We start from the raw sequence: 57,671 nt of genomic DNA on the forward strand, positions 1-57,671 counted from the left end.
GTACGGTACCGGTAAACCAGTCGGTTGGTCCCTTGATAGATGCCTGTGATCCGCTTCGTTTAATTTCCATGTTCAGTCTCCTTCTCAGACTCTACGGAGTCGTTTTCTGAAATTTCAAAAATTAGCGTATCTTTCACGTTCAATAATACCAGCCAGGGGCTATCCCCAATAGACCATTCCTATCGACTTTTTGCCTATTCATGCAAATGCGATATTTACCCTTCATCCTCGATGGTTTTGCTGGTATTGTTTAAATAACAGAACAATGGAGAATACCCATGAAAAAGCAGGAAATTGGCAGAAGCGAAACAACGTCTGACACGGCTGCCGTACGCAATACCCTGATCGCAGACATTGCCCGATGGGCCATAAATCGTGAAGAGTTCACAACGCCGATTCCGGGTTTGTTCTTTTATCACCACGACAACCCGACCGAACCAAGCTTTGGGTTGTATGACCCGAGCATCTGCCTGGTCGTACAAGGCGCAAAAACGGTTCACATTGAAAACGAGACATTTATCTATGATGCCAACAACTACCTGCTCACATCCGTGCATCTACCGACAACGTATCAGGTCATTTCAGCAAGCCCTGAAGAGCCTTACCTGGGGTTGGTGCTGAAGTTTGACATGAAAGAGTTGTCGCAATTGATGATCGACTGCAATGCACCGTCCCCGCACACCAAACAGATTGAGCATGGCATGGCAACAAGTGAAGTGACACTGCCTCTGCTCAGCCCTTTCCAAAGACTGGTCAGCCTGCTTGACGAACCCGAGAGCATTCCCATCCTCGCTCCTACTATCCACAAGGAGATCCTGTATCGTCTTCTCGTAGGTGAACAGGGGGCACGACTGCGCATGATCGCATCGGCAGGGAGCCGGAGCCACCAGGTTGCGCGGACGATTGATTGGCTGAAGGGGAACTTCTCGGAACAGTTACGAGTCGAGGATCTCGCCGACATGGCCCACATGAGTGCATCCAGCTTCCATAGCCACTTCCGGTCAATGACCTCCCTGAGCCCGCTTCAGTACCAGAAACACCTGCGCCTGCAAGAGGCACGGCGTCTCATGCTTGCCGAGCATCTTGACGCGACGACCGCCGCATTCCGGGTCGGCTATGAAAGCTCGTCACAATTCAGCCGTGAGTACAGCCGGCTGTTCGGCGCACCGCCTCTGCGTGATGTCGCGAAACTTCGCCAGGAATCGGTCGTGACTGTTAACTGATGCAAGACGATATAAATGAAGACATAAAAAATCCCCTTTAACCATTCACCCCCAAAGGGCTAGCTCATGACAGGAGCTGGCCCTTTTCTATTCAACTAATAACACAAGACAATGCAATTTGTAGGATTGTGCAAATATCAAGGAGTTCTGTGTATTTCATGCACTGCTATAACTAGCTAATATATCACCTGTAAATAAGGTACAGCACAGCATTGACAAGGAGATATGAAATGCAGGATTTCACTTTTTACAATCCCACGAGAATCGAGTTCGGCAAGGGGAAAGAGGCCAACATCGGACAATACGTCAATGGGTTTGGCGTCGGCAGCGTTCTGATCCTGTATGGGTCGGAGCGGATCAGGAAGGATGGGCTACTTGGACGTGTTGCGGCATCGCTTGAAGAGCAAGGGATCAGCTACGAAGCTCTGGGCGGCATTATCAGCAATCCCGTGATCAGTCTTGTTCGCGACGCCGTCAAGGTCATCAGGGAGCACAACCTGCAAGGTATCCTGGCCGTTGGCGGCGGTTCGGTGCTTGACTCCGCCAAGGCGATTGCGGCTGGGGCGAAATATGATGGCGACGTCTGGGATTTTTTTATCGGCAAAGCCGCCATAGGAGAGGCCATCCCGGTATTCTCGATCATGACGCTGGCCGCCACCGGCAGCGAGATGAATCCCTATGGTGTGGTCACCAATGAAGAGACGAAACAGAAGTACAGTATCGGGTCCCCGCTGCTCTTCCCGAAGGTATCCGTCATCAACCCCGAACTCCAGTCCACGGTCACTCCGGCTTACCTGACCTATTCCGCCGTCGACATTTTCGCCCATTGCCTCGACCTCTATTTCACCGCCAAGGTATTTCCGGAATTTACCGCCGCACTGATCGAAAACATCCTGGAAACCGTAATCCGCACCACCGAGGTGTTGATGAAAAACCCGGACGACTATGACGTCCGGGGAGAATTTGCCTGGGCCTCGACCATGGCACTCAATGGCAACACCTTCGTCGGGGTTGCGGGCAACACCTTCGACACCCACATGATCGAGCACGCCATGGGGGCCCTTCACAACGTCCCCCATGGTGCAGGCCTGGCCGTCGTACTTCCGGCATGGATGCAGTCGATCAAAAACGAAAATCCTGCGCGGTTTGAGCGCTTCGCCCAAAAAGTGTTCGGCGTGGCAGATGCCGATGCGGGGATTGCCAAGCTAACCGAATGGTTCAGCGCCATCGGAGCTCCGGTCACCTTTGCACAAGCCGGTCTCTCGGCGAACGACGTCGAACCCATTGCCGCGAACGCCTTTGGCAATGCGAAGCTCTGGGGCATGGACCAGCTATTCCCTAAAGAGAGAATTGCCGGAATCCTCAACCTGGCAGTCAAGTAGCACTAGATTACGACGCAAGAGCATTCAAAGGAGACTGAACATGAAATACACATTTTTTGAACGCAGATGGGGTATCGTCACTTCAATTTTGGCAGGTTTATTTTTATCAGCCAGCATCGCATTGGGGGCTGACATGTCTAATGGAGCTGATAATTTTTACAAGAGTGACAAGGTTACTTTGAAGAAGGTTTCATTTAACAACCAATACAAGATGAAGGTGGTAGGAAATCTTTTTGTACCCAAAGGTTTAAAGCATGGCAGTAAGAGCCCCGCGATAGTAGTTGGCCACCCTATGGGGGCAGTTAAAGAGCAAAGCTCAAATCTGTATGCCACGAAACTGGCCGAGCAGGGCTTCGTAACCCTGGCGATTGACCTGTCCTTCTGGGGCGAAAGCGAAGGTAAGCCGCGCAATGCTGTTTCACCGGATATCTACGCAGAGGATTTCAGTGCAGCGGTTGATTACCTGGGCAGCCAGTCATTTGTAGATCGCGAACGGATTGGTGTGCTTGGGATTTGCGGCAGCGGGAGTTTTGCAATCAGCGCCGCCAAGATTGACCCCCGCATGAAAGCCGTTGCTACGGTCAGCATGTACGACATGGGTGCGGCAGTCCGTAATGCACTCAATCATTCACAAACCATTGAGCAAAGAAAGGCGATCATTGCCGAAGCAGCTCAGCAGCGTTATGTCGAATTTGCTGGCGGTGAAACCAAATACACCAGTGGCACGGTGCACGCGTTGACAAAGGACACACATCCGATCCAGCGCGAATTTTTTGATTTTTACCGTACACCGCGAGGTGAATACACCCCCAAAGGTTCATCGCCGGAACTGACAACGCATCCGACGCTGACAAGTGCCGTGAAGTTCATGAACTTCTACCCGTTCAATGACATCGAGACGATATCCCCCCGGCCGATGCTGTTCATCACTGGCGACAATGCCCATTCCATCGAGTTCAGCCAGGATGCTTACAAGCGAGCGGCGGAACCGAAGGAACTGTTTCTCGTCAAGGGTGCGGGGCATGTAGATCTCTACGACCGGGTCAACTTGATCCCCTGGGACAAGCTCACGTCCTTTTTCACCAAAGCATTGAGATAAAACAGAAGGGAGGGATGTATATGTCAGACGATCTGAAAAATAGTGTGATTTTTGCGCGGGGAGAACTGAATCCTTACGGAAAGTATTTTACCGGCACAAGCTATCTCAATATGTTGAGCCTCGAAGGCGTAGTTATGGGCAACGTCACCTTTGAGCCTGGCTGTATTAATAATTGGCACATCCACAAGGCAGACAAAGGTGGTGGTCAAATTCTCCTGGTTACCGGAGGACGCGGCTGGTACCAGGAGGAAGGCAAAGAACCGCAGGAGCTGCATGCTGGGGACGTTGTCAATATCCCGGCCGGAGTCAAACATTGGCACGGGGCGGCAAAGGACAGTTGGTTCGTGCATATTTCGGTCGAGGTCCCGGGAGAGAACAAGTCGAATGAATGGCTTGAGCCGGTGGATAGTGACGACTACAAGAAACTGAAATAGTGGAATATTTTTGACAATTAACTGCCTGAATAAAGAGAGTTCTGTTTCTTCAGTCCACCATCGTTTTTAGCGCAGACACTCTTTGGCCGGCTACGAAGTTTTTCTGCGCCCATATTTTATGCCCAGCTTGTTCATGCGCCCCCTCAGGGTGTGCGGGTTGATGTTTAGCAATTCTGCCGCCCCTCCGGGGCCATGGATTTTCCCTTCGGTCATGTCAAGGACCTTGTTGATATGGGCCGCCATGACCTCGTCAAGACCCAGGGGGCCTTCTTCCAGATTGCCGCCCCCAGCCTCTGTGACAGCATTCTGCTCGTCGGGCAACAGGGTGTCGAACCTGAGTTGCCCCCCGCGATGCCTGATCAGCTCCCTTTCCACCAGGTTTTCCAGCTCCCGCACATTCCCTGGCCAGGCATAGTTCGTCAGCCGGATCAAGGCGCCGGGGGCTATGCCTGGTGGGTTGGCGATCCCCAGCTCACGACATTTCAGTTCGACAAAATGCCGGGTAAGAGCGGGAACATCCTCTTTCCGTTGTCTGAGCGGTGGAACGATGATCGGAAAGACGTTGAGCCGGAACCAGAGATCCTCCCTGAAGCGGTTTTCCGACACCATGCTTTCGAGGTTGCGGTGAGTGGCGGCGATGATTCTGATATCCACCGCAATTGGTCGTTCCCCACCGACCCGCTCGATTTCACGGTTCTGCAATACCCGTAACAGGCGCACCTGGGCCTGGAACGGTAGTTCGCCGATCTCATCGAGAAAGATGGTTCCACCATTGGCCCTCTCGAACCGACCGCGTTTTATGGATGTCGCTCCGGTGAAAGCGCCCTTTTCATGGCCGAACAACTCGCTGTCGATCAGGCTTTCCGGAATAGCGCCGCAATTGACCTTGATGAAGGGCCCTTCTTTGCGTGGCGAGTTGAAGTGAATGGTGTTGGCGATGACTTCCTTGCCGGTCCCGGTCTCGCCCATCAGTAACACCGTATTGGCCAGCGGAGCTACCTGTCGCGCCATCTCCATAACATTGCGCAGCCCGGAATTACCGCCGACGATCGCGTCTCCTACTTGGGAAAAGAGTTCCCGGTTCAGGAAACGATTGTCGTCGATGAGATTGTCGCGCAGGCGCAGGACCTCCCGGTAGGAGAGTGCGTTCGACAGCGCCAGGGCAAAGGGTTCCACCACGATGGACAGCAACTCGGCATGTTCCTGATGATAGCGGCCCTCGCCATAGGCCCGTAAAATCAGCGTCCCGATCAGTTTGTTCTCCATCCAAAGCGGAATGGCCAGGTCCGAATTGCCTTCCAGCTTGACAATGGCTGCCATCGTCTTGCTCGAACCGCTCAGGTTTCTTCCGTCCAGAATCAGCGGTTCGGTCATGCTTTGCCCCCAATCCCAAATATTTTCAGGCAGGGGCACGATCTCCTCCGCCGGCTCCCGCTCCGCTTTCGCCAGATGCACGATGCGCCGAATCGCGCCAAGTTGGCTATCCATGATATCCAGATAGATCTCGTCCAGGGGCAGGCACCCCTGCAGATAGTCGAAAGAGCGTTTCATCGCCACCTGAATGTCTAGGCTGCTGCATATCCTGCGGGTGACCCCCCGGAAAAACTCATCATTGCTAATGGTCATGATGACTGCTCCTAAAACGGTTATCTGCCAGACAACAAATTGTCGTATTTGATAAATTATCGTATTTAAAAATTTTCAAAAAGATAAAAATGTCTTATTTGCTAATAAACCAGATGTAACAGTCACAAGTATTCGTTTTTACTAGTAAAGATTCTTGGCACAATTATCGCTAAACCTAAACAAGGAAGCAAGGTGGAAACAATCACTGCATGAGCTCAATACCTTGCCAAACATTACGAATAAACAGGAGAAAATTATGGCAAAATTACTTTACGTGACCTGCAACCTCAAATCGGAAGAGGGCTCTCGCAGTCTTTCGCTGGGCAAGAAATTCCTGGATGAATATCTCAGGTTCAACCCCACCGACGAGGTTGAGTTTCTTGACCTCTATCGCGACAACATTCAGCGCATCGATGCCGACGTCTTAAGCGGCTGGGGCAAGATGGCGAAAGGCTCAACCTTTGCCTCCCTCGATCTGCATGAGCAACGCAAAATCGGCCGCATCTGGAGTCACGCCGACCAGTTCAAGACTGCCGACAAGTATGTGTTCGTGACCCCGATGTTCAACCTGGGGTTCCCGGCGGAATTCAAGATGTATATCGACGCGGTCTGTGTGGTCGGGAAGACCTTCAACTATACCCCGACCGGCCCGGTTGGCTTGCTGAAAGATCAGGGGCGAAAATGCCTACACATCCACTCTTCCGGAGGCTTTCACTTCGGCAAGGAGGAGGACCACTCGGTTCCCTACCTGAAGTCGATCATGGGTTTCATGGGCATTGAGGACTTCGAAGCGGTCGTGGTTGAGGGGGGTGACGCCATTCCGGAGCGTGCCGAGGAGTTCATCGGCAGGGCCACCGAACAGGCAATTACTCTTGCCGCCACTTTTTAAACGACGGCGATGCAGGTTTGCTCCATACTGATGAAGAAGGTGAGTTCGGCTTGTCGCGGGAAAACACCCCGGGGTGCGGCTGATTCCGACTTCCGGAATCCGACCTGACAAGGGATTGCAGCATCTGCATGTCCTGGGGCAATGGCATCTTGCCCGGCATGCGAATACCTGTGGCAGGAGAGCCGCTCCCCTGGTAACAACAGCGCCCCACAGGCGGTCATTAGGAAATTTCTGCATACCCCGGATTGGAAGCCTGATAGGCTTGAGAAGCAGGATAACAACCACAGGAGGAAATAATGACAGAAATTCGTAGAAGCTATTGCGGTCTTTGTCATCCCCGCTGCGGGACCTTGCTGCATTATGAGAATGACAAAGTGGTGAAAGTCACTGGCGATCCGGATCATCCAATCAACCGGGGTGCTATCTGCGAACGCGGCCGGTTGATGCTGGACCACCTCTATCATCCGCAACGTTTGAATTTTCCTTTAAAAAGAGTTGGTGAAAAAGGCGAAGGCCGCTGGGAGCGGATCAGCTGGGACCAGGCCCTGGACGAAGTCGCTGAAAAGCTACATCAACCGTATTGGGCTCCATAACGTCTGTCAGCCTGGCACGCTGACGGATTGATCCCAGCGGGGTCGAAATCACGGCCCAGTACGCCAACATGCTTTGCCCGGATTGCCCGGAATTCTGTAGCCCGGAGATTGGAAGCTGGCCACACTCGGCACTGCTGTGTCGGATTGAGAAGGAGGAAGATAGACCCACGTGACGTTTGTTCTAATGTCAGGGGTCCTCATGTACATCGTACGCATCAAGACGTCATTAAAGGAGTAAACACATGATTGAACAATCAATCCTCGAAGACACCAAAACGTTCCTAGGCTATCTCGGTTTGACAGAAGAGCCGATCGGCGTCTATTACGCTGACTCCAAACCGGAACATGCGTTCGGCCCCAAGGCCGGCCCACCTATTTCTCGCGAATTGGAAGAGCAAGGGCAACTGAACATGCAGGAGGTCTTTCAAAACTTTTCCTGCGTCATTGGCAACATCTGGTTGGCAAGGAAGAAACGGGGTACCGCCTACATCTCTACTGAAGAGTATGGGTGCCCCGGCGGGATTTTTTACTGTTCCATGATGAAGCCAAACATCAGGTTCATTGAGCACTATGTAACCACAGGGTTTGAAGGAACCCCCATTCATGGTGAGCGGTACTTACCTTCCCCCGAGGCAATGAGAAAATTTCTGGACACGGTCAATCCCCGAAAAGCCCCGGCAAAATACTGCCTCTTCAAGCCTCTATCGCTATTTTCGGGAAGCGAGGTGCCTGAATTCGTCATCTTTTTTGCCCGCCCTGAAGTACTAAGCGGCCTGTTCACCCACACCACCTTCACCACCGGAGAGGCCGACAGTGTGGCGTCACCCTTCGGAGCCGGCTGCACCAACATTGTCTCCTGGCCTCTTTATTATCAGCAACAAGGCATAGAAAAAGCAGTGTTGGGCGGTTTTGACCCGTCAGCAAGAAAATACATGAAGACTGACGAATTAACGTTTACGGTTCCCTGGTCACTGTATCAAAAAATGCTGAAGGCATTGCCTGACTCCGTATTCAACGTCGATGGTGCATGGACGACCGTGCGCAAGAAGATCAATCATAGCGCCAAGATATGGGGTGAAGGCATTTGAACCGAATGTGTGAGCGGCACCTCTGCGTAACAAACTAAAGGCAGAGCGTGCCAACTCACCAGTTCGCATCAGCTTCTAAAATTTGTATTCGGGAAAAAGAGCTAAGTCTATAATTGCCTTAGCTCTCCATTCGCATCGTCTTCTGAATCATTCACAACACGCTTGCCCCCCTCTCTCGGGAGGACTGTTACTGTTACAAATCGATCAGAGCTGCCCCATGAATTTGTGGGTTTGCGGGATTACGCGGACATCGTGAAGGTTACGGCAGGCAATTTCCTGGAACTCGAGCAACTTGACCGGGCTGATGCCAATCCTGTTATCCGGGTTGGTGACCGGCTGTAGAATCAAAGGAATACTTCCGGCGACTGCTCTGACGATTTCGGCGCACCGTTCAATTTCCCAATCTTCCGTTTGCTCATCGACCACAACCTTTACGACTGTCTTCTTCGTCGCAGCGATTTCAAGGAAACGACGGTGATCATCCCATAAATCGGTACATCCGGAGGTGGACGGAATCTTGATATCCATACCGATCATGTCGATATGGCCGATGAGCCTTTCGAGAGCGGTGTGCATGACACCATTGGTTTCAAGATAAATGGGAAGAAACGCCCTCAGCTCCGGCAGCCACGAGTGGAGAATTTCATAATTCATCAGTGGCTCGCCGCCGGTGATACTGACGGAATGATGCACCCCGGTCCAGCCTCTGTGCCATCCGTCGACCAAGGCAAGTATCCGTTCAAGCGCTACCGGGTTTGTCACCGGAACAAAATCGCGACGGCCGGGAGTCTGCTCCATAAGGCACGGCTCGCCGGTGCGTGCAGTCGGCGTGTCACAGTAATCGCACTGCAAATTACAGCCGCGAAAACGGATGAAAACCTGTCGCAAACCGATCAGCTCGCCTTCACCCTGTATTGACGAAAAAACCTCGGCAAGTTCAGCGGGTGGACTATTCATAATAGGTGGCAGCAGCATTGTCCGACTCCCAGACGGTAATACTATCGACCTTCACGTTACCGTCGTTGAGCCGTAAGGAAAGCTCGTGGTACAGGTAGCACGAAATATTCTCCGAGGATGGCGACACTTCGCGGAACGGAGCTAATTCATTGAGATATTTGTGGTCAAGGGTGCGCAACAACGCATTGGTCTCCTGCTTGAGAATCTTGAAATCGATTCCCAGCCCCGCCTTATCGAGCTGCTGGACAGTCACGGAAACCTCGACTTTCCAGTTGTGACCATGCAGGTTTTCGCACTCCCCCTGATAATTGATAAGACAATGGGCCGCAGCGAAAGACGTTTGAATTTTAAGTTTATACATGACAATCCTTTTCCCGTAATTTGAGTGATAGATAGTAACATGCCCCTTACCAAAATGCAAAACCCCCTTTCCGATGGTTTCACGGTTGGCAAGGTAAGTATATATGTGTATAATCCAGCCACTATCACTCAGGAGCCGAAGCCCATGATTGACGTACTCGAAGGTCAAATGGGGCTTTTCGAAAGCCCATCCGACCGCAATCAACATACTAACGATCCACCGGAACACCCCAAGGCCGCTACGAAGGAATCGAAACGCGCCTCTCGCCCCTCTCCTGCCCCGGTTGAAAAAGCAGCCCCGTCATCCCGCCAGAACAAGCGAGCCACCGCCAAATCCCCCAAAAAACGCTCTTTATCAGGCCTCGTCCCGCAAGGGGACGTCAGATTAACTGCCAACATCCGTGAAGATCTTCATTTGAAACTGAAAATTGCCGCAGCACACCAACGCACCACAATTGGAGAGTTGATCGAAAAGCTTGTGGAAAAACACCTGAAATGAGTTGTTGCAGCCAACCTACCGTGAACACATAAAAACAAAAAACCCCGATAAATCGGGGTTTTTTGTTTTGCTCCGGTCCTTATTGGACCTTTAATTGGTGGAGGTGGCGGGAATCGAACCCGCGTCCGAAGATCATCCACAGAAGGCGTCTACATGCTTATACCAGTTATTGATTTAGCCGCCCGAAGCTCCACTGGCCGGGATCTTCAGGAAGCGATCCTGCTTAAATTTCGCTTCGGGGCCACAAGCCCTCCCCTCGGCTATCCCACTGAAATGACGATCTGTCCTTCCCCGTGGGAGAGGGTCGGCAGATCGTTAGCAGGTTATTAAGCTGCTAAAGCGTAGTCGTAATTATCGGCGCTTAATGCGTCCCGGATTGTTTAACGAGCCACCCGGACCTCGGCATGCAACCTTTGCTTATTATCCCCGTCGAAACCTTTACACCCCCTTAATTCTTATTCCGTTCCTTTAAAGCTACCGCCATATCACGGCGCATATCATTCTTCTTCATATCTTCACGCTTGTCGTAGAGTTTCTTGCCTTTGGCCAAGCCGATTTCTACTTTGACCATGCCATTCTTGAAATAGAGCCGCAGCGGCACGACTGAATACCCTTGCTCGCGAATCCGACCAAAGAGCTTACCGATCTCCTTCTTGTGCAGAAGCAGTTTGCGCATCCGGTCCGGATCGTGGTTTTCCCGGTTGCCAAAATCATAGGGAGAGATATGCAGGTTGTGCAGAAAGGCTTCGCCATTTTTCACAATGGCAAAGGAATCATTGAGGTTTGCCTTCCCCATCCGGAGCGACTTGACCTCAGTCCCTTTCAACACCATCCCCGCCTCGAATTTCTCCTCGATGAAATAGTCATGGAATGCTTTTTTATTATTGCAGATCAGCTTTTCGCCCATAGAGAAATAGTAGCAGATCGGCTTAATTCTTTACAAGGATAAAAGGGGCGAACTGAGCGGGACAACAGGGAATTACGTCAGCGAGACGAGCTCTTGTCCGCCCGGGTAAACGGAAACAAGTTCGCCGGCATGGACTATTGCAGGATAAATATCGGCGGCACGCACTACCCCGGGGAGCCGAACCACCACGAAATCAGCGCATTTCCCCTGCTCCAGGGAACCAATCGCCTTCTCGAGATGAAGAGCTGAGGCTGAACCAAGCGTCGCCATTCTGAACACTTCTGCCGGTTCAAACACGTCAGCTGAATTATTCAGTATATATCGCATCTCATCCCACAGCGAGAGAGAGTCGTTGCTGGCGAGCGAATCAGTGCCGAGAGCAAGGATTAATCCAAGCTTCTTGAACAGGTAATGAGGCGCTTTGCCCACATCCAGTTTATCATTGCTCCGAGGGCAGAGAACAACCCGCACCCCATGTCGTTGCAGGATTTCAGCATCATTTGGCGTCAGGTGAACACAATGCACTGCCGACAGTCGGTCGTTCAGTACTCCGAGTTCCTCAAGCCAGGCGGTTGGAGTGGTTCGCCGTGGCGCCGGAACGAACTGCTCCCACCGTACCTGGGGATAGAGCAGTTCGGCAATCCGCCCCGTGGAATCGAAATAGAATTTGACTTCCTCGGCAGACTCAGCCAGATGGAGCAGACGAGGAATCTTGAATTCCTCAGCCAACCGGGAAATCTCGCGATGAAAATCTGCCGACAGCGTATGTGGCGCATGGGGGGACAGAGCAGGACTGACACGGTTTACAGGGAAACTGGCAAGGAGCCCATGGAGTTTTTTCGTCAGCGGCGCATAGGTAGCAGGGTCCTGGCCGATGGCTTCAAAGCAGATGCGACCGGAAAGCGGCGTTTCGGCATACAGGGGCAGCAACGAGGGATCGCTCAGAATCTCACCAACAGCAGTGGTCCCGGCTTCGAGGCAAATCCTGATCCCTTCCCCAACAGAAAGCTGTAACTCCTGAGGTGTAAGTGCCCGACGAATCTTGATAACCTGAATTATCCAGTCGACATAAGTCCGCGGCGAATAATCAATATCTTTACGAAGCTTCCATGACGGGAAGTGGGTCAACTCAAGGTGGGTATGAGCATTAACCAACCCGGGGACGATGGCACAACCGGGGAAATCATGAACGGGAGCGTTGAACGATTTACGCAGTTCGTCCAACGCTCCCACTGCGACAATCCTGCCGTTGGCTACGGCAATGGCCCCGCCGGCGACGGGTGGCGAGGAAACCGGCAGCAGGTATGAAGCGGAGAAAAGTTCCATAGTCGGTGGCATTCCCGTTAGGGGGCGGTTAGTCGCTCTGTCGCCAAGATTCGATTTCGATACGGCTTACCAAGCAACCTTCTTCAGATTGCCCTGGCCGGCAATTTCCTCGCGCGTTGGCAACATCCGGTTCTGATCATCCACGAACACGAGTTTCGGTTTGTGGGCGATCGCTTCCTCATTCTCCATATTGACGAAACTGGCAATGATTACCAGATCTTTAGGTGCCACAAGTCGGGCGGCGGCACCGTTGAGACAGATCACTCCCGACCCTCTCTCCCCTTCGATGGCGTAGGTTTCGAGACGGCTCCCATTGGTTACATTCCAGATCGCCACAGCTTCATACGGAATGATATCGGCGGCTTCCATCAAATCCTGATCAATAGTGACGCTCCCCTCATAATGCAGGTCGGCGCCGGTCACCGTTGCCCGATGGATCTTACTTTTCAGCATCTTCCGTTCCATTCAATTCTCCTCCCCTAGGATGCGATTGTCAATCAACCGTGTCGAACCGATTCTCACCGCCAGAGCCACCAAGGTATTCTCATCGGCGGCAGCTACGGCCTCCAGACTTTCTCGATGCCGGAAATCAACATAATCGATGATCCCCGCGGCTTCATTGATAACGTCGAGGGCTTTGGTCCGCAATACCGCCACCGACCGCTCCCCCTCGGTAAAGAGTGCACCGACTGCGGCCAAGGCCCTGCTCAGACAAAGTGCTCGGCTACGTTCTTCTGGACTGAGATAGGCATTGCGAGAACTGAGAGCCAGCCCGTCCGCTTCGCGGACGATAGGCATCCCGACAATGGCGATATCCATATTCAAATCCGCCACCATTCTTCTGATAACCGTCAATTGCTGGAAATCTTTCTTACCGAAGAGGGCGACATGCGGCTTGACGATGTTGAACAGCTTGGCAACCACGGTAGTAACACCACGAAAGTGGCCGGGACGGGCAGCACCGCAGAGCGGCAAGGTCAATTGTTCCACATCCACGTACGTCTGGTATCCGGCGGGATACATTGCCGATGGCCCCGGAGCAAAAACGACATCGACTCCTGACGCGTCGGCAACGGCGCAATCCCGCTCCAGAGAACGGGGATATGACTGATAGTCCTCGTTCGGCCCGAACTGGGTTGGATTGACGAAAATACTGGTTACCAGGACGTCGGCCCGATTCCTGCCTTCCCGTAATAGGGAGGCGTGGCCTTCATGTAAGTACCCCATGGTCGGCACAAGGGCAATGGTCTTGCCGTCCTGCCGTGCTTGTCGCGCCAATTCCTGCATACCCTCGATGGAATCGATGATCATCATATCAGTTGAATGAATGCCCTTCGGTCGGGAATTCGCCTTTCTTTACCTCGGAAATATAGGATGCAACCGCGTCGTGGATCACAGCCTGACAATCGGCATATTTTTTAACGAACTTGGGGGAATACTTCTCACACAGCCCCAGGATATCATGGATTACCAGTACCTGGCCGTCGCAGTAAGGACCGGCGCCAATCCCGATTGTGGGAATCGTCAGCTCCTCGGTGATTTTTTTCGCCAGTTTCAGGGGAATCCCTTCGAGGACGACGGCGAAAGCGCCGGCCTTTTCCACCGCCAAGGCATCCTCCAGCAAGCGTTCGGCCTGTTCTTCCTGCTTGCCCTGGACCTTGTACCCACCCATCCGGTGAATCGACTGGGGAGTGAGACCGACATGAGCCATGACGGGGATATCGATCTCTACAATAGCCTGAATGATATCGGCAACCCCCTTCCCGCCTTCAAGCTTCACCGCCTCAGCTCCCCCCTCTTTAATCAGGCGACCGGCATTGAGGCGTGCATCGCGAAAGTCAACCTGATACGAGAGAAACGGCATGTCGGCAACAACAAGCGCTTTCGGCCGGGCACGGACCACAGCTCGGCTATGGTAAATCATTTCTTCAATCGTTACCGGCAACGTATTGTCATAACCGTCAAAAACAACACCGACGGAATCACCGACAAGAATCACATCAACACCACATTCATCCATAATGCGGGTAAAGGGATAGTCGTAACTGGTCAACACCGAAATCTTCTCTGCGGCGGCCTTCATTCTCTGCATGTCAAGGATGGTCTTCTTGCGGTTCACGTGGCAGCTCCAAACAAAAAATGCGCCCCCGGGATTACGGAGGCGCACGAAAACGACCACGGGGAGGATTCTCCTTCCCCTGTCGGTGCGGCTATCGCCATCCGTCCCGGTTCTTGCGAATCCAGGCAGTATCAATCAATTAATGCGCTTGCCAGCTCCGCCTGGTTTTAACGGGCTGACCCTACACAATGCCACCCTTACCACAGTTGAAGTCCGACTGTCCAGCAAAAACCCCTCAGCTGGCAATTTGTTTCATCATTTCCAGTTCGTTAACTACCGCGCCGCTTTCCTCGCGACGAATCTCCATATCTTCAAAAATCTTCGTTACCATCTTCCCGACCGCATCAACCGACTGTTTAATCTCCGTTCCGTCCTCAACCTGTTTTACGGTGGCCTTGACCATCTCCTGGGCCATTTCCTTAATGGTATCCACCGACCGCACGATGCTCATCGAAGCGTCGGACTGCTCCTTGGCCGCCTTGAAAATCTGGGAACTCATGCTGCTGACATTCTCGATCGAATCGGTTACCAGTTGAACGCTCCGCACCTGCTCTTCGGTCGCCGTTTTAATCTCTCGGGTCATATCCATCGAACGAATCGAGCTTTCGTGGATCACTTGAAGTGATTTGCCCATCACGCCGCCAAGTTCAACCCCTTTATTCACGAGATCTTTCGATGCGGCGATATTCTGGGCAGCACTCCGGGATTCGTCCATGATTTCTTCGATGATCCCGGTAATTTCTCCCGTTGACTGACCCGTTTGCAGCGAAAGGTTCCGAATTTCATCCGCGACGACACCGAAACTCTTCCCGTATTCTCCGGCCTGGGCGGCAATGATAGAGGCATTGAGAGCCAGAAGATTGGTGCGCTTGGTAATATCGTTAATCACGCCGACAATGCTTTCGATCCGGCCGCTGTTCTCGGTCAGGCGCTTCATGGCGTCAAAAGAAAGATCGACCGACTTCTGGATATTGTCGAGGGCGAGAATGGTTTCCTCGACCACCTTGCGGCCACTATCAGCTTCCTCTTTTACCTTGCTGGAGACTTGGTGAGAGATGGCAGCACTTTGTTCGACGTTCTTAATCGTTGAATTGAGTTCTTCCATGGCTGACACCGATTTCTCGATCGATTCGGAAAGATAATCGAGGTTTTTGGTAACCTGTTCGATCGAGACATAGATATTACTGACCGCCGAACTAGTTTCGTCAACCGACGAGAGCACACTTTCCGAGGCCGAGGCGATATGGGCGGTTCCATCGGCAACGGAACTGACCGCCTCTTTCAGATTGAGAACATATCGCGAATAATGGTCACGGTTTTTCAGAATCTCGGCAAATGACTTTTCCAGCTCCGAGGTCAGAGCGCCAATCGCCTTGAGCAGGTTGATCCGCACGATTGCCGAAGATGCCTGGTCGGCAAACAATTTGATCGTATCAACATCGGTATCGTTCAGCGCCCGTTTCGACAGCCGGTTGTCAATCCCGAACAGGCCGACGGCTTCGCCTTTGACGATAATCGGACAAACGACGAAACTTTTCGAACGCAGAGCCCTGATCGCGTCATAGGGAGGCTGGACCTTGAAATCGGCCGGATAGGCACTAATATCATCCACCATGTAAAGTTGTTTGTCGGCAAAGCACTTGTAGATGACACCACTGCGGGCGTCGAGCGGAAGGGAAACACTCGTCGGATCAAAATCAGCGGTGCCGGTAGACGCGATAAAATCCAGGGAAGTCTTTGCCTCGTCGGCCATCAGGATGTTGACCCGTTCATAGCCGAGCACATCGTGAAGTCCCTCGGCACATAGCTGCAACACTTCGGAAACATCGATCGACTTCTGGATTTTGCTGCTGATCTGGTGAAAATTCTTGATGTTGCTATCTAGAACCCGATAACGGTTCTCGAAGATTTCCTTTTGTGAAGCGACTTCCTTGTGCAGCACGTCGAGTTCCATAGCCCGCTTGTGCAATTCGTCGCTGGTCTTGCCGATATAATGTCCCAGGACGGCCAGGACCATGGCAGTCCCGATCCCCATGTAGGCATAGAGAGCCATCTGTTGGGGGGTTTTGGTAATATCGCCGGTTATCTGGGTGAGAAACGGCTGTTCCTGGTCGGCAAAAAAGATGAGTCGGATGATAGTCCAGGCAACGGGCGCGCCGATTCCCAAGACACACCCGGCAATACCGTAAAGCTTGCTCCTGCTCTTGAAGACAGCCCCAAAATCCATAGTGAACACCCTCCATGAAAGCGCTCCCGAAAAAGGGAACATACTTATAACATCGGCTGTTGAAAGAGTTTCTCCACTTAAACCTTACGCACTCTATCTTGGCACTCCGACAATGTCAATCGCAACTACCTGCCGACAAAGATGCCCAATTCTTCAGCCGCTGCAACCATCTGGCCGTGCGGGTTAACAAGCTTCAACTTTCTCACGGCCCGTTCAATGGCAACGGATCTGATATCGCGGCCCCGAAGGCATACCATGTTGCCAAACAGCTCCTTCTCAATCAACTCAACAGCCTTGACTCCGAAACGGCTGCCGAGACAGCGATCGAAGGTGGACGGCGAACCGCCGCGCTGCAAATGGCCGAGAACCATCACGCGAATATCCATATCAAGACAGGATGTGAGTTCCCGAGCGACAAAATTGCCGATTCCGCCAAGCCGCTCGACAGCGTTCAGTTCATCGGCTTTCCGGCTGACAATCCGCGCGCCGCCGCGCGGGAACGCCCCTTCGGCGGCGACGATGATGCTGAACTTGCTCCCCCGACGACGCCGATCATCAACAGCCTTGCACACTTTGCGGATATCAAAGGGGATCTCAGGGATAAGAATTACGTCGGCCCCGCCGCTGATGCCCGATTCAAGGGCAATCCACCCGGCATAACGCCCCATGACTTCCATGATCATCACCCGATGGTGGCTTTCCGCCGTCGAGTGTAGCTTATCGAGGGCATCAGTGGCTGTTTCCAAGGCGGTATTGTAGCCAAAGGTTACATCGGTCTCCATCAAATCGTTGTCGATCGTCTTCGGTACACCGACGATAGGAATTCCTTTCTTCATCAGCTCAAGGGCGATCTTCAGGGAACCGTCCCCCCCCACTGCCACTAAGGCGTCGATTCCAAGCTTGCGGATAGTGGCGACAACCTGATCGGACACGTCAGTCATCTCGATCGTCCCATCGACTTCCACCGGATAGGAAAACGGGTTCCCCCGATTGGAAGTTCCGAGAATTGTCCCCCCCCGCGGCAAAATCCCCCGGACGTCGTTCAACCGTAACGAACGGATGTTCTTTTCATAAAGCAGCCCGTCAAAACCATCCTGAATCCCGACAACATCCCAACCGCGCCGTATTATCGAACTTTTTACCACCCCGCGGATAACGGCGTTCAACCCCGGGCAATCGCCGCCGCCGGTAAGAATCCCAATTTTTCGTTTCATTGCCCCTCCAGAGTGGCGAAGTTATCGTGAAGGCAAACTCGGTAGCCGGGAAGCGTCAAGAGCCATAGCCAGTGCCGCCGCACCCAGCATTCCGCCATCATTGCCAAGCTGCGAGCGGAGTACCTTCAGACGTTTGCCCGGGATCGGAAATGCACGGGAGATAATTTCTTCTTCGAGGGGATGTTGCAGCAAGTCGAAACTGCCCGCAACCCCTCCACCGAGGATGATTGCTTCCAGATTGAGCAGATTGGCCACCGAAGCCGCGGCAATACCAAGATAACGGGCAGCTTCGGTAAATATCCGCCGCGCTGCGTCATTTCCTCCCCGAGCAATCTCCGCCAGGATTTCGGGAGTGATCTCGCCCGACGAAACTCCAACCAGCGACTGCTGACGGTTAGCGATCAACTCTCTTGCCACCGCCACAATTGCCGTGGCTGATGCATACTGTTCAAGGCAGCCGCGGTTACCGCACGCGCATGATCTTCCGCCCGGCTCAACCGTCATATGCCCGAACTCTCCAGCGACACCGTCGACCCCCGTCCAGAGCCGGTTATTAAGAATAAGGCCGCCGCCGACTCCCGTACCAAGGGTCACCATCAGGAAAGAAGCAAACGAACGGCCGACGCCAAACTGCATCTCCCCGTAAGCACAGGCATTAACATCGTTTGCCACCACTACTGGCAAGCCGGTCAGGTCAACCAGCGCATCACGCAGATTTACGCCGTCGAGGGCCGGTAAATTGACCGATACATGCACGAGTCCGTCGTTGGCAATCAGGCCCGGCACTCCGACGCCGACGGCTTTGGGCCATACGCCGGCTGTACCGCCTTCGCCTCGGATTACCCGGAAACTCTCGTCAAGATGGTGGAAGAACACCTCTTTGCCAGCATAGATCTCTGTCTTTCGACGTTGTTCACAGATGATGTGCCCCTGGTCGTCAACCAGTGCCAACCGGAGGTTGGTTCCGCCGATGTCAATGCCGATATAACCGGGTCGAGCCGTCACCATTCTACTCACACTCGTTGTCGAACCACACTTTGAGCCGATCATAGGCGCTCAACAAGCCTTCAGGCACCACCCGGATATCACCGACCACGGTCATGAAATTTGTATCCCCATTCCAGCGGGGTACAATATGGAAGTGGAGATGATCGGCAACACCGGCGCCGGCTGCCCGCCCAAGATTCAAGCCGATGTTGAAACCTTGCGGGGAAGCCACCTTTTCAAGAACCAAGCGGCACAATCGCACGGCCCGCATCAGATCGAGCATTTCCTCATCGGAGAGAGAATCAAGGTCTGCGGTATGTCGGAGGGGAGCTGCAAGGAGATGACCGTTCGTATAAGGATAGCGGTTCAGCATGATCAGGGACTGCGGTGTTCGCTTGAGAACAAGACGATCCCTTTCCTCCCCCCGGTTTCCGGCAAGACAGAATATGCACCCCTCCGACTTTTCGTTTAGAAGATACTCCATCCGCCAGGGAGCCCACACCCGTTCCATGTTGCCTCCATGCTAATGCTTAGCTTGAGGAATTATTAACGATAACGAAATGAAATACAAGCATTCTAGCAACGCCGTGCACTGCCCCCGGCAATAAAATCATTTTTTAGTCTTACTATAAATTACCCTTGACAAGCAGCGAATACAAAGCATAAGGTTGCAGAATGAAGATGGTTAAGATAAATAAAACTCCGTAACATCACCAAACATCACACCGACGACTTTTTTACCATCAATAAAATCCAGTCAAGAGGGAAAGGAGATCCCGAGGTTATGAGCAGAAAACAGGATGCATTGGATTACCATTCGAGCGGTCGCAAAGGAAAAATCGAGGTCATTTCCTCAAAACCATGCCTCACTTCACGAGATCTTTCCCTCGCCTATTCCCCTGGCGTTGCTGAACCATGCCTGGAAATCGAAAAAAACCCGGAAGACGCATACAAGTACACTGCCAAGGGGAACCTGGTCGCGGTCGTTTCGAACGGTACCGCCGTTCTCGGCCTGGGGAACATCGGTGCATTGGCCGGCAAACCGGTCATGGAGGGCAAAGGAGTCCTCTTCAAACGTTTTGCCGATATTGATGTTTTCGATATCGAAGTCAATTCGGAAAATCCGGAAGAAGTCATCAAAGTCTGTCAATTACTCGAGCCTACTTTCGGGGGGATCAACCTCGAAGACATCAAGGCCCCCGAATGTTTCCACATCGAGGAAGAGCTCAAGAAAACCATGAACATCCCCGTATTCCACGACGACCAACACGGGACAGCCATCATCGCCTCGGCCGGCCTGATAAACGCGCTGACGCTGGTCAACAAGAAGATCGAGGAGATTCGATTGGTAGTAAACGGCGCCGGGGCGTCGGCAATCGCCTGTGCCAATCTGATCATATCGCTCGGCCTGAAGCGGGAAAACCTGATCATGTGCGACACCAAGGGGGTAATTTACAAAGGCCGGGCGGAAGGGATGAACAAGTACAAGGAGCGGTTTGCCGTCGATACCCCCTGCCGGACCCTTGAAGAAGCCGCCGCCGGTGCCGATGTTCTGTTCGGACTTTCGTCCAAGGGGGCCTTCACCCCGGAAATGGTTCGAACCATGGCCGTCAACCCGATCATCTTCGCCATGGCCAACCCCGATCCGGAGATCACTCCCGAAGAGGCCAGGGCGGTTCGTGGCGATGTGCTCATTGCCACAGGACGCTCCGATTACCCCAACCAGGTAAACAACGTGCTCGGCTTCCCGTTCATTTTTCGGGGAGCTTTGGATGTACGTGCGACGACCATTAACGAAGAAATGAAAAAAGCGGCCGTAGTCGCCCTTGCAGAACTGGCGCGGGAAGAATGCCCCGACTCCGTTTGCCGGGCCTACGGCAATGTCAAATTTTCCTTTGGCCGCGAATATATCATTCCCAAGCCGTTCGACCCCCGCGCCTTGCTGCGGGTAGCGCCGGCCGTCGCCCAAGCGGCGATGGATTCGGGAGTTGCCCGGCAACCGATCGGCGATATGGACAAATACGTAGAACACCTGGAGTCATTGCAAGGGAAAGCCAAGGAAACATTGCGAATGATTATCAACAAGGCGAAATGCGACCCGAAACGGATCGTATTTCCGGAAGGCGATAACGAGAAAATCCTGCGTGCCGCCCAAATCCTGGTTGATGAGGGGATTGCCCAACCAATTCTCGTCGGCAATCAGGAAAAAATCAGGGCGTCCATGCAAGCCCTTGGAATCGAATTGAACGGCAACGTCCAGATCATCGATCCTTCAAACTTCGAGAAGGCAGAAGAGTATGCTGAGGAACTGTTCCGCCTGCGCCAGCGGAAAGGGCTCACCCTTTCCGAGGCCAGAAGGATCATGACCCGTAAATCGCGCACCCATTTCGGTTGCATGATGGTCCACCAGGGAGACGCAGATACCCTGCTCTCCGGCATCGACACCCATTATCCCGAGACGATCCGGCCGGCACTGGAAGTCATCGGCAAACAGCCGGGACTATCCAGCGTCCATGGCCTCTACATGATGGTCCTGAAAAAAGGGATTGTCCTGATGGCGGACACCACCGTCTGCATCGAGCCGACCGCCGAGGAACTGGCTGAAACCGCCATCCTTGCCGCCGAAAAAGCCAAAATGCTCGATATCGAGCCGAGCATCGCCATGCTCTCCTTTTCCAACTTCGGCTCGGTCCAGCACCCGCAGACACTCAAAGTGCAACGGGCGGTCGAAATTGTCAAAGCGAAGGCCCCGGAATTGATGATTGATGGTGAAATGCAATCCGATACCGCCGTGGTACCGGAAATTCTCCAGAAGAGCTTCCCCTTCGCCGGCCTCAAAGAAGCAGCCAACGTCCTCATTTTCCCGGATCTGAATGCCGGCAACATCTGCTACAAACTGCTCCATCATCTCGGCGAAGCCGAAGCAATCGGACCAATCCTGATGGGGATGCAGAAGCCGGTTCATGTCCTGCAACGCGGTGACGATGTTGCAGACATTGTCAATATGGCGGCAATCGCGGTAGTTGACGCACAAAACTCCTGATTTCCTTTTTAATTAACCTTGGGCAAGAAAAAAGGAGACATTAACGTCTCCTTTTTCTTGCCCGTCTGGTTACCATTCTGCTACACTCTTTTTACCGTCCTCCACACCATGGCGCAGCAGCAGGGAGCTACCGTCCATGAACGATTTCTTATTTCCGCAACGACAGACACATAAGGAATTTGCCGGCGGAGTGATTGCTTCCCTGGCAATTCACACGGCCATCTTCGCCTCGCTGTTCGTCCTGTCGCAGCATGTTTCCCGCACAACCACCACCCAAGCACTTTTCATCGACATGAGCAATCAGGTCGCTTCGCCACCTCCCGGTAGTCCCTCGCCCACACAAGCGAAGCCGATTGTGGCTCCAAGCCGCCCGGAGCCAATGGCCATGGCCGCTTCCGACGCGGCAGGAAAAACCAGCCCGCCAGAACAACCTGTTCAACCAACCGACGAGGCTATACAACCAACGAGCAGGCCGGCAGCCGACCCATTCTCTTTAGGGCTGTCGAGGGGCTATTTCCAGACCATCGGGGATGGCACGACCTTACGAAACGACATCCGCGATTATTATATGCGCATGTTGCAGCAGATTAACGAGCGATGGTGGGAAAATGGTACTCCGTCAAGCGGGTCGGCAAAAGGAGAGATATTTCTGACGGTCACGTTGAATAGGAGTGGGGAGATTCTTGGCATCAACCTGCTGCAGGGATCAGGAAACATCGATTACGACCGGAAGATCATCGATGCGGTACGCCGCGCCTCACCGCTCCCGCCGGTGCCGGACGGCTACCGGGGCGAGTTCTTCCAGGCGCCGCTCCGCCTTGTGGCCCCCCTCGGCTTGCTCTCACAGCAACCGGCCCGGAGCAACGTCATCGGCTCAAGAACAACAGTTCGGCAAATCGCCGGTTAGGCCTGCCCCTCTTCCGGAAGATCAAGATCAACCAGTTCGATATCGGCAAGATCCAGGGACTCATCATCGGCCTGAAGGCGGGCGATCTTCTGCACCGTATCCCGGAAGTCGCGGTTGATCGCGAAAATTTCCCGATATCCCGCCAGGGCCGCCTCATCGTCGCCCGTCACCTCGCGGAGCAGTGCCAATTCATACTTCAGGCAAAGCCACTCTTCCTCGGAAATTTGTTCCCGGAGGGCCATGCCTGTCTGGAAATATTCCTCGGCAGCAACATAATCACCCTTTTCACGGCAACATATCCCTTGCAAGGTAATACAGTCGGCGGTCCGATGCGGGTCGAGTGAAGCAGCTTTGAATTCGGCAATGGCATCGTCGTACAACCCCATTTCCTTGTAGGCAATACCGAGATTGTAGTGAGTTTCCGTGTCGCCCTGATCAAGCTGTTCGCCCACCCCCTTTTTGAAAGCGGAGAACAATCCGTCCAGACCGTACTTGTCGCGACTACTCGACGCCGGAACCTGCTGAGGAACGGGAAGAATGGAATCAAGCTCGTCCGCCGAAAAGTCAACGGTCAGCCCCTCGCCATCTACACCTGCCACGCCAGTGGTCTCCGCAACAATGTCACCGTCAAGCCAATCGTCAACGATGACTTGCGTAACGTCAACCTCAACATCTTCGAGATCGGCCGGTATTGATGCTTCCTCACCAGCCACAGCAGCCATGTTCGGTATTTGAGGAGTAACGTCACTATCAGCAACTGGATCGCCATCCTCTTCATCGTCGAAGGTAATCTCGATTTCATCTCCCCAGGCAATATCTTCGGTTGCGTCTTCCTCCCCAGTCGGCACCATGGCGTTTTCAACGGCCGGCGCATTGTCACCATCATCGGCCGCAGTACCACCAGGAAGAGCTGCCTCGTCATCATCTTCTTCCGCAACCATCCCGACATCGCTCGAGAACAAGGCACTGCCGACAGCCTTCAACCCCTCGGCTACCGCGGAATGGCCCGGGACCAAGGTATCTAGGGCACGGTATATTTCTTCGAGCATATCGGGATCGGTAACCGCGAGATCGGCGGCAAAGGGACGCAGCAGCACCAATGCCTCATCAACATCTTTTTCATGCCGCAGGCAGGCGACAAAAGGTCGCAAGGCATCCTGCTCACCAGGGTGGGTGGCAAGAATCCGTTTGTAGACGACCCGGGCTTTATCAATATCGCCAGCCGCACGGCAAGCCTCGCCCAGCAGGTACAGAGCCTTGGGGTTCCACTGCCCTTTTGCGGCAAGCCGTTCGAGGATCGCAATAGCCCCCCGTGGCTTCCCCTGCTGCATTTCCACATCCGCTATGGAAAAAAGGAATTCCTCACGTCCGGGAAACAGCTGGTCGAGACGCTCGCAAATCCGTCCGAAAGCCGGATCATTCCCCGCCTCCTTCAGTTCGCGGGCCATCGCCACGAAATCGTCATGGGCCTGATCGGTAAAACCCGCCTTGAAACGAGTCTCGGCAAGCTTCAACCTGATGTTGAAATTTTCCTTGTCGATCGCCAGCATCTGTTCAAGGATCTTGACACCATCGACAAGCTGGCCGTTCTTTTCGTAACAGTCAAAGACCGCCTTGTATTCGGCGAGGGCATTACCGACCAGCCCCTGCTTTTCATTAAGGGAAGCGAGCGTAAGAGAGATACTCAGATTGGTGGGATCGATTTTCTGAAGTTGCTTGTAGACGGCAATAGCTTTTAGATAGAAGGCGTTATCAGCATAGAATTTACCGATAACCTCGAATTCCCGAAAAGCTTCATCTTTACGATTGCCACGGACGAAAAGTTCAGCGAGTTTCTGCCTGACCCGAATATCTTTCGGGTCGAGCGCAACCACCTGCTCGTAGTCTCTAATCGCGCGGTCGAGCTGCCCCTTGAGAAGGAATTTCTGCGCACTGTCGAGTAGTTTTTCTTTCTTGGTACTCAAAATATTCTCTTTGTATTCCGCCCATAAATTACTGTTTGTAAACTAATTCAATCAGCCAACCTTGTCAAGTTCTATGGAGCTACCGGCAGCGCGGCCACGATGGCACCGCACGTTATCGCCGATCATTTTTCCAGTGGCCAATCCGCCGTAGCAAGGCGGCCAGTTGCCGATACTCGCGTCCCGCAAGCTGCCGGTCTTGATAGAGAATCGCCCCGTAGCGCACGGCAAATTCGGCAACGACGGGATCGCCGGTCATATCAGCCAGTTCCTGAAGACCAAGCCCCCCCTCTGCCACACTCAAGCCATATTCCTGCTCGACGCGGGCGTAAAACCGTTTAACCAGCCGCTCCTTCCGTGACCACCGCCCACTCCGAAACAAAAACCAGGCTACCGCGGCGATAAAGAGTGCGCCGACGGGAACGAGCAGCCGGTTGGCGGTAGTTGGCAGATGGAGGTTGCTAAATCGACGATCAGCCCTTCTGACGAGTTCGAGCTGTTTTTGCAGGTCATAGGTTATGACCGCCCGGTTCCAATAATAGGTCAGACTGTCAGAAACCCTGGCAAACAAGCCGATCGCCCGCCCGGCTCCCGCCCGCAGCTGCTGCCGGAAATTCACTGCATATGAGCTCGGGTCAACGGTTACCCACCCCTGCCCATCGATGTAGGCTTCAACCCAGACATGAGCCATCGCTTCGGTGATTACGTAATACCCCCCCATCTCGTGATACTCGCCACCATAATACCCCCCGACAAGCCGTGCCGGTACGCCGGCAAGTCGCAACAGAAGCGCACAAGAGGAGGCAAAGAGTTCGCAATGCCCTCGTTTTTTGTCGAAAAGAAACTGGGCAATCGGGTCAGCCCCCACCGGCAGATCGGTAGTTGCGTAGTGGAACTAGCTGTCGAGCAAAGAATCCCAAAATCCGGTCCAATTTTGCACGATCCGACCGGGCATTCCGGGCAAGATCGCTAGCTAACGCTCTTGTTTGCGGCGAGATTTCTTGCGGCAGGCGGAGATAGAATGGCCGATCAATATCGGCAGCAACGGCAACATGATCGGCAAGAACCGACTGCACTTCGTACCTCACCCGCGACTCTCCCCTGCCCTTTCGCTGAAAAACCAGATCGCCGGATCGCTCGTTGGGCACCCCGAAGATTTGTTGCGGCAGATTCAGCGCAAAAAGATATCGATTGACCGACGGCTCGGGATAGATGACCTGTTTGACGACTTTTCCCCGACCCGGCAGCGGCCGCTCGCCGGCGTGGACCGGACCTCTGACCCAACTGGAACCGACCGGCTCGTTGAGGACGATACCGCGCCAATAGAGGTCATTGCTGCCGAGCGGGATGCATTCGGCGCGGAAAACCACCGTCGCCACATCGGCAACAGTCGCCGACTGCCCGGGTTCGACCCGATCTGTGAACCCGGTCGACCTAACCGCCGAAGCCTGGGAGAAATTCCACAAGGGATACTGCGTGCGGGGAAGAATCACGAAGAACAGCAGGACGAGTGGGATCGCGGCAATCGGCATCAACAAGGCGGAAACCACAATTTTTCTCATGACATTGGTCGGGAGCACGAGACGATCATCAACCGACTGAAACGTCAGCAAAACCAGAGAAACAGCAATCAAAGCCAGGAGTAGCAGCAGATAGACAACGAAAATCGCACTCAGGTTGAACAGCGACGAACCGGCCAGAGTGAAAAGCGCCAGGGCGAAGATCTGCAAAACATTTCGCGGAGTTTTCGCATTGACCAGACGGACGGCCTGCAGCACCGCCAGGAAGTTGACCACCGGCGTCGCTGGATTGTCACTGCTCCACTGTCCGGCATATACCAAGAAACAGATAACCGTCAGAACGGTCGAAGGCAAGCCGGACGCCGGATAATACCGCCGGCGATCGCACCAGTAACCGCCGGCAAGCGCCACCGGAAGAGCGGCCTTGGCAGCCACGTCCAGATAGGACATTACCGGCAGGTATCCCAGTAACGCCACACAAGAGGCCAGAAGGCTAACGACACTGTTAACGCTTACCATAGAGAGCCAGTTCGGAAAGCATTTTAAGGCGGTGCAAAGCGGAGGTGTCCGGTGAGAGTACCTTGCGGCCGACGATCATGCCAACGGGACGTTGCGCACGGATGTACCGGTTTACCAGCCAGGCATAACAGCCGAGTACTTCTTCCAGGCTTTCACCGGTCAAGGAATTGAGATCAAGCACGACCGGTTCGTCGACCACAGCCGACAGCTCCTTGACCTTCAAGGTATCGTGGCGAGCCGACAGTCGCCAGTGAATCTTTTTCAACGGTTCCCGCCCCGAATACTCGGCAATGTTTTCGACCTCGCCCTCCATTCCCCGGCCGCGGCCAAGACTTGTGCCTCTGGCATTGCCCCCTTCCGCGACAGACAGCAACCGGCATCGCCTGGGTCGAGGGAAAACCAGGCAGCGTTCCTGAAGCGGCAAAATGGTGCTGCGAACGAAAAAATTGATCGGGAAACGGGAGATGACAGCTACCTGAGTCAGTTCATGCCACCCCCGCCCCGCCAGGGCAATAGCCACTGTTTCCGTGGAAACCGAGCGCCGGTCCAAGAGATGAAAATCTGCCGTTCCGCCGGCGAGGGCAACCCGGATCAGGAATGACGGCAGGAATTTCTTTCGGTTTTCCAACTGGAGTGTCACAAAGGTCTGCTGCCCATCGTATATCTCGGCCGGGAATTGTGGGACAACGCTTAATCCCCGGATGTTGAGCCAGCCGAGGATGCCCGAGACGGACATGAAACCGAGCAGCGCCGAAACAATTAGGAAAAGCAGATTGTTGCCGGTATTGACCGCCGCAAAACCGATCAGAAGGGTAATGGCGATGTAGGCAATCCCGGCACGGGTCAGTTTCAGACCAGCGGCACCGGGATGGTGTGCAGGATGGCGTTTAATAGCTCCCCCTTATCGTAGCTTTCGCTCTCCAGCGACAGAATCAGCCGGTGCCCTCCCACCGATGCGGCAATAGCCTTGACATCTTCTGGAATGACGTAGCTCCGCCCTTCCAGATAGGCATGGGCTTTGGCCGTCTCGGCCATGCTGATCGCTCCGCGGGTCGAGATGCCCGAAGCGATCGCCTTGTGCTGGCGTGTGGCGGCAACGATGGCATATATATAGTCGACGAGCTTCTCGGAAAGATAAATCTTCTCCTTGATCGCCTGTTGCGCTGTCAGGATGTCCCCAACCGCCACCAGCGGATTGAGGGTCTTGATTTCATCCCTGATACTCCCTCCTTTGATGATCGCCTTTTCGATCGCTTCAGGGGGGTAGCCGATGCCGCTGCGCACCATGAACCGGTCCAGCTGTGACTCCGGCAATGGATAGGTGCCGACCTGCTCAACCGGATTCTGGGTGGCAATAACCAAAAACGGTTCGGGCAGCGGATAGGTGGTTCCCTCTACCGTTACTCGCCGTTCTTCCATGGCTTCGAGGAGAGCACTCTGGGTCTTGGGCATCGTCCGGTTTATCTCATCGACCAGCACCACGTTGTTGAATATCGGTCCGCGCAGGAAGGAAAAGCGATTCTCTTCGCGGTTGTAGATCGAGAGGCCGGTGATATCGGAAGGGAGCAGGTCGCTGGTGCACTGGACTCGACCGAAGGAGAGGCCGAGCGCCTGGGCAAGGGCAAGCGCCAGCGTCGTTTTGCCGAGTCCGGGGATATCTTCCAGCAACAGGTGCCCACCCGACAGCAGAGCAACCATTGCCATCCTGACGGCACGGATTTTTCCTTTGAGATAATTGCTCGCCAGGGTGTCAATAACGTGCAGTATTGTGTCGCGTTTAGGCAGATCCATGACTTCCCATCCTCATACCCGAACTACGGGCGTAGTTTTCACAATAGTACCATAGTGTGCCCAATTCGGGGAACCGGGGAGCTGTACTACCGACCTCACGCGGAAGGCTTCCCATTTATCGCCATTGCTGCTAAGATGCCTAGGCCGGACCATAGCCGGACAAATCCTACACGAGACGGACCCGACATGAATTACATCAGTACCAGAGGCGGCATTGCGCCAATCAGTTTCAAAGAGGCGGTGATGATGGGACTGGCCGATGACGGCGGTCTGCTCCTGCCGGAAAGCATTCCCCAACTCGACCGGACGACCCTGTCCTCCTGGCAGGACCTCCCCTACCAGGAGCTGGCGTTGCGGATCATCTCCCTCTTCGCCACCGATATCCCCGCCGCCGACCTGAAGAGCCTGATCGACCGCTCCTATTCGACCTTCACCCACCGGGAGATCACCCCGGTCGTACGGCAGGACGGGCTGTACATTCTCGAACTCTTTCACGGGCCAACCCTCGCCTTCAAGGATGTAGCGCTGCAGCTGCTCGGCAACCTGTTCGAGTACCTGCTTGAAGAGAGGGGCGAGCGGATGAACATCGTCGGCGCCACCTCCGGCGACACCGGCAGCGCCGCGATTTATGGCGTTCGGGGCAAGGAGAAAATCAATATCTTCATCATGCACCCCCACGGCAAAACGTCGCCGGTCCAGGAACGGCAGATGACGACGGTCCTCGACCCCAACGTCCACAACATCGCCGTACGGGGGACGTTCGACGACTGCCAGAATATCGTCAAAATCCTATTCAACGACCTCGCCTTCAAAGAAGAATACGCCCTCGGTGCCGTAAACTCCATCAACTGGGCCCGGGTGCTTGCTCAGGTAGTCTACTATTTCTATGCCTACTTCCGGGTGACGGCCTCTTGCGGCGAGGAAATCTATTTTTCGGTACCGACCGGTAATTTCGGCGATATCTTCGCCGGCTACGTCGCCAAGCGAATGGGCCTGCCGATTCGCCGGCTGCTCCTCGCGACCAACGAAAACAACATCCTTACCCGCTTCATCAACCAGGGCGACTACTCGCTCGGTGAAGTCGTGCAGACCGTTTCCCCCTCGATGGACATCCAGGTGGCCTCCAATTTCGAACGCTACCTCTACTACCTGTTCGGCGGCGACTCCGCCCGGGTTCGTGACGCCTTCGCCTCATTGGCCCGCAACGGCCGGATCGACGTTTCCCGTGCCGAGCTGGCAACGGTCCAGGCCGAGTTTGCGTCTCGCTCCGTCAACCAGGAAGAAACCATCGCCACCATCTCCTCCTTCCACGCCCAGACCGGTTACATCCTCGATCCGCATACCGCCGTCGGCGTTCAGGCGGCCCGGGAACTGGTAACCGACGGCACGCCGACCGTCTGCCTGGCAACGGCTCATCCGGCAAAGTTTGCCGAGGCGGTGGTACGGGCGATCGGCCAGGAGCCTCCTCGCCCGGCGGCTCTCCAAGGAATCGAAGCGTTGCCGACCCGCTGCGAACTCCTCGACGCAGACCGCGAAACGATCAAGGAGCTGATTCGTAAAAAGGCCCGTTAGCGGGCCTTTTTCACATGGATTTCCGAAATGCTTATCAACTGGGACACCATTGACACCGTGCTCCTCGACATGGACGGAACCTTGCTCGACCGCCATTTCGACGATCATTTCTGGCTGGAGCACGTACCAAAACGGTATGCGACTAAAAACGCCATCACCGTCGAGACCGCCAAGGAACTTCTCTATGGTCTGTTCCGCTCCCAGGAACGGACCCTCAACTGGACCGATCTCGACTATTGGTCGGAGCGTCTCGGTCTTGACATCCCTCTGCTCAAAGAGGAAGTGGATCACCTGATCGCCGTCCATCCCGGAGTGATCGAATTCCTGCTTTTCCTCCGCCATCAGGGGAAAGCGATCTGGCTGGTGACCAACGCCCATAGCAAGACATTGGCGCTCAAAATGCGCAAGACCCGGCTCGGCCCCTATTTCACCGGGATCGTTTCGGCCCACGAGGTGGGCCTCCCCAAAGAGGACAAAGCCTTCTGGCAAAAATTGCAGGAGAAGATCACCTACGAACCGGCCAGAACCCTCCTCGGCGAAGACAGCGAAACCAATCTCGGCACCGCCGAACTCTACGGAATCAGACATCTGATTTACATGAGCCGGTACAGCTCAACAATCGTACCAACACCTTCTCCCCGGTTTCCCTCCATCCATTCCTTTACCGAACTCATCCCCGTGCTGTAGCCCGCCACTCCCGACCGCAAATAAAAAAAAGCGGCCAACGGCCGCCTTTGTCCTGCTTCTTATTGTTCCGAAAACTACTCCAGATTATCCTCAATCCTGATATAACGACTCTGGTCGGTGATGATGTCGAAGGTGTCGATTTCCTGCAGCGCCTTTTGCACGTCCATTTCCCGAGCCTCGTGGGTCATGATGACAATCGGTACCGAGCCGCCGATCATGCGGGCCGTCTGGACCATCGACTCGATGCTGATGTTATGGGCGCCGAGGACACCCGAGATTTTCGCCAGCACGCTCGGCCGGTCGACGGCACTGAAGCGCAGGTAATACTTGCTCTCGATCTCACCCATCGGCTTGATCTTGAGGGTGGCAACCGAGCCGTCGAGAAAGCTGAGCGGTGCACACCGCCGGTTGATGCCGGCCATGAGGTTCCGGGAGATATCGATAATGTCGCCGAGAACGGCACTGGCAGTGGGCTCCATACCGGCACCCCGGCCGGAGAGCATCACCGGACCGACAAAATCCCCGGTCAGGCGGATAGCATTGAAGACGCCGTCGACATCCGCCAGGGGATAGCTCACCGGAATCATCGTCGGATGAACCCGTGCCTCAACCAGGTCGCCATCGCGTTTGCCGATCGCCAGCAACTTGATCTTATAGCCGAAATCCCGGGCAAACTTGATGTCGACGGCGGAGATCGAACTGATTCCCTCGGTATAGATGTCGGCAAAGTTGACCCGCGTACCGAAACAAAGCGAAACAAGCAACGCAAGTTTATGGGCGGTATCGATCCCCTCGACATCGAAGGTCGGATCGGCTTCAGCATAGCCAAGCTGTTGCGCCCGGTGCAGAACAGTAGCGAAATCAGCCCCTTCCTGAGTCATACAGGTAAGTATGTAATTACATGTCCCATTAAGGATACCAAAGACGGAACCGAAGTTATTGGCAGCCATGTTCCCTTTTATCGCCGAGATAACGGGAATCCCCCCGCCGACGGCCGCTTCGAACAGGACCTCCACCCCCTTGCGGGCGGCAGCGGCATAAATCTCCTCGCCGTGCAGCGCCAGCAGCGCCTTATTGGCGGTCACAACATGCTTGCCGTTTTCGATCGCCCGCAGCACGAAACTTTTAGCCGGTTCATAGCCGCCGATCAGTTCAACGACTACTGCAATCTCCGGATCGTCGAGCAGTTCCATGGCATTCGTGGTCAATAACCCGGGCGAAAGCTCAATTCCCCGGTCGGTAGTAACGTCCAGATCGGCAATTTTCTTCAACACTACCGGCGTACCGACCTTGTCGGCGATTAATGCACTATTGGTCAGCAGCAGCTTGGCAACGCCGGTGCCGATGGTACCGAAGCCAAGCAGACCCACATTGATTGTCTTCATAATCTCTCGCTGCTCCTTGCAATCGGTTCTTCGCGCTATTTTTCGGGCAGGCCCGAGGCGACCTCGTCGAGAATGCCGTTGACGAATGCCGGCGACTCTTCGGTGCCGTATTTCTTGGCCACTTCGATCGCCTCGTTGATGGTGACGTTTTTCGGAATGTCATTCCGGAACAGCAGCTCGTACACGGCCAACCGGAGGATATTCAGATCCACCTTGGACATCCGGCCGAGCGCCCAGTTCTTGGATTTTTCGGCAATCAGCGCATCAATTTCACGGCGGTGTTCCTGAACGCCGCGAACAATCCCGTCGGCAAACGCCTGGCCGGCTGCAGCTCCAGGCTCTGCATCCTCGAGGACGATTTCGAGAAGAGCGCCCCGGTCATTCTGACTGAAATCCTGGGAGAAGAGAATCTGTAGCGCCAGCTCCCTCCCTTGGCGACGGGCTCCCACTAGTGCAGCTCCCGGTAAAGGCGGGCCGTTTCAATCGCGGTCATCGCCGCGTCGAACCCTTTGTTTCCGGCTTTGGTCCCGGCCCGCTCAATCGCCTGTTCGATGGAATCGGTGGTCAGGACGCCAAACGCTACCGGCACCCCGGTTTCGAGGGAAACATGGGCAACCCCCTTGGCAACCTCGGCGGCAACGTAGTCAAAATGAGGGGTAGCCCCGCGGATGACCGCGCCAAGACAGATGACGGCATCGTAACCACCGGCCTGGGCCAGCTTTTTCGCCGTCAGGGGAATCTCGAACGCTCCGGGGACCCGCACCACATCAACCTCCGCGGCATCCGCACCGTGACGCACCAGCGCATCCAGGGCTCCTTCCAGCAACCGTTCGCCGATAAAGCTGTTGAAACGGCTCACGATAATGCCGAACCGGAGTCCGGAGGCATCAAGCTTTCCTTCGATAAATCGCGGCATAGTATCCTCCCCAGATCACACTAGATATTTTCGAGCAGATGGCCGAGCTTCTCCCGCTTGGCTTTCAGATAGCCGATATTCGACTTGGTCGGCGGAATCTCGATGGGCACGCGTTCGACAATATTGATCCCATAGCCCTGCAGGCCGATCAGCTTCCGCGGGTTGTTGGTCAACAGACGGATATTCTTCACACCCAGATTGACGAGAATCTGGGCACCTATTCCGTAATCCCTCAGGTCCGGCTTGAAGCCGAGGGCCAGGTTGGCCTCGACGGTATCCTTCCCCTGATCCTGCAACGCATAAGCCTTCAGCTTGTTGAACAGACCGATCCCGCGCCCTTCCTGACGCATATAGAGGATGACCCCCCGCCCGGCCGCTTCGATCATCTCCATGGCCCGGTGAAGCTGGCTGCCGCAGTCACAGCGCAGGCTATGGAAAACGTCGCCGGTCATGCACTCCGAATGGACCCTGACCAGCACCGGCTCGTCCCCCTTGATCTCCCCCTTGACCAGGGCAAGGTGCTCCAGACGATCTACGTCGTTTTCAAAAGCCACCGCCCGGAAGTCCCCGCATTCCGTCGGCAGCAGCACATCCGCGGCACGCCGGACCAAAGATTCGTGCTTGAGTCGATAGGCAACGAGGTCGGCAATGGTGCAGATCTTCAAGTCGTGCTCTTTGGCGAATTTCTTAAGCTCCGGCATCCGCGCCATCGTGCCGTCGTCGTTCATGATCTCGCAGATGACGCCGGACGGCTTGAGCCCCGCCAGGCGGGCCATGTCAACGGACCCTTCGGTCTGGCCGGCCCGCACCAGCACACCGCCGTTGCGGGCGCGCAGCGGAAAGACATGCCCCGGCCGGGCAAGGTCGTCGGCCGTCGTCCCATCGGCCACAGCGGTAAGAATCGTGTGCGCCCGGTCGGCAGCCGAGATGCCGGTCGTCACCCCTTTTTTCGCTTCGATGGACACGGTAAAAGCCGTTCCGAACGAGGAGGTGTTCTCGGAAACCATCATCGGCAGCTGGAGATGATCGCACCGCTTCTGGGTCATGGTCAGGCAGACCAGGCCGCGACCGTAGCGGGCCATGAAATTGATCGCCTCGGGGGTGACCATTTCGGCCGCCATAGTCAGGTCGCCTTCGTTTTCACGATCTTCGTCGTCAACAAGGATGACCATCTTACCGCGGCGAATATCCTCGATTGCGTCTTCTATCTTGGCAACAGACATCGGTTACTCCATCTAGGGAAAATGTAACACACCTATATCTCACAGAAAGCCGTTCTTTGCAAGCAGATCAAGGGTTATCCGGCCGGCTGCCGCCGGCTGCCGGTCACCGGTCAGCAACCGTTCGACATACTTGCCGAGGATGTCCGTTTCGATATTCACCCGCATGCCGACTTTGCCGTTGTGCAGGGTGGTCATCACAGCGGTATGGGGAATAACATTGACGGAGAAGGTTTCCCCGTCAACGGCATTGACCGTGAGACTGATTCCGTCGAGCGCCACCGAACCTTTTTCGACGACATAGCGGCAGTTTTCCCGGGGGAGACGTACCCGAATGACAGTGTTGCCATCCAGAGACCGGCGCTCGACAATTTCGCCGAGGCAATCGACGTGTCCGGTAACCCAATGGCCGCCGAGCCGGTCGCCGAGCCGGAGTGCCTGCTCCAGATTCACCGCGGCGCCCGGGCCGAGTTGGCCGAGCGTGCTGCTCGCCAGGGTCTCGGGAGAGACATCGAACGTTAACTGTCCCGCCTGCCTGGCAACAACGGTAAGACAGGCGCCGTTCACCGCCACCGAATCACCGAGGGCAATCCCCTCAACCGGCAGGCTGGTGGCAACAGTCAACCGCCCGGCGGCAGCCGACCGTTCGAATTTACGGATCGAACCGACATCCTCGATCAGTCCGGTAAACATATCCCCTCCGGATAGGCTTCGATCATCACATCGTCGGCAAACCGGCGAACCGACACCCGCCCAAGGCGAAAACAGGCGTCCATTCGCACGGCCGACTCGCCGGCGAACGGTCCATAGCCGCCGGTGCCGCCAAGCAATTTGGGGGCATAAAATAGCACAAACTTGTCGATCAGGCCGTGGCGGAGAGCGTAGCCGGCCAGCTCGCCCCCCCCTTCCAGAAGGATTGACTGGACCCCTCGTTTGCCGAGAAGCGCCAGCAGCTCGGCCAAATCGACCCGACCCCCGACGGACCGACACGTCACGACTTCACAGCCGGCGGCGTCCAATGCCCCGATCCGTGCGGCATCCCGCGCCACCGTTGCGACAATGGTCCGGGCGGACGATTGCTGGCGCAGGAGGCGTGCCTCAGGAGACAGCCGCAATGAACTGTCAACGACGATCCGCAGGGGATCTTTACCGCCGGGAATCCGCGCCGTCAGCTGCGGATCATCCGCCTCGACCGTCCCGATGCCGACCATGACCGCATCGGCTGCCGAGCGGAGGCGGTGCACATAACGTCTCGACCGTTCATTGGTAATCCATTTGGAGTCGCCACTGGCAGTGGCGATTTTACCGTCCATCGTCATGGCACTTTTGCAGATGACAAAAGGCATCCCCGTCTGGACGTGCTTCAGGAATGGCTCGTTCAGGACGCGGCATTCCTCTTCCAGCACGCCGGTGATCACCTCGACACCCGCGGCCCGCAGCCGGGCTATGCCCCGGCCGCTGACCAGGGGATTCGGATCGACCATACCGATAACCACCCGCGCGAGGCCGGCCTCGACCAATGCATCGGCACAGGGAGGAGTCCGGCCGAAATGGGAGCACGGCTCAAGAGTAACGTAAGCATCCGCGCCGCGTGCCCGATCCCCCGCCTGACGCAAGGCATGCACCTCGGCATGGGGAGTGCCGGCCCGGCGATGCCAGCCGGTTCCGACCACCGCACCATCCTTGACGATGACACAACCGACCGCCGGATTCGGCGCCGTCTTGCCGACGCCCCGGCGAGCCAGTTTCAGTGCGTGATGCATCATCTGTTCGTTGAAGTCGGTCATGGTGGGCAATCACCGGGAAAAGCGTCCGGCAGCGGCAGCAGGGGCTGTATCACAGCGGAAGTGCTACTTCTTCAGCAAATCCTGCAATTCGGTCATGAATTCGTTGACATCCTTGAAGGATCGATAGACAGAGGCGAAACGCACATACGCGACCTCGTCGATCTCGTGGAGCTCAGTCATCACCCACTCGCCGATAGTGGTACTCGGCACTTCCTTTTCGCCCCACTCCTGCAGCCGCGATTCGAGCCGATCAACGAGCTTTTCGATCGTCTCCCGGGAGACCTTGCGCTTTTCGCAGGCTTTCTGAATCCCGGCAATGAGCTTCAGCCGATCGAACGGTTCGCGGCGGCCGTCTTTTTTAAGCACCAGCGGGAGCGTCTCTTCGATCCGCTCGTAGGTGGTGAACCGCTTGGCGCACGATTCGCACTCGCGACGGCGCCGGATAGCCGCCCCCCCTTTGTCGGGGCGGGAATCGACGACCTTGCTGTCGGAAAAGGCGCAAAAAGGGCATTTCATCGCTGGTCACCTTGGGGTAGTTCAGTAAACTTCTCGACGTGGACGCCGGACTCCGCGATCATCTCCTGAGCCAGCTGATCGGAATACCCCTCTTCGTAAACAATCCGGCGAATGCCGGCATTGATCAGCATCTTCGAGCAGATGATGCACGGCATGGTGGTACAGTAGAGCGTACTCCCGTCAATGTTCGTACCATGCTTGGCCGCCTGAATGATCGCATTCTGTTCGGCATGCAGCCCGCGACAGAGTTCATGCCGCTCCCCCGAGGGGATATTGAGCCGTTCGCGCAGACAGCCGACCTCAAGGCAATGGGCAACACCCGACGGCGCACCATTATATCCGGTGGCAAGGATATTTTTGTCCTTGACGATGACAGCCCCCACTTGACGCCGCAAACAAGTGGACCGCTTGGCGACAAGGTGGGTAATCTCCATAAAGTACTCATCCCATGTTGGTCGAGACATAGCTTCCCTCAATCAATAATCGGCAAAGAATACCCGATAGCCCCAGGAAGGTCAAGGAATTAGCCACTTATCACTCATCGCCGGCAGTGGAACGAAGCCGTTTTTTCAGGGCAACACGTTTCTTGTCACTAAGGCGCCGTTCCTTCTCTCCTTTCGGCACCGGAGAAGCAACCCGCCTTTTCTGCCGCTGTTGCCTCCGCTGCAGCACCTGCTGCAGACGCGCCAGGGCCAGTTCCCGGTTACGGGCCTGGGAGCGATGCTCACAGGCTTGAACGACAATACCGGTCGGCAGGTGGCGAATCCGAACACAGCTTTCCGTCACATTCCGATGCTGTCCACCGGGACCCGAACCGCGGTAATATTCAACACGGAGATCACTTTCCTTGATTTCAACCATCCCGGCCCTCTCCTTTGCCAGCAGCGATTAATTCTTATCATAGCAGAAATCGGCAAGACACTGCAGCGGTTCAGAACGCCCTCTTTACAGAACTGATAAAAGTCTATTACACTGAACCGGTATTCTCTCCCGACAACCGCAACATCCCCTGTTTCGAGGAAACAGCCATGCATGGTGAAGAACTCCTGCAAAAATACTTCGGCACCGAGAGCGTAAGCTTGGCCATCGTTCTCGAACACAGCAGGGCTGTTGCCCGAAAAGCGTTAGAGGTCGCCCGACGACTGGCCGAAAAACAACCGCTCGACCTGCAATTCATCGAGGAAGCGGCCCTGTTGCACGACATCGGCATCTGCGAAACCAACGCGGCAAAACTTGGCTGCTCCGGCGAAGCCCCCTACATTGTCCACGGCATTCTCGGTCGGCAAATCCTCGAAAGCGAGGGCTTGCCACGCCACGCGCTACTGTGCGAACGCCATATCGGCGTCGGCCTTACGGTCGATGACATCGTCAGTCAAAACCTCCCCCTCCCCCACCGCGAGATGGTTCCACTCACCACCGAAGAACGGATCGTCTGTTATGCCGATCTCTTTTTCTCCAAGAAACCCGACAATCTGAGCAGGGAAAAATCCGTGGCCGAAGTCAGACAGAACCTGGGCGTCTTTGGAGAACATAAGATCGCAATTTTCGATAATTGGCACCAGAACTTCAACAAATAGTCATCCACACACCTACTTACCTACACATCTCGAACACCGTCAGAATCCCAATAGAGGCTCCCGCGCCATCTTGTGCTATAGTTAGCACAGAAAGACTCGCAGGGGGAATGCCATGGCAGTACCGGCAGCATTGAAAAAGATATCCGCCACCATTTGGGAACTCCCGGTATCGTATAAGGCGGGCATGCTGGTCCCGGCCCGTATCATTGCCGACGAGCGGTTGATCAATGCCATGGATGCCGGCGTATTTGAACAGGCAGCCAACGTCGCCTGCCTGCCGGGTATCCAGAAATATTCCTACTGCATGCCCGACGGCCATTGGGGATACGGCTTTCCCATCGGTGGCGTGGCGGCTATAGACCCGGCAACCGGGGTTATTTCCCCCGGGGGGATCGGCTTCGACATCAACTGCGGGATGCGCCTGGTGCTGACCAATCTCGTCGAAGAAGAGGTTCGGCCACGGCTTCGGGAACTTGTCGACGCGCTCTTTCAGCGCGTACCGGCGGGCGTTGGCAGCCACGGCTTCGTCAAACTGAGCCATGACGAATTTTGCCGCGTTGCCGAAATGGGCTCACGCTGGTGCCTGAAACATGGCTATGGTTGGCCGGAAGATCTGGAACTCACCGAAGAAGGGGGCTGCTTTGCCGGGGCCGACGCTACCAAGGTCAGTCAGCGAGCGATCGAGCGCGGCTACAACCAGATCGGCACCCTGGGTTCGGGAAATCACTACCTCGAAATCCAGGTAGCCCGCCCGGAAAATATTTTCGACGGGGAAACAGCCCGGACGTTCGGGATTACCAGGCCGAACCAGGTTGTGATCATGTTCCATTGCGGCAGTCGCGGTTTCGGTCACCAGATCGCCACGGACTACCTGCAGCGGTTCCTGGCCGTGATGACCAGCAAATACGGCATTACGATGCACGACCGCGAGCTGGCTTGTGCCCCGTTCCGCTCCCCTGAAGGGCAGGATTACTTTGCCGCAATGAAATGCGCGGTCAACATGGCCTTTGCCAATCGCCAGGTGATCCTGCACCGGATTCGCGAGGTGTTTTCCGATCTGTTTCACCGTGACCCCGACGACCTGGGGATGGGGATGGTCTACGACGTGGCCCACAATACCGCCAAACTGGAGACCCACCTTGTGGATGGAAAACGGCGTCAGCTCCTGGTCCACCGCAAAGGCGCCACCCGCTCGTTCGGCCCAGGCCAGGAGGGAATTCCCGAACGCTACCGGGAAACCGGCCAGCCGGTGATCATCGGCGGCAGCATGGAAACCGGCTCCTATTTGCTGGCCGGCGAGCCCGGCGGTACCGACACATTCTTTACTACCGCCCATGGCAGCGGCCGGACAATGAGCCGCCACCAGGCGAAAAGAATGGTCAAAGGCCAGAAACTCCAGCGAGACATGGAAGAGCGGGGAATCTATGTACGAACGGCGTCATGGGGAGGGTTGGCGGAAGAAGCGGGGTTTGCCTACAAAGACATCGATGCGGTTGCGGAAGCAACGGAACTGGCAGGTTTGAGCAGGCGGGTGGCCAGGCTGCGGCCGATCGGCAACGTCAAAGGCTGACAGGCACGCTCAGATTTTGAAGTCGACAACCAGCCCCTTCAATTCCATGATCTTGTTGGTTATCGCCAACCGATCCTTGTTTTCAGCCATGATCAACCGATAGAGATTATCCGCTTCCCGATCGATCACCGTGATAATTTCGAAACAGCGAGGATTAAGCGTCGTCCCCCCTACCCGCTCCAACCGATAGGCATGGGTAGTAACTTTCTTGGTAAGAGCGGCAATCAGGTCACGGAACACTCTGAAATTGGCCATGGTCGGTTCCCGCTCCAGATCGGTTCCAGCCTGATCGATTTCCTCTTTCAAATCCTGGAGTTCCTGCTCATAACCCTCAAACTCCAGTTGCTGGCGCGAAAGAGTCCTGACAAAAGGCGAGGGGCTGCCGCCGTCCGATTTTACCAACGTCCCCTTTTTAGTTTTCTTGCCGACGTCCCGCGACGATATTTTGTCGTCAATGCGCATAGACTTGCCCTTATTTGCCGTCGCCGACAGAGCGTTGCCACGGCGAATCCGGCACCGCAATACAATTGCCGCTCCAGGTGATCGAATCGATTGTTTCCCGGGAATCAACGCCGACAATCCGCTCGCAGTTGAGATTTACCGGCCCGCCGTAGGTGTAAACGCCGCCCCGGTCCTCATACCAGTGATAAAACTTGTTCCCCGAGGCGTCCGTCGAGACGGTGGACGGCGGACCGACACGATCGATCAGCTCTTCGAGGCTGGCACCCTGCCAGGCATTGAGCTGTTGGCGAACCGGAGAACACCCGGCTAAAAATAATGCGACGACGAAGGCAAAGCGGGCAGATTTCACAAGTCACCTTTTTCCACCAGGGATTGGACGATTCAGCTCAAGCACAAAGTACGCCAACACACATCCTGCATCTCACTTCAAAAGCACTGGAAAGCCATACCCTACCGCGTGTCATTTTTTCGCCCGGCTCGGGGAATTAGTGTATACTGATCAACCGGAGCTACCCCGCACCGCGAGAAGCGCATTAACCATAATACATCAAGTAGATGAGATCAATTGTTTTAGTCAGGGGGGATAATGGCGAAACGAGTCTTTATCGGCGCAACAGGCCAAAACTGTGGCAAGACCACCATGAGCGTGTCGCTCATGCATCTGGCAAGACAGAAATATGAGCGGGTCGGCTTCATCAAGCCGATCGGACCGAAGATCGAACTTTACCAGGATTTGACCATCGATATGGACGCCATCCTGATGGCCAAGACTTTCGGCCTGGAAGAAGACATCCGCTTGATGAATCCGGTGTCGCTGCACAAAAGCTTCACGCGCGATTACCTGAATGGCAAGCTTGATTGCCATGCACTGAAAAAGAACATCATCGAATCATTCGCCGTCCTCGACGAGAAATACGACTTTCTGATCATAGAAGGCGCCGGCCACTGCGGCGTCGGGTCGGTGATCGGTCTGAGCAACGCCTGTGTTGCCAGGAGCCTGAACGCCCCGGTCATCATCGTCACCGACAGCGGCATCGGCAGTGCGATTGATGCGGTACATCTGAACCTGGCCCTTTACGAAAAAGAAGACGCCGACGTCCGGATGGTGATCGTAAATAAACTCCGTGCCGATAAGCGGGAATCGGTCCTTGGCTTTCTCCGCAAAGGTTTTCCCGGGCGGAACATCCAGGTATCCGGCGGCTTCAATTATTCGCCGATTCTGGCTAATCCAACCTTGAGCCACATCGGCAAACTGCTCAACCTGCCGCTGCATGGCGATCCGGACGGTCGGAGCAGAATTCTCCACCATATCCAGTTGGGCGCCGCCTCGTCACAGCGGGTCGCCGATGGGCTGGAGGATTCCACCCTCATGGTACTGACCAGCTCCCGCGACGAACTGATTGTGACTCTCTCCTCGCTTTATCACATTCCTGCCTACCAGGAGAAAATCGCCGGGCTGGCCATCGCCGGCCATGTTCCCGTTTCGGAGATCACCCAGCAGATCCTCGACGACAGCAATATTCCCTACATCAGGGTCCACGATTCGACAGCCAACGTCTTCACGACACTACTTGAAGACGTCTCGAAAATCACCGCCGAGGATCGGGAAAAGATTTCCTGGATCACCACCAACGCCGAGAACGAAATCGATTTCGAGGCGATCGACGCTCTTCTCTAAGGCGGGGAACGCCCCATGCCGTATCGCTACCTGGAAGAGATCGCCACGGCCGACATTGCCTTCGAGGCGTGGGGAACAACACAGGAAGAACTGTTTATCGCCGCCGCCGATGCCCTCTTGGGCGTCATGGTTGAAGAGCCGGCGACGGTAGCCCCGGTCGTTGCCGTGGCGATCGAGCTGGCCGGCGAGCAGCTCGATCTACTCCTTTTTGCCTTTCTCCAGGAGCTCGTGTACCACAAAGACGCCCGGCAACTGCTCTTGCGCATCACTGACATCGCGCTCTCTGGCACCCCCGCCCGGAGCAGTCTCACAGCGGTGGCCCGCGGCGAAGAGATCAACCCGGGAAAACATACCATGATTGTCGATGTGAAAGCGGTAACCCTCCATCGGTTCCTGGTCGAATACCGTGAAGGCTGCTGGCGGGCAACCGTCATTCTCGACATCTAACCCCGCCGGGCGCGCGAGCGAACCAGGGCTTTCTGCAACTCCGACACCACCAGCAATGTCCCCACGGCAACGGCAATAGTGAGCGACAGTTCGCGAATTGTCAGCGGACAGGTAGCGAAGATTCTGTTACCGGGCGGGAAATATACCACCGTCAGCTGCAGCAGCAGCGTAACGAACAGTGCTCCGACCAGTGGCCGATTGGTAAACAGGCCGATACTGAATAACGACCGCCGGTCGGAACGAACGGCCATGGCAACCGTAAGCCGGTTGACCACCAGAAACGTCAACACCATTGTTTGCCAGGCACAGCCAGCCCGCATGGTAAGCGCCTGCAATACCAGGGCGCCGGCTCCGATCAACACCCCGAACCCGACGACGAAATACCCCCGCCCGCCGGCGAAGATCCCCTCGGTCGGGTTGATCGGCGGTCGATTCATGATGTCGTCGTCAGCCGGTTCGCTGGCTAATGCCAGTCCGGGCAGACTGTCGCAGAGCAGATTCAGCCAGAGGATCTGGATCGGCAGCAACAACAGCGGCAGGCCAAAGAGCGGCCCGAACGCCACGGCAATCAAAGTGCCGGTATTCGAGGTAATGGAATAGATGATAAATTTGCGGATATTGGCGAAAATCTGCCGACCTTCCCGCACCGCCCTGACTATCGTTGCAAAATTATCGTCCAGGAGAACCATGGCCGCCGCCTCTTTGGCTACATCCGTGCCGGTAATCCCCATCGCCACGCCGATGTCCGCCTTTTTGATCGCCGGAGCATCGTTTACCCCGTCACCGGTCATGGCGACAAAGTGCCCCCGTTGCTGCAACGCGTTGACAATGTTCAGCTTCTGCTCCGGGACCACCCGCGCATAGACCCTGACCGATTCCACCCGGGCGACAAGTTCGTCAAAAGAGAGCGCGGCCAGCTCGGTACCGGTCATTACCGCGGTGCCGTCATGGTCAATGATTGCCAGACGCCGGGCAATGGCTCGAGCAGTCAGGGGATGGTCCCCAGTGATCATGACGGGAGTGATTCCCGCCGTACGGCACTGGGCAACCGCCTGCTGAGCTTCGGGACGGGGTGGATCGATCATCCCGACCAGGCCGAGGAAGGTCAGGCCCGATTCCAGGTTGTCACTCCCAGGGATGTCGGGGAGGCGATCATAGGTCCGCATGGCAACGGCCAGGACTCTCTGCCCCTCCCCCGCGAGGGCCTCGACCTGCCGTGCTATGCCCTCCTCACGCAATGGCTCAGCAACGCCACCATCACCCAAGGCGGAGGCCGAAGAGCCAACCACCACTTCGACGGCACCTTTGGTAAAGGAAATTACCCGTTCGCCCCAACGATGCACGGTGGTCATGCATTTTCGGCTGGAATCGAAAGGGAGTTCGGCAAGCCGGGGGAAAAGCCGTTCCAGTTCGGCCCGGTCGTATCCTGCGGCCCGGGCTGCAACGCTCAAAGCTACTTCGGTCGGATCGCCGGTCAATTCCCCCTGATCATCAATCGCGGCATCGTTGGAGAGAGCCAGAGCGGTCAAGAGGAGCGCAACGGGAGATTGCGGTCTTTCAGCGGCAGGCCGCCACGGGGGGGCTGCGCCTGGCGTAAACGACGTCACGCCGGCCCAGATCGTTTCCACCGTCATCCGGTTCAAGGTCAGGGTACCGGTCTTGTCGCTACAGATATAGGTAACGGAACCGAGGGTTTCCACCGCCGGCAACCGGCGGATCAAGGCGTTCTGACGCACCAGCCGGCGGGCGCCGAAGGCCAGGGTTATCGACACCACCGCCGGCAACGCCTCGGGAATTGCCGCCACGGCCAGCGAAATCACCGTCAAAAGCATCATGAACAGCGGCTCGCCATGAAGGGTGCCAGCGACAAACATCACCAGACAGGCGCAAAAAATCGCTATTGACAACCGCTGGCCAAACAGGGCGAGGCGGCGCTGTAACGGCGTCTGAACCGCCTTCGTCGACCGGATCGCCTCGGCGATCCGCCCCAGTTCGGTACCCATGCCGGTGGTTACCGCGACCCCCATCCCCCGCCCGTAGGAAACCACCGTCCCCATATATGCCATATCGAGCCGGTCACCCAGTGAGACCTGTTCGTCGGCCGGTGGCGCAACGGTCTTTTCCACCGGCTGCGACTCGCCGGTCAGCGCCGCCTCCATTGCTTGCAGATGAACGGCTTCGAGCAGGCGGAGATCGGCGGGAACGATGTTGCCCGCCTCGAGCAGGACAATGTCCCCGGGGACGATCTCGCGTGCGGCAACCGAGATTCTGGCCCCATCCCGCAACAGGATCGCCGTGCTTTCGGCCATCTTTCGCAGGGCAATCAGCGCCCGTTCGGCACGAAATTCCTGAACAAACCCGATGATCGCGTTGAGCAGGACGATCGCCAGAATCGGCAGGGCATCGCCCGGCTTGCCGATTATCCCGGAGATTACGGCGGCAATCAGCAGGACGATAATCATGAAGTCGGTGAATTGGCCCAAAAACATCCGGAGGGGTTTACGCTGGGCCTCATGGCGGATTTCATTCATACCGAACTGTGCAAGGCGTTTCCGGGCCTCGGCAATAGTGAGCCCGGTCGCTGTCGCATCAAGCGCCCGCAGTGTTTCAGTATGGGAAAGGCGATACCATTCCATGGCTCAGAGTGACTCCACCGCTTTTCGTGTTACGGCAACAATCTCGGTCGGAGATTCGGTGGTAAAGTACAGCGGCTCGCCAAACGCTACCCGCACCGCCCCACGGTGCGGCCAGGCGGCACCGCGGGGGAACACCTTCTCCAACCCGGAAATCCTTACCGGCACAACGGGTATCGCCAACTCGCGGACCATAATGCCCAGGCCCAAACGGAACGGGAGGAGAGTCCCGTCGACCGACCGCTCTCCTTCGGGAAAAACCAGGATACTCTTGCCTCGGTCGGCCAACCGCCCCATATGACGCAACGCGCCGCGGAATCCTCTCGTTTGCGGGAGCGGAAAGACGGTGAAGGCGAGCGAGGCATATTCGAAAGCGCAACGTTTCCAGACTTTTTGTGCGCTGTTTTTGAAGTTCCTGAAAAAAAACTCCTCCCAGGCTGCCGTTGCCGTGGCATACCGCCAATGTTCCGGCAGCGAGAACATGATCGCCGGGTGATCGAAGTAACTCAGGTGGTTGGAAACGAACAGGACCGGCCCCGCTATCCCGTCGAGATGTTCCCTCCCCTGGGACTCCAGCAGCGCAAAGGCGCTGGCCAACGGATAATGGAGCAACGCATCGCCGAAGCGCCGCAAAGCCATCGCCGGAGCGGAAGTCGTCCAGAGGCGGAAATGCTCGCGCAGCAAGATATTTTCCCGGCGGGTAATGATCTCCCGCAGATCGCGTACCCGAGATTGAGGCCCGATGATCGAGTCTTCCAAATCGAGCCGAAACTCCTGTTCCAAGGCATTGACCAATTCCAGCCGACCGATCGAGGTCAGGCCGAGATCCGCAACCATCAAAGCATCGTCGGTGATCCGCTCGGCCGGCATCCCGGTGATCTTACCGATCAGGAGGACGAGGCGATCGACAGCCCCCCCTGCGGAGGCATTGGCTCCTTCCTGAAGTCGCTGTTTGACTTGGAATTTCCTGATCTTCAGGGTGGTTGTCTTGGGAAATTCGGCTTCAGTCCAAACCGAACCGCCGGTAATCCGATGCAGGTCGTCAAGCTGCCGATTCACTTCGTCGATAATCTCGTCGAGGGGCCTGCCGCCTCCGTCAGGAACGATTACCGCATGGACCTCTTCGCCAGCCCCCCGGTCGAGCCCGACCACACACGACTCCCTGACCCCCGCCGTCCGATTCAGCAACGCCTCGATTTCGTCCGGGTAGACATTGATGCCGGCGCCAGTGACGATAAGTTCCTTGCACCGGCCCTTGATCCTCAGCCAGCCGCTGCCATCGAACTCGCCGAGGTCGCCGGTACGAAACCAGCCATTCTGGAGCACTTCATCGGTCGCCGCAGGGTTTTGAAAATAGCCGGCAAAGACATTTTCACCGCGGACAAGGATCTCTCCCCCGACAATCCTCACGGTCACACCGGGCAACGGTGTTCCCACCGAGCCGAGCTTTTGCCGATCCAGCGGATTGGCGGTCAGCACCGGCGAGCACTCAGTCAGACCGTACCCCTCAAGCAGCGTAAAACCGAGACGGTCCCAAAAAAGGAAAACCTCGGGGTCGAGCGCCGCCCCCCCGGAAACGAACAAGGTGAAATGACGGCCAAATTGGCGATGAATCGGCAAAAAGAGCTCTTTGCGCAATCCTTTCGGCACCTTGTCCATTCGTGTCAGAAACCGTGAAAAGGTCCTATCCAGCCCTTTTGCAGCCAACTTGCGCTCGATGGACCCCTTCAGGAGCAGGAGCAGACGCGGTACGGCGATAATCGCATAGATATCCTCTTCGCGCAGTGCTTCAAGTATCGCCGACGGCTTGAGCGTTCTTATGTAAACGATCGCGGCACCGTTGTAGAGAGGCGTCAGAAATCCCCCCATCTGCTCGAAGAGATGCGACAGCGGCAGGAGGGACAGAAAACGGAAGTCGGAACTGACAACCGGGATATGCTGATTGACCTGAAGGATATTGGCAACCAGGTTCCGGTGCGATAGAACAACCCCTTTGGGGTTACCGGTTGTTCCCGATGTATAGACGATTTCAACTGTTTCATCGGGGCTGGCATTAAAAACCGATGACTGAGGTTCGATCTTCTCCAGCAGAAATGCGAGTTCTTCCATCAACTGGGCGGGCAGACGATGCACCCGTTCCAGCTTATCATTACTTTGCAAAATCAGTTTTGCACGGGTTAGCTCCGCGATCATCGTGGCTCGCTCGGCATTGGACATGAAATCGACCGGCACGACGATGCCGCCCCGCGCCAAGACTCCCCAGAAAGCCACCATCCACCAAGGAGAGTTGGGCCCCCAGAGTACAACCCGATCGCCGGCGCCTATCCCTTGCGAACCCAGCCACGCAGCCATTCGCAACGACAGGTCGTGAATTTTCGCATAGGAAAACAACAACCGTCGGACGCCGGTGCGATGGATACATGCCGTGGCATCACCCCGTGCAGGAAAAGTCTGGAAGAGATCGGTAAGCGTTTTCATAATCGTCCCGGGAGGAGAATTTATGTACGAGACTACTACGGCGGCCCAGTCATCGGTCGACTACAGTATAAAGATATCCGAAACAGCCGCAACCGGATATCGTAAAGTCCAAGCCAATCAATCGAAAACAGGGTCCAGGGCAAAGCACCCACATTGCGGACACAAAAAAACCGACCAGTCGGTCGGTTCCCAGTCGCTCAGTCAATATGCGCTCAACCGTTACATTCGGCAATCTGCGACGCATTTTCAACCATCGATTTGATAAACGTACTGCGACGTGTCGGGCTGCTTCCCTGGAGAACCCGCATATAATCTTTTAGAGCGTGATCATGACGACACGCCGTTCGCACTATGCCGATTTCCGACTTAAGGAGATAAATGATCGGCGCCAACACGACAAACGCATAGACGGATTTGACAACTACCGCTAAACCGCCAATCAAAATAAGCAGCCCTAACCGGAGAAGAAAACGGGAAACGGCATTTTCAATCAGATCGGAACGATAATCCAGCAGTTCGGTGAGATTTTTTTTCTCGTAGTGGTCGAAAAACCGGCCCGCATTATAGATAATGGCCTGTTGTTCTCCACGTCGAACCTTTGTCAAAAGGAGGAAGTGAAGTTGGGAGAGGTTACTGTCGGCAGCAATGAATTTTCTGGAGGAGATACAGGTCATAGGTGCTCGACGCCTTTATCGATCACTACAATGTACCGGCGTATTCCAGTATGCGCTTATAGTGTATACACAACATACTCCTCAAGCAAGCAATAATTAACCATAAATTAACCACAGGGTGATTATCGGCCAACCTTTTCAACGTCATTAATAATGCCGGTGCTAATGCTTCTTCCACTCCGCCGACTGTCGACGGGAAAACACCTCATTTTCGAATGTAACTTCTTCCACAATGCGTTCCGCTTCACTGTTGGTCAAGCCAACGCTGGGCCGATTTCCCATCCAGTGGGTAAGATCATCCTTTAACGGATCAAGCGGCACCGGCAGAGGCGGCCCCGGAATATACCGGCCGTTGATGAACAACGCCGCTTCGTAATTCCCTTCTCGTTTGACAAGAAGGAACTCGGCGACTCCGCCGGTACTGAGCAGTTTCTTGAGGATAAGTCGTTTGATCAGCATACGCGGTTCCCTATAACCGAGACGTCAGAACCAATCAGCCGACAATTATCAGTAGTGCAGTTTAAACAGCCTATGATATTATCATATCAGCACCCGGACCTTTCTCAATGCAACAGCACGATCTGCGCGCCCCCTCATTGGAACAGCTTGAGGACAACACAGCTAAGGATGGATAATGGGCAGGTACGTTAAGGAAGAGCGGACTACCGGTGAAAAAATCAAGGACATCATTAACACTATCATTGCCTTAATTCTGATGATTATTGCTTCGGCGCTTGTCGTACTGTTGGTTTTTCTCTTTTACGAAAATTCAAAAGGGTAATATCAGCGACAACAACATCATAATCACAACGGTAAAGGGCCATCACCCCTACGGGTGATGGCCCTTTATTCATCGACAACTAACAGCCCGCAGACCGTTCAGGCCCTATTACTTATAACCATCCATCTCGTCGAATTGCAGATATTTGTAGATCTGCTCCCGCTTCGGCTCGATCTTCTCCTTGAACACGGCGAGGTACTCGTCTGGAGTCGGGATTTTACCGATGTTGCTGATCACCGCTCCCAGTTCGGCCGAGCCGAGGAATACCTGGGCGCCATCCCCCATCCGATCGTCGAAATTGCGGGTTGAGGTCGAGAAGACGTTCGATTTGTCGGGAACGCGGGCTTGGTTACCCATGCAGAGCGAACAGCCAGCAATCTCAATGCGAGCACCAACGGCACTGTACACCGAAAACAGCGCTTCGTCCTTGAGCTGGGCCTGATCCATCCGCGTCGGCGGGCAAATCCACGTCCGGACGGCAGGATTAAATTTCCGGCCACGCCAGATCTCGGCAGCGGCCCGGAAATGACCGATATTGGTCATGCAAGAACCGAGGAACACGTCCTGGATCGACGTTCCGGCTACGTCGGAAAGCAGCTTCACATCGTCAGGATCGTTGGGGCAGGCAAGAATCGGTTCGGTAATCTCGGCCAGATCGATCTCGATGACTGCAGCGTACTCGGCGTTCTTGTCAGCCTCAAGCAGTTGAGGATTCTTCAGCCACGCCTCGACATCAGCGATCCGCTGCCGCAGCGTGTCAGCATGCTGATATCCCTCGGCGATCATCTTCCGCATCAGGGCAACATTGGAGCGGAGGTAGGTGGCCACGCTCTCCTTCGAGAGCTGAATACAACCGGCCGCCGCACTCCGTTCGGCAGCGGCGTCGGTCAGTTCGAACGCCTGCTCAACCGACAGATCGGGAAGCCCTTCCATTTCCAGAATCCTGCCATTGAAGACGTTGACCTTGTTCTTCTTGGGCACCGTCAACAGCCCCTGTTTAATCGCCCAGAAAGGAATGGCATTGACAACATCGCGCAGGGTAATGCCGGGGTTCAGCTTCCCTTTGAAGCGAACAAGGACCGACTCCGGCATGTCAAGAGGCATAAAGCCGAGCGCCCCGGCAAACGCTACCAGACCCGAGCCGGCCGGGAACGAAATCCCGATCGGGAAGCGGGTATGGGAGTCACCGCCGGTGCCGACCGTGTCAGGGAGAAGCAGCCGATTCAACCAGGAATGGATAACGCCATCGCCGGGACGCAGGGCAACGCCGCCACGTTCGGCGATAAAGGCCGGAAGAGTCTTGTGCATTTTCACGTCAGCCGGCTTCGGATAAGCAGCAGTATGACAGAATGACTGCATGAACATCGGAGCCTGGAACTTAAGGCAGGCAAGTTCCTTCAGCTCGTCGGAAGTCATCGGACCAGTGGTATCCTGAGAACCGACAGTCGTCATCTTCGGCTCGCAAGCCGTACCGGGCAGAACACCTTCCACACCGCAGGCCTTACCGACCATCTTCTGGGCCAGCGAATAGCCCTGCCCCGCCTTCGACTGCGGATTGACCGGAAGAGTGAAGACGTCGGTGGGACCCATACCCAGCGCCTTGCGGGCCTTGTCGGTCAGCGAACGGCCGATAATCAGGGGAATACGGCCGCCAGCGCGATATTCGTCGGCCAGGGTGTTCGGAGAAATCTTGAAGGTCGAGATCACCTCGCCACCTTCGGTCTTGATCTCGCCTTTGACCGTATCTATAACGATCACGTCACCGGTTTTGATCTTGGTCACGTCGGCTTTCAGCGGCAGCGCGCCGGAGTCCTGAGCGGTATTGAAGAAGATCGGGGCGATGACGCCGCCGATAATCACGCCGCCGCGTTTTTTGTTCGGCACGGCGGGAATTTCGTCGCCAATATGCCAAAGGACACTGTTGCAGGCCGACTTGCGCGACGAACCGGTACCGACGACATCGCCGATAAAGGCGACCTGGTAACCGTCCTTACGGAACTGGGCAATGGTATCGAGACCGCCGGGAAAGCGGGTCTTACCCATTGCCAGGGCGTGCAGCGGGATGTCCGGCCGGCTCCAGGCATCGCCAGCGGGAGAGAAATCGTCGGTATTGATTTCACCATCAACCTTGAATGCTTTCACCTTGATCGTCTCGGGAACCCCCGGCCGCGAGGTGAACCATTCGGCCTGCGCCCACGAATCCATGACCTTCTTAGCAGCAGCATTCGTTTTCGACAGTTCGAGCACCTGGTCAAAAGCATCATAGACAAGAGTGATGCCGCTCAATGCCTTGGCAGCTTCATCGGCAAGCTCGCCATCTTTCAGAGCATCGACAAGCGGAGTCACATTGTAGCCACCCAGCATGGTGCCGAGAATCTGCACCGCTTGTTTACGATTGATCAGCGGCGAGGAAGCCTCACCATTAAGGATTTTGCCCAGAAAAGCGGCTTTAACTTCGGCAGCCGGATCAACGCCGGGAGAAACCCGATCTTTCAACAAACCGAGCAGGAATTCTTCCTTGCCGGCCGGCGGACTTTCCAGGAGCTTGCACAGTTCGGCAGTCTGCTCCGGATCAAGCGGTTTGGCGGGAATCCCCTGGGCCTTGCGTTCGGCTTCATGCATGAGATACGCTTCAATCATAATCATACCCTCCCGTTTATTTGCTCCTGATTTCGTAGTTATTACGAAGTGTTGACCTTAAGGGCTTATCATACTTAGTGGATACTGTATACAATTATTGTCCCGATTTGTCAATTCCTTAAGTGCGGATTAAAGTTCGAATAGAACGCAAACGACACGTCCCAAACGCATGGTCGGCAACAAAAAAGGCTGTCGACGAATCCGCTTCGCGCGACAGCCTTTCAAGACACTTTTAAAAAAGAATACGCTAACGGGCAACAATCAAAGCAATCGCGGCCGGTACGAGGTTTACCTCCTCCTGGTGCCCCGACTCCATCGCCTTCAGCATTGCACTTCGTTTGGCCAGTTCGTCGCCGCCGATGATCAAAGTAAAGCGAGCTTTCAATTTATCAGAACGACGCATCTGACTTTTGAGACTCTTCCCATCATAGTCCATTTCAACGGCCAATCCGAGACGCTGCAATGCACACATCAATCGAAAGGCTTCGCTTTGGGCCTCTTCGCCCATGGCGGCAATATAGATATCAGGGCTGACAACGAATTCCCGCTCCTTCAACAGCAATGCGACCCGTTCGACCCCCATGGCAAAGCCGATTCCCGGGATAGCCGGCCCCCCCAGGTCGGCAATGAGCCCATCATAACGGCCGCCGGCAGCAACGGCGCTCTGTGCACCAAGCAGCCCCGTAACGAGTTCGAACGTGGTGCGGGTATAATAATCAAGGCCTCGCACCATCCGGCTATTGATACTGTATTCGGTCCCCACCTGCTCCAGATAGCCGCGAGTGGCGGCAAAATGCTCAGCGCACCCGGCACACAGATAATCGATCATTGCCGGGGCATCGGCCGTAGCCTCCGCGCAATGGGCCGATTTGCAGTCGAGAGCCCGCAAGGGGTTGGTTTCATAACGTCGCTGGCAATCTTCGCACAACCGGTCGAGCCGCTCCTTGAGAAAAGCTTTCAGCGCCTCGCGATACCGCGGGCGGCATTCCGGACAGCCCAGCGAATTGATCTGCAGGCGTGGTTCCGTTAATCCGAGCTCCGCAAAGAAATGGCAGAGCATGGTGAGTACCTGCGCATCGATCTTTGGATCGTTTACCCCGGTGACTTCCGCACCGATCTGGTGGAATTGCCGATAACGCCCCTTCTGCGGACGTTCGTAGCGAAACATCGGCCCCATGTAATAGAGCTTAGCCATCGAATCAAGGGCATACAATTTGTGTTCGATGTATGCCCGCATGACGCTGGCCGTTCCTTCCGGGCGCATGGTGACCTGATTTTCGCCTTTATCGACAAAAGAATACATCTCCTTTTCGACGATATCGGTGGCGTCCCCGATCGACCGGGCAAAAAGTTCGGTCTTTTCAAGGATCGGAATCCGAATTTCCGAAAAACCATAGCGACTGAACACGCGCCGGGCGGTCGTCTCGATGTGTTGCCATACGCCGACTTCAACGGGGAGGATATCGTTAAACCCTTTAATACCGGTTATCATTCCTGCAGCCGCTCCTTACTTAGCTAAACAATTAGCTGAAGGCTACCGAATAGCGGTAGCCCGAAAAATACAGTTTTTCCCCTCTTCTTTTCCCCGATACATCGCCCGATCGGCCAGTTCGAGAAGCTCCATTTTCGACTGGGTGTCATCGGGATAGCAGGCATAGCCGAGGCTGGCGGTCAGCCGGATATCCAGACCATCGCCGGCAAGAAAGACATGGTTCTCGATCGAACGGCGAATTCTCTCCGCGACCGTTGCTGCCCCCCGCTCCCCCGTTTCCACGAGAATGATCGAAAATTCGTCACCGCCGTAGCGAATAACAATATCGACCTCGCGAACCGATTTCTTCAGCAGTTGCCCGGTTTCATGCAATACCCGGCTGCCGACCAGATGGCCGTGCGTATCGTTGACCTTCTTGAAAAAATCGATATCGATGAAGATCATCGAAACGGCGGAACCGAAACGATCCGCCCGTTTGGTTTCCCGGTCGAGAGAAACATCCAGATAACGGTAATTAAACAGACCGGTCAGCTCATCGACGTAGAGCATATCCTTGGCAATCGAATAACGGGCGGCATTCTCCAAAGCCAAGGTCGATTGTTCGAGAAGGAACTGGAGACTTCGCTGTTTGTAGGTCAGAAACGCCGCTGCCGCCGGATCTCCCAGCAACAGCACCGCACCGTAGAGAATGTTCTTCGACCAGAGAACCAGGAGCAATCCACCGCAGCCCCCCTGGTCTTCGAGCTCTGTGACCCCGGCAAGCTGGTCGGCGCCAAGGCGCCGAATGGTCGAGGCAACGTCCGGCGTCGCATCGCCGATGATTCCCAATACTACGGCAGCAAGCTGTTCAGCGGCCGCCGGCGCCACCCCGCGCCATTCGCACAAGCCGAACACTTCGTTCTTGTCCCGAAAAACGCCGATTGCCCTGGCAACGCCGACTTCGGCAGCCAGGGCATCGACAATAACGGCGGTGAGACGGTCAATTTCAATACAGTTGGCAATGTTCTGACCGATCTGAAACAGGTTGAGCAACTCCCGCAACTCGGAGTTTTCATTGATCAGCCGGCGCTGTTCGAAGCAGAGCGCCACCGTATGTTTGAATTCTTCGTGATTGAACGGTTTAAGGATATAATCGCGGGCGCCGTTCTTCAGGGCAAAGATCGCCGATTCGAGATTGGCATGGCCGGTAACGATGATCACGTCAACAGTGGGAAAGCGCTGTTTCACCCGGGACAGGACCTCGATGCCGCTCATGCCCGGCATCACCAGATCGGTAATCACCAGTTGGTAATCATTGTTTTCCAGAAGATCGAGGGCTTCGACGCCGGACGCGACGGTATCAACCTCATATCCTTCTTCCATCAGCAGATCGGCATACATCTGACGGAAAAAACGATCATCTTCAACGACGAGAATCCGTTCCATGGAATGAGGCTCCTGCCAGAAATCCGGCGTGAGGTTATGCAAAGTTGCCGAAGAATATCAGATAAATTTATGAATTTGTCAATGGAAATGCCCGTCAGCGAAGGATTTGACCACCTCGCGGCAGCCGTCACTCTCAATCCGGATCGTTTGATCCAGATCGGTGCGATATACTTCGATCCTTCGCTGCCATAACCGTGCAAGGGTTTCCCCCGCCGGTAAACCGAAGGAATTCCCCCTGCCGGCTGAAATCAACGCCACCTGTGGTGCTGCCGCCGCAAGAAATGCCGGCGACGTTGAATGACGGCTACCGTGATGCGCAACCTTGAGAACCGAGCAGCACAGCTTTTCAGGAACGGCCAACAACCGTTCCTCGGTGTCAGCCCCGATATCGCCGGTGAAGAGAGTTGCACTCTTGCCGTACGTCAGCCGGAACACCATTGATGAATTATTCTTATCCCGCTCCGCCCCTTCGTTGTCACCGGGCAACGGTGCGAGCGGCTCGATCAGACAGCCACCAATAGTCAGCGGCCGGCATTCCGAAGTAATACTCCGAACCGGTACCCGTTTCTGCCGCAGGATACCTTTCAGGGCTTGGTACTGTTCACTTTCTGACGGTGCACCGGTCTCCCAAAACTCGCCAACGGGAAAAACCGCGGCAACATACCCGAGACCACCAATATGGTCGGGATGGTCGTGGGTCGCCACAAGGTAGTCAAGCTTTGTCACTCCCATACGCCAGAGGGCGGGGGCGAGAAACCGCTTGCCGACATCATTTCCGTCGCCGCGCGGCGTCCCGCCGCCATCGATAAGCATATGTTTCCCGTCGGGAAACGTGACCAACGTCGCTTCGCCCTGACCGACACTAAGAAAGGTGATCCGCAATGCCCCAGCCGTTGCCGCGGGAAGCGGCCAATTCAGCAGCACCAGGCCGGCCGCCCCCAGAAGGCCCAAGACGACCCGGAACCTGCCGTTGACAAAGGTGATGGCAAATAAAAGTACCACGAACAATATCAGCGACTCTGGCGAAACGGTATGGAACGGCAGAACAGGGATGCGGGAAAGAGTGACAACTGCGTAATCGGCGGCTCTGACGGTCCAGGCCGCGCAAACCAGGAAAGGATATGCCATTACCGGCGCAAGGGGAATAAGAACGAGAGCGGCAAAGCCGGCAACCACCGCTCCGTATCCGAGCAGCGGAACAACGATGAAGTTGCTGATGATCCCCGCTAACGACGCACGGTGGAACAGATAAATCACCGGGAGGAGAGTAACTACGGTTGCTGCCAGGGAAGACATCAACACAGTCAAGCTTCCTTTTAGGAAGCGGTTGTCGATCCCGTGGAATGGTGTCAGCAATAGTGGCGTCAACACAAGAATTCCCCATAACGCAATGAATGAAAGTTGAAATGAGATATCGAAAAGCAGTTGCGGAGTCCAAATCAGGATAAAGAATGCGGCAATCACCAAGCTGTTGAGCGGATCGTTTTCCCGTTCGAGAAACAGTGCTACGGTGCAGACGACAATCATGATCACCGAGCGGACGGTTGCGGGAGCCGCCCCGGACACGAACAGATAGAAAACGACGGGCGGCAGGGTTGCCAGCAAGGCGACGCGCCGCAGGTTCAGGCGACAGGCGAGCCAACGGCATCGAACAAGCAGCCGAAAGAGAATCCCGTAGACAGTCAGGGCAATTACACCGACATGGAAGCCGGAGATGGAGAGAATATGGCTGACTCCCGCCAGCGAATAGGCCTCCTTGGTTTCTTCCGGGATGCCGCCACGATCGCCAACTAGCAGTGCCCGCAGTATTCTGCCTTCCTCGGGATAGCATTCGCCGATGTACTTACCGAGCCGCTGTGCCGTCCGATCGAAAAACCGCTGGACCGGGTACGCGACCGCCTGCCTGATCAGCACCACCTCCGCAGCACGAGGAAGAAAGGCTGTAGCGGAGATTCCGCGATAGGCAAGATAACGGGGATAATCAAATTCGCCCGGCAGGCCGTAGACTTCAGGAATCTTGAGTCGGGCGACGAATCTGACCCGGTCGCCGGTAAGAAAGCCCCCGCTTCCCTCTGCCACTTTTAACAGCACGTCCCCGCTGACCTTCCGGACCGAACCGGCACTGACAAGCCGTTCCACCTTCAGCTGCAGCGTTTCTCCCCGGCCGTCAAGCATCGGCCGGCGATCAATGAGCCCTTCCACCACGACAGGTTGAGTAGAGACAAAACGAAGAAGGTGATCAATTGGAATTGCAGGAGAGACTAATGGTCGGAGCGCGGCCAGACCCCAGACGAAAAAGAAGATCGCAACGGCAAGGAGAAATAAGGCCCGGCCGCGTTGGAACGCAGCAACCGTGGTAACGGCCAATGCGCACCAGACAAGGGCTGGCGGAGAAGTTACAGCAAACAGGTGGGCGAGAATGAGGCCGGCCACAAGCCCAGCCAAAGGGAGAAGAAAAGGTTTATCAGCCACCCGGCGGCACTCTACTTCTGGCCATGCATCAGGTCAATGGCCAGCTTAAGATACTTCACACACTCGGAACGGGGCACGGGCATCCCGGCAGCGTCCGGCAATCCCGTCAGTTTGAGATACTCGCTAGGCGATGCCTTATACCGGGTCAGTTCGACGACGTCGGCTCCTCCCATGGGCGGCAGTGCCAGAACGAGCAAATGTTTGCCTTGGGCAAAACGTTTCAGGCCAAGATCAAACCAGGAAAAATACGGCTTTCCCGGCCAGATGGCCTTGGTACTGTCGAGGGATACAGCCACCTGTTCCCCGAGTAACCGAATTCGAACACCGTAAACCCCAGCCGTTGGAATCTGAAGTGGGATTTCTAGGCGTGCCCCACCAACTCCAGCCCGAACCCAGTGGGCAGCAGTGTGGGCACCCAGATAGTCGATAGCGGTTGTCTCCACCGTTGCCGGCAATACCGCTGCATCCGCCACGCTAACGTTTTTTACCGCCCCGGGCCCGTCAACGGGAAGCTGAGAGTCGAGGCTTCGCATTGATGCCAGCACTTCCGCAAACCGGCCCCAAGTTAAGGTTGCGGCAAAATCCCAT

Annotated in this window: 54 protein-coding genes and 1 other RNA gene (2 of these 55 only partly in view); 16 read left to right on the plus strand and 39 right to left on the minus strand. The window is 55.5% G+C overall.

The annotated features are described in order from the left end of the window. A protein-coding gene (locus QMN23_RS11100; RefSeq protein ID WP_281999371.1) for a (R)-mandelonitrile lyase crosses the window boundary here: on the minus strand, window positions 1-70 show its beginning. 332 nt of this gene lie to the left of the window's left edge; only the first 70 of its 402 coding nucleotides appear in the window; the start codon lies at window positions 68-70; its stop codon lies beyond the left edge, outside the window. Window positions 71-278: 208 nt separating this feature from the next. Between QMN23_RS11100 and QMN23_RS11105 the strand changes: the two genes are divergently transcribed. The 4 genes from QMN23_RS11105 to QMN23_RS11120 all read left to right on the plus strand — a co-directional run bounded on the left by QMN23_RS11105 (window position 279) and on the right by QMN23_RS11120 (window position 4,138). Beyond that, window positions 279-1,223 carry an AraC family transcriptional regulator gene (locus QMN23_RS11105; RefSeq protein WP_281999372.1) on the plus strand — a complete coding sequence of 315 codons (945 nt, stop codon included), beginning with the start codon at window positions 279-281 and terminating at the stop codon, window positions 1,221-1,223. Between the two features lie 230 nt (window positions 1,224-1,453). Next, on the plus strand, window positions 1,454-2,605 hold the full coding sequence (locus QMN23_RS11110) for an iron-containing alcohol dehydrogenase (protein ID WP_281999373.1): 1,152 nt from the start codon (window positions 1,454-1,456) through the stop codon (window positions 2,603-2,605). Window positions 2,606-2,645: 40 nt separating this feature from the next. Further along, window positions 2,646-3,704 (plus strand): alpha/beta hydrolase, encoded by a 1,059-nt coding sequence (locus QMN23_RS11115; protein ID WP_281999374.1) that lies wholly within the window; start codon window positions 2,646-2,648, stop codon window positions 3,702-3,704. Between the two features lie 20 nt (window positions 3,705-3,724). After that, window positions 3,725-4,138 carry a cupin domain-containing protein gene (locus QMN23_RS11120; protein WP_281999375.1) on the plus strand — a complete coding sequence of 138 codons (414 nt, stop codon included), beginning with the start codon at window positions 3,725-3,727 and terminating at the stop codon, window positions 4,136-4,138. Between the two features lie 90 nt (window positions 4,139-4,228). On the opposite strand, the gene QMN23_RS11125 is transcribed toward QMN23_RS11120, so the two are convergent. Further along, window positions 4,229-5,689, minus strand: coding sequence for a sigma 54-interacting transcriptional regulator (locus QMN23_RS11125; protein WP_282003873.1), 1,461 nt, complete (start codon window positions 5,687-5,689; stop codon window positions 4,229-4,231). Window positions 5,690-6,020: 331 nt separating this feature from the next. On the opposite strand from QMN23_RS11125, the gene QMN23_RS11130 reads away from it, so the two are divergent. The 3 genes from QMN23_RS11130 to QMN23_RS11140 all read left to right on the plus strand — a co-directional run bounded on the left by QMN23_RS11130 (window position 6,021) and on the right by QMN23_RS11140 (window position 8,334). Then, window positions 6,021-6,653 (plus strand): FMN-dependent NADH-azoreductase, encoded by a 633-nt coding sequence (locus QMN23_RS11130; protein ID WP_281999376.1) that lies wholly within the window; start codon window positions 6,021-6,023, stop codon window positions 6,651-6,653. Between the two features lie 296 nt (window positions 6,654-6,949). After that, complete coding sequence (locus QMN23_RS11135) at window positions 6,950-7,246, plus strand: molybdopterin-dependent oxidoreductase (protein WP_281999377.1); 297 nt, start codon at window positions 6,950-6,952, stop codon at window positions 7,244-7,246. A 242-nt stretch (window positions 7,247-7,488) separates the two neighbouring features. Then, window positions 7,489-8,334 (plus strand): DUF169 domain-containing protein, encoded by an 846-nt coding sequence (locus tag QMN23_RS11140; protein ID WP_281999378.1) that lies wholly within the window; start codon window positions 7,489-7,491, stop codon window positions 8,332-8,334. A 204-nt stretch (window positions 8,335-8,538) separates the two neighbouring features. Here QMN23_RS11140 and QMN23_RS11145 read toward each other — a convergent pair whose 3' ends face one another. Beyond that, the gene (locus QMN23_RS11145; RefSeq protein ID WP_282003875.1) at window positions 8,539-9,291 is read right to left on the minus strand and encodes a 7-carboxy-7-deazaguanine synthase QueE; all 753 of its coding nucleotides are present in this window, start codon (window positions 9,289-9,291) and stop codon (window positions 8,539-8,541) included. Further along, on the minus strand, window positions 9,284-9,652 hold the full coding sequence (gene queD / locus QMN23_RS11150; protein WP_281999379.1) for a 6-carboxytetrahydropterin synthase QueD: 369 nt from the start codon (window positions 9,650-9,652) through the stop codon (window positions 9,284-9,286). The genes QMN23_RS11145 and queD overlap by 8 nt, the downstream gene beginning before the upstream one ends. A 144-nt stretch (window positions 9,653-9,796) precedes the next feature. On the opposite strand from queD, the gene QMN23_RS11155 reads away from it, so the two are divergent. Then, window positions 9,797-10,150 (plus strand): hypothetical protein, encoded by a 354-nt coding sequence (locus QMN23_RS11155; protein ID WP_281999380.1) that lies wholly within the window; start codon window positions 9,797-9,799, stop codon window positions 10,148-10,150. Between the two features lie 95 nt (window positions 10,151-10,245). Here the strand turns inward: QMN23_RS11155 and ssrA are convergent. From ssrA to QMN23_RS11205, 10 genes are all read right to left on the minus strand, one after another. Beyond that, window positions 10,246-10,598: a transfer-messenger RNA gene (gene ssrA, locus QMN23_RS11160) on the minus strand. Further along, window positions 10,599-11,057, minus strand: a complete 459-nt coding sequence (smpB, locus tag QMN23_RS11165) for an SsrA-binding protein SmpB (RefSeq protein WP_281999381.1) — start codon at window positions 11,055-11,057, stop codon at window positions 10,599-10,601. 72 nt (window positions 11,058-11,129) lie between these two features. After that, window positions 11,130-12,383, minus strand: coding sequence for an amidohydrolase family protein (locus tag QMN23_RS11170; RefSeq protein WP_281999382.1), 1,254 nt, complete (start codon window positions 12,381-12,383; stop codon window positions 11,130-11,132). A gap of 66 nt (window positions 12,384-12,449) precedes the next feature. Then, window positions 12,450-12,848, minus strand: a complete 399-nt coding sequence (gene panD / locus QMN23_RS11175) for an aspartate 1-decarboxylase (RefSeq protein WP_281999383.1) — start codon at window positions 12,846-12,848, stop codon at window positions 12,450-12,452. Further along, window positions 12,849-13,697 (minus strand): pantoate--beta-alanine ligase, encoded by an 849-nt coding sequence (gene panC, locus QMN23_RS11180; RefSeq protein WP_281999384.1) that lies wholly within the window; start codon window positions 13,695-13,697, stop codon window positions 12,849-12,851. A gap of 1 nt (window position 13,698) precedes the next feature. Next, the gene (panB, locus tag QMN23_RS11185; protein ID WP_281999385.1) at window positions 13,699-14,502 is read right to left on the minus strand and encodes a 3-methyl-2-oxobutanoate hydroxymethyltransferase; all 804 of its coding nucleotides are present in this window, start codon (window positions 14,500-14,502) and stop codon (window positions 13,699-13,701) included. 235 nt (window positions 14,503-14,737) lie between these two features. After that, window positions 14,738-16,729, minus strand: coding sequence for a methyl-accepting chemotaxis protein (locus QMN23_RS11190; RefSeq protein ID WP_281999386.1), 1,992 nt, complete (start codon window positions 16,727-16,729; stop codon window positions 14,738-14,740). Between the two features lie 125 nt (window positions 16,730-16,854). Then, window positions 16,855-17,943 carry a 6-phosphofructokinase gene (locus tag QMN23_RS11195; RefSeq protein WP_281999387.1) on the minus strand — a complete coding sequence of 363 codons (1,089 nt, stop codon included), beginning with the start codon at window positions 17,941-17,943 and terminating at the stop codon, window positions 16,855-16,857. 21 nt (window positions 17,944-17,964) lie between these two features. Next, window positions 17,965-18,951: an ROK family protein gene (locus QMN23_RS11200; RefSeq protein ID WP_281999388.1), complete on the minus strand. Its 987-nt coding sequence runs from the start codon at window positions 18,949-18,951 to the stop codon at window positions 17,965-17,967. A gap of 1 nt (window position 18,952) precedes the next feature. Continuing rightward, complete coding sequence (locus tag QMN23_RS11205; RefSeq protein ID WP_281999389.1) at window positions 18,953-19,441, minus strand: HIT family protein; 489 nt, start codon at window positions 19,439-19,441, stop codon at window positions 18,953-18,955. Window positions 19,442-19,714: 273 nt separating this feature from the next. On the opposite strand from QMN23_RS11205, the gene QMN23_RS11210 reads away from it, so the two are divergent. Together QMN23_RS11210 and QMN23_RS11215 are read left to right on the plus strand one after the other, a co-directional pair. After that, on the plus strand, window positions 19,715-21,973 hold the full coding sequence (locus QMN23_RS11210) for an NADP-dependent malic enzyme (RefSeq protein WP_281999390.1): 2,259 nt from the start codon (window positions 19,715-19,717) through the stop codon (window positions 21,971-21,973). 136 nt (window positions 21,974-22,109) lie between these two features. Next, window positions 22,110-22,880: an energy transducer TonB gene (locus QMN23_RS11215; RefSeq protein ID WP_281999391.1), complete on the plus strand. Its 771-nt coding sequence runs from the start codon at window positions 22,110-22,112 to the stop codon at window positions 22,878-22,880. Here the strand turns inward: QMN23_RS11215 and QMN23_RS11220 are convergent. The 5 genes from QMN23_RS11220 to QMN23_RS11240 all read right to left on the minus strand — a co-directional run bounded on the left by QMN23_RS11220 (window position 22,877) and on the right by QMN23_RS11240 (window position 28,671). Further along, window positions 22,877-24,844, minus strand: a complete 1,968-nt coding sequence (locus QMN23_RS11220; RefSeq protein WP_281999392.1) for a tetratricopeptide repeat protein — start codon at window positions 24,842-24,844, stop codon at window positions 22,877-22,879. The two genes, QMN23_RS11215 and QMN23_RS11220, sit on opposite strands and share 4 nt — an antisense overlap. Window positions 24,845-24,956: 112 nt before the next feature. After that, entirely contained in the window at window positions 24,957-25,709 is a 753-nt protein-coding gene (locus tag QMN23_RS11225) for a transglutaminase-like domain-containing protein (RefSeq protein ID WP_281999393.1), read from the minus strand. Further along, the gene (locus tag QMN23_RS11230; protein ID WP_281999394.1) at window positions 25,699-26,811 is read right to left on the minus strand and encodes a DUF3488 domain-containing protein; all 1,113 of its coding nucleotides are present in this window, start codon (window positions 26,809-26,811) and stop codon (window positions 25,699-25,701) included. Before QMN23_RS11230 ends, QMN23_RS11225 begins: the two co-directional genes overlap by 11 nt. A gap of 55 nt (window positions 26,812-26,866) precedes the next feature. Further along, on the minus strand, window positions 26,867-27,616 hold the full coding sequence (locus QMN23_RS11235) for a DUF58 domain-containing protein (protein WP_281999395.1): 750 nt from the start codon (window positions 27,614-27,616) through the stop codon (window positions 26,867-26,869). Between the two features lie 113 nt (window positions 27,617-27,729). Continuing rightward, complete coding sequence (locus QMN23_RS11240) at window positions 27,730-28,671, minus strand: AAA family ATPase (RefSeq protein WP_281999396.1); 942 nt, start codon at window positions 28,669-28,671, stop codon at window positions 27,730-27,732. Between the two features lie 186 nt (window positions 28,672-28,857). Here QMN23_RS11240 and thrC point away from each other — a divergent pair, with 186 nt between their 5' ends. Then, the gene (gene thrC, locus QMN23_RS11245; protein WP_281999397.1) at window positions 28,858-30,243 is read left to right on the plus strand and encodes a threonine synthase; all 1,386 of its coding nucleotides are present in this window, start codon (window positions 28,858-28,860) and stop codon (window positions 30,241-30,243) included. A 27-nt stretch (window positions 30,244-30,270) separates the two neighbouring features. After that, a complete protein-coding gene (gene yrfG, locus QMN23_RS11250; protein ID WP_281999398.1) occupies window positions 30,271-30,930 on the plus strand; it encodes a GMP/IMP nucleotidase in 660 nt (219 codons plus the stop codon). Between the two features lie 74 nt (window positions 30,931-31,004). Here the strand turns inward: yrfG and QMN23_RS11255 are convergent, their stop codons facing one another. From QMN23_RS11255 to QMN23_RS11295, 9 genes are all read right to left on the minus strand, one after another. Continuing rightward, window positions 31,005-32,315, minus strand: a complete 1,311-nt coding sequence (locus tag QMN23_RS11255; RefSeq protein WP_281999399.1) for a homoserine dehydrogenase — start codon at window positions 32,313-32,315, stop codon at window positions 31,005-31,007. A gap of 35 nt (window positions 32,316-32,350) precedes the next feature. After that, entirely contained in the window at window positions 32,351-32,764 is a 414-nt protein-coding gene (nusB, locus tag QMN23_RS11260) for a transcription antitermination factor NusB (RefSeq protein WP_281999400.1), read from the minus strand. Then, the gene (ribH, locus tag QMN23_RS11265; RefSeq protein ID WP_281999401.1) at window positions 32,764-33,231 is read right to left on the minus strand and encodes a 6,7-dimethyl-8-ribityllumazine synthase; all 468 of its coding nucleotides are present in this window, start codon (window positions 33,229-33,231) and stop codon (window positions 32,764-32,766) included. Before ribH ends, nusB begins: the two co-directional genes overlap by 1 nt. 20 nt (window positions 33,232-33,251) lie before the next feature. Continuing rightward, entirely contained in the window at window positions 33,252-34,454 is a 1,203-nt protein-coding gene (locus tag QMN23_RS11270; protein ID WP_281999402.1) for a bifunctional 3,4-dihydroxy-2-butanone-4-phosphate synthase/GTP cyclohydrolase II, read from the minus strand. Window positions 34,455-34,493: 39 nt separating this feature from the next. Beyond that, window positions 34,494-35,144, minus strand: coding sequence for a riboflavin synthase (locus QMN23_RS11275; protein ID WP_281999403.1), 651 nt, complete (start codon window positions 35,142-35,144; stop codon window positions 34,494-34,496). Next, on the minus strand, window positions 35,129-36,238 hold the full coding sequence (ribD, locus tag QMN23_RS11280) for a bifunctional diaminohydroxyphosphoribosylaminopyrimidine deaminase/5-amino-6-(5-phosphoribosylamino)uracil reductase RibD (RefSeq protein WP_281999404.1): 1,110 nt from the start codon (window positions 36,236-36,238) through the stop codon (window positions 35,129-35,131). Before ribD ends, QMN23_RS11275 begins: the two co-directional genes overlap by 16 nt. Before the next feature lie 63 nt (window positions 36,239-36,301). Beyond that, window positions 36,302-36,754, minus strand: coding sequence for a transcriptional regulator NrdR (gene nrdR, locus QMN23_RS11285; protein ID WP_281999405.1), 453 nt, complete (start codon window positions 36,752-36,754; stop codon window positions 36,302-36,304). Then, on the minus strand, window positions 36,751-37,218 hold the full coding sequence (locus QMN23_RS11290; RefSeq protein ID WP_281999406.1) for a deoxycytidylate deaminase: 468 nt from the start codon (window positions 37,216-37,218) through the stop codon (window positions 36,751-36,753). The genes nrdR and QMN23_RS11290 overlap by 4 nt, the downstream gene beginning before the upstream one ends. 70 nt (window positions 37,219-37,288) lie before the next feature. Beyond that, entirely contained in the window at window positions 37,289-37,615 is a 327-nt protein-coding gene (locus tag QMN23_RS11295; protein WP_281999408.1) for a peptide chain release factor family protein, read from the minus strand. A gap of 167 nt (window positions 37,616-37,782) precedes the next feature. Here QMN23_RS11295 and QMN23_RS11300 point away from each other — a divergent pair, with 167 nt between their 5' ends. Both QMN23_RS11300 and QMN23_RS11305 read left to right on the plus strand, forming a co-directional pair. Then, on the plus strand, window positions 37,783-38,331 hold the full coding sequence (locus QMN23_RS11300) for an HD domain-containing protein (protein WP_281999409.1): 549 nt from the start codon (window positions 37,783-37,785) through the stop codon (window positions 38,329-38,331). Between the two features lie 112 nt (window positions 38,332-38,443). Continuing rightward, window positions 38,444-39,901, plus strand: a complete 1,458-nt coding sequence (locus tag QMN23_RS11305) for an RtcB family protein (RefSeq protein ID WP_281999410.1) — start codon at window positions 38,444-38,446, stop codon at window positions 39,899-39,901. A gap of 9 nt (window positions 39,902-39,910) precedes the next feature. On the opposite strand, the gene QMN23_RS11310 is transcribed toward QMN23_RS11305, so the two are convergent. Both QMN23_RS11310 and QMN23_RS11315 read right to left on the minus strand, forming a co-directional pair. After that, window positions 39,911-40,363 (minus strand): YaaR family protein, encoded by a 453-nt coding sequence (locus QMN23_RS11310; RefSeq protein WP_281999411.1) that lies wholly within the window; start codon window positions 40,361-40,363, stop codon window positions 39,911-39,913. A 10-nt stretch (window positions 40,364-40,373) separates the two neighbouring features. Beyond that, window positions 40,374-40,712: a hypothetical protein gene (locus QMN23_RS11315; RefSeq protein ID WP_281999412.1), complete on the minus strand. Its 339-nt coding sequence runs from the start codon at window positions 40,710-40,712 to the stop codon at window positions 40,374-40,376. A 237-nt stretch (window positions 40,713-40,949) separates the two neighbouring features. On the opposite strand from QMN23_RS11315, the gene QMN23_RS11320 reads away from it, so the two are divergent. Then, window positions 40,950-42,041 (plus strand): phosphotransacetylase family protein, encoded by a 1,092-nt coding sequence (locus tag QMN23_RS11320; RefSeq protein ID WP_281999413.1) that lies wholly within the window; start codon window positions 40,950-40,952, stop codon window positions 42,039-42,041. Window positions 42,042-42,056: 15 nt separating this feature from the next. Then, window positions 42,057-42,488, plus strand: a complete 432-nt coding sequence (locus tag QMN23_RS11325) for an archease (RefSeq protein ID WP_281999414.1) — start codon at window positions 42,057-42,059, stop codon at window positions 42,486-42,488. On the opposite strand, the gene QMN23_RS11330 is transcribed toward QMN23_RS11325, so the two are convergent. The 9 genes from QMN23_RS11330 to QMN23_RS11370 form a co-directional block, all read right to left on the minus strand. Beyond that, window positions 42,485-45,124, minus strand: coding sequence for a cation-translocating P-type ATPase (locus QMN23_RS11330; RefSeq protein ID WP_281999415.1), 2,640 nt, complete (start codon window positions 45,122-45,124; stop codon window positions 42,485-42,487). The two genes, QMN23_RS11325 and QMN23_RS11330, sit on opposite strands and share 4 nt — an antisense overlap. Window positions 45,125-45,127: 3 nt before the next feature. After that, window positions 45,128-47,599: an AMP-binding protein gene (locus tag QMN23_RS11335; RefSeq protein ID WP_281999416.1), complete on the minus strand. Its 2,472-nt coding sequence runs from the start codon at window positions 47,597-47,599 to the stop codon at window positions 45,128-45,130. Window positions 47,600-47,811: 212 nt separating this feature from the next. After that, the gene (locus QMN23_RS11340) at window positions 47,812-48,273 is read right to left on the minus strand and encodes a hypothetical protein (RefSeq protein ID WP_281999417.1); all 462 of its coding nucleotides are present in this window, start codon (window positions 48,271-48,273) and stop codon (window positions 47,812-47,814) included. A gap of 162 nt (window positions 48,274-48,435) precedes the next feature. Beyond that, the gene (locus QMN23_RS11345; RefSeq protein WP_281999418.1) at window positions 48,436-48,732 is read right to left on the minus strand and encodes a hypothetical protein; all 297 of its coding nucleotides are present in this window, start codon (window positions 48,730-48,732) and stop codon (window positions 48,436-48,438) included. Between the two features lie 430 nt (window positions 48,733-49,162). Beyond that, window positions 49,163-51,694 (minus strand): bifunctional aconitate hydratase 2/2-methylisocitrate dehydratase, encoded by a 2,532-nt coding sequence (gene acnB, locus QMN23_RS11350; protein WP_281999419.1) that lies wholly within the window; start codon window positions 51,692-51,694, stop codon window positions 49,163-49,165. 247 nt (window positions 51,695-51,941) lie between these two features. Further along, on the minus strand, window positions 51,942-53,186 hold the full coding sequence (gene hisS / locus QMN23_RS11355) for a histidine--tRNA ligase (RefSeq protein WP_281999420.1): 1,245 nt from the start codon (window positions 53,184-53,186) through the stop codon (window positions 51,942-51,944). Window positions 53,187-53,228: 42 nt separating this feature from the next. Continuing rightward, window positions 53,229-54,611 (minus strand): diguanylate cyclase, encoded by a 1,383-nt coding sequence (locus QMN23_RS11360; protein WP_281999421.1) that lies wholly within the window; start codon window positions 54,609-54,611, stop codon window positions 53,229-53,231. Between the two features lie 78 nt (window positions 54,612-54,689). After that, complete coding sequence (locus QMN23_RS11365) at window positions 54,690-57,083, minus strand: DNA internalization-related competence protein ComEC/Rec2 (RefSeq protein ID WP_281999422.1); 2,394 nt, start codon at window positions 57,081-57,083, stop codon at window positions 54,690-54,692. An 11-nt stretch (window positions 57,084-57,094) separates the two neighbouring features. Further along, window positions 57,095-57,671, minus strand: the 3' end of a protein-coding gene (locus QMN23_RS11370; protein WP_281999423.1) for a hypothetical protein. It continues 602 nt past the right edge of the window; the window shows 577 of its 1,179 coding nt (coding positions 603-1,179); its start codon lies beyond the right edge, outside the window — the gene reads right to left on this strand; the stop codon is at window positions 57,095-57,097.

Source organism: Geotalea uraniireducens, from assembly GCF_027943965.1.
In the GTDB taxonomy this organism is placed as follows: Bacteria; Desulfobacterota; Desulfuromonadia; order Geobacterales; family Geobacteraceae; genus Geobacter; species Geobacter uraniireducens.

Coding starts and splice junctions, on each gene's coding strand:
- acnB (WP_281999419.1), bottom strand. CDS start 51,694: ATGATTGAAGCGTATCTCATGCATGAAGCCGAACGCAAGGCCCAGGGG.
- QMN23_RS11310 (WP_281999411.1), bottom strand. CDS start 40,363: ATGCGCATTGACGACAAAATATCGTCGCGGGACGTCGGCAAGAAAACT.
- nrdR (WP_281999405.1), bottom strand. CDS start 36,754: ATGAAATGCCCTTTTTGCGCCTTTTCCGACAGCAAGGTCGTCGATTCC.
- QMN23_RS11335 (WP_281999416.1), bottom strand. CDS start 47,599: ATGAAAACGCTTACCGATCTCTTCCAGACTTTTCCTGCACGGGGTGAT.
- QMN23_RS11210 (WP_281999390.1), top strand. CDS start 19,715: ATGAGCAGAAAACAGGATGCATTGGATTACCATTCGAGCGGTCGCAAA.
- QMN23_RS11255 (WP_281999399.1), bottom strand. CDS start 32,315: ATGAAGACAATCAATGTGGGTCTGCTTGGCTTCGGTACCATCGGCACC.
- QMN23_RS11295 (WP_281999408.1), bottom strand. CDS start 37,615: ATGGTTGAAATCAAGGAAAGTGATCTCCGTGTTGAATATTACCGCGGT.
- QMN23_RS11230 (WP_281999394.1), bottom strand. CDS start 26,811: ATGTCCTATCTGGACGTGGCTGCCAAGGCCGCTCTTCCGGTGGCGCTT.
- QMN23_RS11205 (WP_281999389.1), bottom strand. CDS start 19,441: ATGGAACGGGTGTGGGCTCCCTGGCGGATGGAGTATCTTCTAAACGAA.
- QMN23_RS11275 (WP_281999403.1), bottom strand. CDS start 35,144: ATGTTTACCGGACTGATCGAGGATGTCGGTTCGATCCGTAAATTCGAA.
- QMN23_RS11140 (WP_281999378.1), top strand. CDS start 7,489: ATGATTGAACAATCAATCCTCGAAGACACCAAAACGTTCCTAGGCTAT.
- QMN23_RS11170 (WP_281999382.1), bottom strand. CDS start 12,383: ATGGAACTTTTCTCCGCTTCATACCTGCTGCCGGTTTCCTCGCCACCC.
- QMN23_RS11105 (WP_281999372.1), top strand. CDS start 279: ATGAAAAAGCAGGAAATTGGCAGAAGCGAAACAACGTCTGACACGGCT.
- QMN23_RS11300 (WP_281999409.1), top strand. CDS start 37,783: ATGCATGGTGAAGAACTCCTGCAAAAATACTTCGGCACCGAGAGCGTA.
- QMN23_RS11135 (WP_281999377.1), top strand. CDS start 6,950: ATGACAGAAATTCGTAGAAGCTATTGCGGTCTTTGTCATCCCCGCTGC.
- QMN23_RS11305 (WP_281999410.1), top strand. CDS start 38,444: ATGGCAGTACCGGCAGCATTGAAAAAGATATCCGCCACCATTTGGGAA.
- QMN23_RS11215 (WP_281999391.1), top strand. CDS start 22,110: ATGAACGATTTCTTATTTCCGCAACGACAGACACATAAGGAATTTGCC.
- QMN23_RS11195 (WP_281999387.1), bottom strand. CDS start 17,943: ATGAAACGAAAAATTGGGATTCTTACCGGCGGCGGCGATTGCCCGGGG.
- ribD (WP_281999404.1), bottom strand. CDS start 36,238: ATGACCGACTTCAACGAACAGATGATGCATCACGCACTGAAACTGGCT.
- QMN23_RS11330 (WP_281999415.1), bottom strand. CDS start 45,124: ATGGAATGGTATCGCCTTTCCCATACTGAAACACTGCGGGCGCTTGAT.
- QMN23_RS11190 (WP_281999386.1), bottom strand. CDS start 16,729: ATGGATTTTGGGGCTGTCTTCAAGAGCAGGAGCAAGCTTTACGGTATT.
- QMN23_RS11115 (WP_281999374.1), top strand. CDS start 2,646: ATGAAATACACATTTTTTGAACGCAGATGGGGTATCGTCACTTCAATT.
- queD (WP_281999379.1), bottom strand. CDS start 9,652: ATGTATAAACTTAAAATTCAAACGTCTTTCGCTGCGGCCCATTGTCTT.
- panC (WP_281999384.1), bottom strand. CDS start 13,697: ATGATGATCATCGATTCCATCGAGGGTATGCAGGAATTGGCGCGACAA.
- QMN23_RS11130 (WP_281999376.1), top strand. CDS start 6,021: ATGGCAAAATTACTTTACGTGACCTGCAACCTCAAATCGGAAGAGGGC.
- QMN23_RS11345 (WP_281999418.1), bottom strand. CDS start 48,732: ATGCTGATCAAACGACTTATCCTCAAGAAACTGCTCAGTACCGGCGGA.
- hisS (WP_281999420.1), bottom strand. CDS start 53,186: ATGATAACCGGTATTAAAGGGTTTAACGATATCCTCCCCGTTGAAGTC.
- QMN23_RS11155 (WP_281999380.1), top strand. CDS start 9,797: ATGATTGACGTACTCGAAGGTCAAATGGGGCTTTTCGAAAGCCCATCC.
- QMN23_RS11200 (WP_281999388.1), bottom strand. CDS start 18,951: ATGGTGACGGCTCGACCCGGTTATATCGGCATTGACATCGGCGGAACC.
- QMN23_RS11240 (WP_281999396.1), bottom strand. CDS start 28,671: ATGGATCTGCCTAAACGCGACACAATACTGCACGTTATTGACACCCTG.
- QMN23_RS11325 (WP_281999414.1), top strand. CDS start 42,057: ATGCCGTATCGCTACCTGGAAGAGATCGCCACGGCCGACATTGCCTTC.
- QMN23_RS11120 (WP_281999375.1), top strand. CDS start 3,725: ATGTCAGACGATCTGAAAAATAGTGTGATTTTTGCGCGGGGAGAACTG.
- QMN23_RS11110 (WP_281999373.1), top strand. CDS start 1,454: ATGCAGGATTTCACTTTTTACAATCCCACGAGAATCGAGTTCGGCAAG.
- QMN23_RS11290 (WP_281999406.1), bottom strand. CDS start 37,218: ATGTCTCGACCAACATGGGATGAGTACTTTATGGAGATTACCCACCTT.
- QMN23_RS11125 (WP_282003873.1), bottom strand. CDS start 5,689: ATGAAACGCTCTTTCGACTATCTGCAGGGGTGCCTGCCCCTGGACGAG.
- panD (WP_281999383.1), bottom strand. CDS start 12,848: ATGGAACGGAAGATGCTGAAAAGTAAGATCCATCGGGCAACGGTGACC.
- yrfG (WP_281999398.1), top strand. CDS start 30,271: ATGCTTATCAACTGGGACACCATTGACACCGTGCTCCTCGACATGGAC.
- QMN23_RS11235 (WP_281999395.1), bottom strand. CDS start 27,616: ATGTCCGTCTCGGGCATCCTCGGCTGGCTCAACATCCGGGGATTAAGC.
- QMN23_RS11145 (WP_282003875.1), bottom strand. CDS start 9,291: ATGAATAGTCCACCCGCTGAACTTGCCGAGGTTTTTTCGTCAATACAG.
- smpB (WP_281999381.1), bottom strand. CDS start 11,057: ATGGGCGAAAAGCTGATCTGCAATAATAAAAAAGCATTCCATGACTAT.
- thrC (WP_281999397.1), top strand. CDS start 28,858: ATGAATTACATCAGTACCAGAGGCGGCATTGCGCCAATCAGTTTCAAA.
- QMN23_RS11340 (WP_281999417.1), bottom strand. CDS start 48,273: ATGACCTGTATCTCCTCCAGAAAATTCATTGCTGCCGACAGTAACCTC.
- QMN23_RS11360 (WP_281999421.1), bottom strand. CDS start 54,611: ATGGAACGGATTCTCGTCGTTGAAGATGATCGTTTTTTCCGTCAGATG.
- ribH (WP_281999401.1), bottom strand. CDS start 33,231: ATGCCGCGATTTATCGAAGGAAAGCTTGATGCCTCCGGACTCCGGTTC.
- QMN23_RS11320 (WP_281999413.1), top strand. CDS start 40,950: ATGGCGAAACGAGTCTTTATCGGCGCAACAGGCCAAAACTGTGGCAAG.
- QMN23_RS11270 (WP_281999402.1), bottom strand. CDS start 34,454: ATGTCTGTTGCCAAGATAGAAGACGCAATCGAGGATATTCGCCGCGGT.